This window comes from Deinococcus arboris, assembly GCF_009755355.1.
Lineage (GTDB): Bacteria > Deinococcota > Deinococci > Deinococcales > Deinococcaceae > Deinococcus > Deinococcus betulae.
Genome location: NZ_WQLB01000027.1, coordinates 1 through 56529, shown reverse-complemented (window position 1 = coordinate 56529; position 56529 = coordinate 1). Strand labels below are relative to the sequence as shown.

Sequence of the window (56529 nt, the reverse complement as noted above, 5' to 3'; positions counted from 1 at the left end):
GGGCGCACCTTCGTCCCCGCCCCCGAGCAGGTGCAGATTGGCGTGGACACGGCGCTGGTGCCCCCAGCGGTCGCGCAGGCGATGGAAGAACAGGATGACGGCGGCCTTAGGGGCGCCCTGGCCTCGGCCGGCAGCAGCATCAGTGGGGCGTACCAGAACATTGCTGAAGCCACCAAGGAGCGCCAGAAGGAATACGTGATCGGCAAGACGGCGGGCGGCGATATTCACGCCGAGGACGAGCGCCTGATCGTGGCCAAGGGCGAGACCATCACCGCCGCGCACGCCGACGAGGCCGAGGCAGCCGGCAAGCTGACCGCCCTGGCCACCGCTGCGACGGGCGGCGCCTTGGCCGACGCCTACGGCAGCGCCCGTGACCGCGTGCAGGAGTCCTACGAGGACGTGAAAGGCGCCACCGCCGAGCGGCAGAAAGCCTACGTGGTGGGCAAGACGGCCCGCAGTGAGGTCGCCACCGACACCGGCGAGGTCATTGTGCCGGCCGGCGCGACCATCACCCAGCACCAGGCTGACCGCGCCGAGGCCACTGGGCGTCTGGCAGCCCTGACGGCCACGGCCACCGGCGGCGCCATTCAGGAAGGCGTGCAGTCCTACCGGGACCGTCAGCAGGCCGACCCCAACACGGTGGAAGCCACTATTGGTCGCCGCGTCAAGAGCGATGTGCGGGCACCGGGTGGCAGCATCGTGGCGGCCACTGGCCAGATTGTGACCCCGGCAATCGCTGACCGCGCCCGCCACGTCGGCGCCGAGCAGGCGCTGATTGCCGCGACGACTGGCGGTGCGCGCCCGGCTGAGACCAGCACCGTGAGCACGGTCTCCGAGGGCGCCAGCAACCTGCTGGACCGCGCCAAAGCCTGGCTGGGTGACCGGCGTGACCAGGCCGAGGGCGCCATCGAGCAGCGTCAGCAGGACGCCCTGGAAAGCCGGGTGCGCGACGCCCTGGGCCGCCCCGTCACCCGCGTGATTCTGGCGCCGGACGACACCATTATCCTGAACATCGGGGAAATCGTGACCCACAAGGCGGTGCAGGCGGCCCGCGACGGCGATGTGCTGGACATCCTGGTGAGCAGCGTCAACAAGGATCAGCCCGAGATTGACCCGCTGGCCAGCCGCCCCGCCGCGCACGGCGAGGCCGCGCTGGACAGTCAGGCCGACACGGTAACGCCGCCCCAGGCGTCGGCCGAGCGGCCCAGCTAAGCGCGTCCCTCCCTGCTGCACCTGCCGTCTGGTGGGTGCAGCGTTTTTATGGATGGCCCGCAGCGCCTATGCTGGGGCCATGATTCAGTCGTTCATCGGTCACACCCCTCTCTTGCAACTGTCGCGCGTGGTTGAGGACGGGATGGCCGACGTATTTGTGAAATTGGAGGGCCAGAACCCAGGCGGCAGCATCAAGGACCGCACGGCCCTGGGGCTCATTGAGGACGCCGAGCGCCGGGGCGTCCTGACCCCAGGCGGCACCATCGTGGAGCCGACCAGCGGCAACACCGGCATCGGGCTCGCGCAGGTGGCGGCGGCCAAGGGTTACCGGCTCATTCTGTGTATGCCCGCCAGCATGAGTGAGGAGCGGCGGCGCACCCTGGTGGCTTACGGCGCCGAACTGGTGCTGACCGACCCCGCGCGGCGCATGCTGGCCGCCATTGAGGAAGCCGAGCGGATCGTGCAGGAGCGCGGCGCCGTCATGATGAATCAGTTTGCCAATCCCGCCAACCCCGCCACCCACGAGGCCACCACCGGGCCTGAGCTGTGGGCCCAGATGGACGGGCGCCTTGACGCTTTTGTGTACGGCAGCGGCACGGGCGGCACCATCAGCGGGGTGGGCCGCTTTCTGAAACGGCAAAACCCACAGGTGCAGGTCATCGCCTGTGAGCCTGCCCGCAGCAACGTGCTGGGCGGCGGCGAGATGGGCACGCACGGTTTTCAGGGCATGGGGCCCGGCTTTATTCCGGCCAATCTGGACCGCTCTGTGATTGACGAGGTGGTCGAGGTCTGGGAAGAAGACGCCTACCCGCTGGCCCGCCGCCTGGCCCAGCAGGAGGGCGTCTTCGTGGGCATGAGCAGCGGCGCGATGGTCTGGGCCGCGCTTCAGGTGGCCCGCCGCCTGGGGCCAGGCAAGCGGGTGGCCACCATCGCCTGCGACACCGGGGCGCGCTACCTCACCACCAGCCTGTTTGCCGGCCAGGAAGACACGCCGCCCGGCTACGCGCCGCGTTCGCGCGAGCGGCTGGGCTAGAGAGGCCGTGGGTTAAACTTATTCTCATGTTGCCTCAGAAGTTAGTGGCGGAAGCGGTGGGCACCTTTGCCCTCGTGTTTATCGGGGTGTTGGCCATCGCCAACAATGCGGGGTTACTGGGGGTGGCTTTTGCCCATGGCCTGGCCATCGCCGTTATGGCCATGGCGCTGGGGACCGTCAGCGGCGGCCAATTCAACCCGGCGGTCAGCTTTGCCCTCAGCCTGACCGGGCATCAGGACTGGCGCACCACACTGGCGTTTGTTCCGGCGCAGTTGGCCGGGGCGGCCCTGGGTGCGGCGGCCGCCCTGGGGGTGGCTGGCCCGGCGCGCCTGGACGCGGCTGGGTTTGGTCTTCCTGCCCTGGGCAGCGGCGTGTCTGTGGGCGGCGGCTTTCTGGCAGAAGTCATCGCCACTGCGTTTCTGGTGCTGGTGGTCGTCAAGGTCGCCATTCATCAGCGGCATGTGCTGGGCGGCCTGATTGTGGGCCTGACCATCGTGGCCGACATTCTGGCGGCCGGTCCCCTGACCGGCGCCGCCATGAATCCCGCCCGGTCGTTTGGCCCGGCGCTGGTCTCGGGCGAGTGGGGCGCCCACTGGCTGTACTGGCTGGCCCCGCTGCTGGGGGCGGCGCTGGGCGCCCTAATCGCCAACTTCACCGAGGGCCTGAAACCCCGCCCCGTTCCGGAAGCCATGAACTGATACGAACTCGGATTGAATCGTTGGCAAAAACGATTCAATCCGAGCGGACTTGCAAAGCTGCGCAGCAGAGCGAGAAGGAGCAAAACGGGTTCCGGGCGTGGAGTTTGCAAATCGGTTCTGTTCCGATTTGTAAACGAAACAGACGGAATCCGTATGAGGGAGAGTCGCTGAAGGGAAGTTTCTCCAGTCAACCCAGAAAGAGCAGGCGGACGAGAACGGTCCGCCTGCTCTCTTGGCTGCCGTCCTCTACCGCCGGCCGCCAAACATGCCAATCAGGTCATCCAGCGCGCCGCCGTCGCCGTCCCGGTCCAGCGCACGGTTCAGGGTGCCGAACAGGTCACCCGAGCCGCCGCCGGTCTGGGCCCCACCCTGACTGGGAAAGCCCGGAATCACCTGGCCACCGCCCAGGACGCTGCCGCCCTGACGGGAGGGGTCAGGGCTGGGCTGGGGGGCCGGCTGCCCACCGCCCAGGAGGCCCCCGAGCAGGCCGCCCAGGTTGTCGCCGGAGCCGCCCAGGAGCCCACCCAGAATGCTGCCCAGGCCGCCGCCCTGGGGCTGGGCGCCGCCCGCCTGGCCCTGCCGCTGGCGGCTGAGATACCCCAGCACCAGCGGGGCCAGCATGGTCAGCAGTTGCATGGCCAGCTGCGGGTCAATGCCGGCGCGGCGGCCCACCGCCTGCGCGGCCTGCGTCTGCTGGCCGCCAAACACATGCCCCAGAATCTTCTGACCGTCGGCCGTGTCGGGCAACTGTCCCTGCCCAAAAGCGCCCAGCGCCGAGCCGTCGTGGCGGTCCAGGGCGCCGCTCAGGGCGTCCAGGCCCCCCGGCTGAGTGGCGTTGCGGGTCAGGGCGCCCAGCAGCAGCGGCAGCGCCGCTTCGACGGCCGACTGTGTCTGCTGCGGGCTGGTGCCCAGTTGCCCGCCAAGGGTCTGTCCGGCGCCGCTCAGGCCGCCCAGCTGGTTCAAAATATCCATCATGATGTGCGCCTCCTGTGGCTTGATGCGGGCCTTAGCGTAGGTCGCCGGGCTGAGCGGGGCGTGCGGCGTGCGTTCAGGAAATCCTGATGACAGCCCCCAGGGCTGACGCATCAATGTCATGCAGGCCGCAGGAAGAAGGGCGGCAGCGCGCCGAGTTGGGGGTGACTCTGCCTCACCCTCTCCGCCAAGCGGCGTATTTCCTGGTCTGGCCTGGCGCCGCTACCCTGGGGGCTTCCGGTTCGGCATGCTGGAAAGAGGGGGAAACGTATGACCACTGCACCTGCGCCGGCGCGCGCTGGGGGCGCTGTCCTGCCGTCTGCGGCCCTGCCCTGGGCGGTGGCCCGGCTGGGGTTCCGGCGGCAGTTCGCTTACCCGCAGGCGGCGCTGTGGGGACTGATCACCAACACGTTTTTTGGATTTCTGCGGGTGGCGGTGCTGCTGGCCCTGTTTGGACTGCGCCCACAGGTGGCCGGCTACACCGTACAGGACGCGGTGACCTACATCGGCCTGACCCAGACGTTCATCATGGCCCTGAGCCTGTTCGGCTGGACCGACTTTATGCGCACCGTCCACCGGGGCGAGGTGGCCACCGACCTGCTGCGGCCCCTGAACCTGCTGCTCTTCTGGGCGGCGCAGGACGCCGGGCGCGCCTGGGGCCAGTTGTTGCTGCGCGGCGTGCCCATGCTGCTGCTCTTTGAACTGTTCTGGGACCTGACGTGGCCGGCGGGTGCCCTGGGCTGGGTCCAGACGGCCCTGAGCATCGTGCTGGCCTGGGCCTGCGGCTTCCTGTTCCGGTTCCTGGTCAACTGCGCGGCCTTCTGGTCGCCGGACGCCGCCGGGTTTGGCCGCTTCGCCTGGGCGCTGCTGGGGCTGGGCTGCGGCTTTTTGATGCCGCTGGCGTTCTTTCCAGACTGGTTTCAGGCGTGGCTCGCCTGGACACCGTTTCCGGCCATGCTGAACACGGTGGTCGAGGTCTGGGTGGGCGTCAAGACCGGCGCGGCGGCTTGGGCGGCGCTGGGCATTCAACTGGCCTGGGCGCTGGGGCTGCTGGCCGTCACGGCCCTGACCCTGCACCGGGGGCTGCGCCGCCTGGAGGTGGCGGGTGGCTAGGGCCGCCGGGCTCCGGGCCGAGGCGGCGCATCACGGGGCGCTGTACCTGCGGCTGCTGGGCGCACAGGTGCGCTCTCAGGCGACCTACCGCACGGCGCTGCTGCTGGACGCCCTGGGAACCATGCTGATTACCGCCGCCGAATTTGCCGCGCTGGCCCTGGTCCTGCCCCGCTTTGGCGGCCTGGGCGGCTGGAGCCTGGGCGAGATTGCCCTGCTGTACGGCCTGGCCGAACTGGCCTTCGTGCTGATGGACCTGCTGTTTGGCGGCTTTGACGCTCCCAACCTCTCGGCCCACGTGCGTGCAGGCAGTTTCTCCACGTTTTTGCTGCGCCCGGTGCCGCTGGTCGTGCAGGTGTTCGGCTCTGACTTTGCCCTGCGCCGGGTGGCGCGAATTGGGCTGGCCGCCGCCGTCCTGGGCTACGGCTTGATTCACACTGCCCATGCCTGGACCTTTGGCGACGCGCTGCTGCTGACGGGCAGCGTGCTGGGCATGATCTGCTTTTTTGGCGGCCTCTTTGTCATTGGCGGCACGCTGACCTTCTGGACCGTGGACAGCGTGGAAGCCATGAACGTGCTGACCTACGGCGGGCGCACACTCATCAGCTACCCCATGGACATCTACGGCCAGTGGCTGCGCAAGACCTTTACCTACGTCATTCCCGCCGCGTTTCTGTCTTATTTTCCCGTGCTGCACATCCTGGGCCGTCCTCTGCCCGACGGCTTGCCCCCGGCGGCCGCCTTCCTGTCACCGCTGGTCGGGCCGCTTCTGCTGGCCGCTGCGTTCGTCTTCTGGCGCGTGGGTGTGCGCCGCTATCAGGGCACCGGAACCTGAAGGTGAGGGGTGAGGAGGAACTGGTCAGTAGACAGAGGATTTCTGCTCTGTCCACTTCCTCCTGACCTCTGACCACTCGCTGCAAAGGAGCTTTCCATGATTCACGTTCAGAACCTCCGCAAGACCTTTACGGCGCAGGGCGGCTCCTGGCTCCGGCCTCAGCGGCGCGTCCACGAGGCGGTGCGGGACATCTCGTTTACCGTGCAGCCCGGCGAGGTTGTGGGTTACCTGGGACCAAACGGCGCGGGCAAAAGCACCACCGTCAAAATCCTGACCGGGCTGCTGGTCCCCGACAGCGGGGAAGTGACCGTGGGCGGCTTGGTGCCCTGGAAAGCCCGGCGGGCACATGTGGCCCGGCTGGGGGCGGTGTTCGGGCAGCGCACGACCCTGTGGTGGGACCTGCCCGTGCGCGACAGTCTGGACCTGCTGCGTCACGTCTACCGCGTGCCTGCTGCCCGGCACACCGAGAACCTGCGCCTCTTTACCGATCTGCTGGGCCTGGGGCCGTTTCTGGCGACGCCGGCCCGCGCCCTCAGTCTGGGCCAGCGGATGCGCGCCGACCTGGCCGCTGCCCTGCTGCACGACCCCGAACTCCTGTTTCTGGACGAGCCCACTGTGGGCCTGGATGTGGTCGCCAAGGAGCGAATCCGCGAATTTGTGGCGCACATCAATGCTCAGCGCGGCGTCACGGTGCTGCTCACCACGCATGACCTGGGCGACGTGGAGCGGCTGGCCCGGCGCGTCCTGATTATTGATCACGGCCAGCTCCTCTATGACGGAGATCTGGGACCGCTTCAGGCCCGCTACGGCCAGGGGCGCGAACTTCATGTGGAATACGAGGCGCCCCCCGCCGAGCCTCAGGTGCCGGGCCTGACGCTGCTGGGCACCGATGGTCCGCGCGCGCGCTACGCCTTCAGTGGCGCGGCGGCGGGGCCGATTGCCCTGGTGACGGCCCACGCCCCGGTGCGCGACCTGACGGTGCAGGAGCCGAATATCGAAGCCACCATCCGCCGCATTTACGAGGGCGGGTTGCTGCGCCGGGCGGTAGGGTAGAGGGAATGACCAGGCCAGGAGAAACGTACCGGGGGCCCCCGCCCAGCGTCAGTGCGGCGGTGCTGATGCTGGGTGTGATGGGCGCAGCGCTGAGCTTCTTTGCGGCGGCTCTGCTGGTGCCGTCGGACCACCGCCCTTTGCGCTGGGTCCTGGCTTTATCTCCCTTTGTCGGCTTGATCTGGGCTGGCCAGGTCCGTGGGCATCAGGTCCATCCTGAGACCGCTCTGGCGGTGCCCCTGGCGGTTGCCTGGGTGCCATTCATGGTGTCGGGATCAGCCCTGCGACTCGTCCGTCAGGAGGCCCTGGGCTGGATGGATGGGGGAATGCTTCTCATGGCTGCGGGCGTGTTAATGTCCGCCGTGTTCCTGAGCCTGCACAGTGCCCGTCATCCCCGCGCGTGACCCCCACCTTATTCCCAGCCCACTTTGAAGGTGACCCGGTGCGGATTGCCCGCGACCTGCTGGGCGGCACTCTGGTCCGGGTGCTCGACACGGGCGAGCGCCTAAGTGGGCGCATTGTGGAGGTCGAAGCCTACGATTGCCCCCGCGACCCCGCCTGCACCGCAGGCCGTTTTCACGCGGCCCGCAGCGCCGAGATGGCCATTGCCGCTGGCCACTGGCTGTTCTGGACAGCCCACGGTCATCCGCTGCTTCAGGTGTCATGCCGCCCGGCGGGCGTGGCGGCCAGTGTGCTGATTCGCGCCCTGGAACCGCAGGAGGGCCTGGGCCAGATGCTCAGCTTCCGCCCCGTCACCCGCGAACGCGACCTGACCAACGGGCCTGCCAAACTGGTCTATGCCCTGGGCCTGAACCCGGCGCAGGTGTCGGGGACGCCCGTAAACAGCCCAGCCCTGCATCTGCTGCCCCCCGACACGCCCCTGACCGATGAGGCCGTGCGCGTGACCGCCCGCGTGGGCATCAAGGAAGGCCGCCATCTGCCCTGGCGCTTTACAGTCAGGGGCAACCCCTGGGTCTCGCCTGCCCTGCCCAGCATGGACCTGGTGGGGCAGGGCTGACGACCGGGAGAAGGTCAAGACACCTTGAGCTGGGTAAGGGCAGAGGCCGGGCCGCTGTTCTCTAGCCTGCCTCATGCTGTTTCCGCCTTCTGTGGCTTACCCGCGCGAGCAGGCGCTGGGGCCAGACTTCTTTGCCGGGGACCCGGTGCTGGTTGCCCGCGCGCTGCTGGGGGCTGTGCTGGTGCGGGTGCTGCCAGACGGCGTGACCCTGGCCGCCCGCATCGTGGAAACCGAGGCTTACGACTGCCCGCGCGACCCGAGCTGCCATGTGATTGCCCGCCTGCCCGGCGCCGCCGTCATGATGGCCGGACCTCCGGGGCGGGTGTACTTTCACCTCGCCTATGACCAGCCGCTGCTGAATGTCATTTGCCGTCCCGAGGGTGTGCAGGCGTCCATTCTGGTGCGCGCCGCCGAGCCCCTGCTGGGCGAGGACCGTATGCGAGAGCGCCGCGCGGTCAAGCGCCGCGTGGACCTGACGAACGGCCCCGCCAAGCTGGTCCAGGCCCTGCACCTGGGGCCAGAGCTGCGCGGCGAGCCGATCAATGGCCCAGCGTTTTACCTTGTGCCCGGTGCTGAGGTTCCTGAGGAAGAGGTCACCATCACTGCCCGCGTGGGCCTTCGGCGGGGCGCAGAGTTGCCGTGGCGGTTTTTAATAGGTGGAAATCCGTGGGTGTCCCCAGGAAAGCCCAGCGCCTGAAGCCTGCTCCGGGGCCATCCGGTTATCCTGACAAGAGCACTCAGCCCGGCCAAAGGTGATGACCTTGAATCGTTCTGGAGTGAGGGACGAGAGAGGCTACACGAGACAGTCGGTATTGAGAGCCTTGCCGAGCGAGTGGCCATGGTGGGCGCTGTCAGGGCCATCCAACGCGGCTTCCTTTATAGATGAGCATTCTTGCGCTCGTCCCCCAGCAGCGCCGCGACACCCTGCACGGCGGTCAGGTGACCGGTCTCGACTTGCGCGCGGAGCGCCTGGAGCCGCGCCGGGTCTACGCCCGCCTGAAAGGCCCGCCACGCGGCCTCGCGCAGCAGCTCGTCAAACCACACAGCCGTCTGGGCGCGGCGCTTGGCAGGCAGATCCACCGTCTCGTGGTAGCGCTTGACAGCGGCCCAGAGATCGTCCAGCCCTTCACCCGTCAGCGCCGAGGCGCGCAGGGCCAGCGGACGCCACGGGGCGTCGTGGGGTGTCAGCAGGGTCAGGGCGGTGCGCAGCTCGGTCTGGGCGCGCACCGCCGCCTGCGGGTTGAGGTCGGCCTTATTCACCACGCACAGGTCAGCCAGTTCCATAATCCCGCGCTTGATGCCCTGCAACTCGTCGCCGGCGTTGGGCAGGGTCAGCAGCAGAAACAGGTCGGTCATGGCGGCCACCTGCGTTTCACTCTGCCCCACGCCCACGGTCTCGACCAGCACCACGTCGTAGCCGGCGGCCTCGCATAGCGTGATGGCCTCGCGGGTGCGCCGCGCCACGCCGCCCAGGGTGCCCCGGCTGGGGCTGGGGCGAATAAAGGCCCGGGGGTGAACCGTCAGCCCCGGCATGCGCGTCTTGTCGCCCATGATGGAGCCGCCGGTGCGCGCGCTGCTGGGGTCAACCGCCAGGACAGCCACCCGGTGCCCAGCGCCCACGAGCATCAGGCCCAGCCCCTCAATAAAGGTGCTTTTGCCCACGCCGGGCACGCCGGTCAGGCCCAGACGAATGGAGCGCCCGGCCTGGGGCAGAACCTCGGCCAGCAGGGTCTGCGCGTCTTGCTCGTGGTCTGGGCGGGTGCTTTCGGTCAGCGTAATCGCTTTGGCCAGCGCCCGCCGGTTGCCCGCCAGGAGGGGAGAGGTCAGCGGGTGAAGCTCAGGCACGGTGCCCCGGCCTGTGGGCCCTCAGCACTTCAGTCCTTTGGGCAGTGGCCGCAGGTAAGAGCGCAGCGGCGCCGTGATGCCCTCCCGGCGAAAGCCCGTTTCCTTGACCAGCCGCCCCCGCGCGTCGAAAGCGCCGCGCACGTCCAGCAGGCGCCCCACAAAGCCCGTCCACTGCACCTGCACGCCGGTCAGGCGGCCGGCGCGGTCGTAGCTCTGGCGCACGCGCAGGGTGTTGTCGGGGACGAGGCGGGCGTAGTCCAGGCTGCGCACCTGCCCGGCCCGGTCCAGCAAGTAGCGGGTCTCGCCCACCTGACAGGCTTTCAGGCCACCCACCGAAGAAACCGCTGGGGCTTTGGTATACGGCACGGGCGGCAGACCCTGGGCACTTGCCAGAGTCAGAAGGGTACAGGCAGCCAGCAGCAACGGTTTCATGGCGCCCAATACGGCGTGTCCTGCGGCCGGGTTGCGCGGCGCGGTGGTCATGGGTGCGCTGGGCCTTTGGGGTCACGCCACGGCGAAACGCCCAGGCAGCCGATCCCCAGCACACACAGCCAGAACCCCCCTTGCATCAGCAGCAGGCCGGGGCCAACGTCGGGCGCGTCGTTCAGCACCTCGGGGCCGCCGCCCGCCAGCAGCAAGAAGCCCAGGCCCAGGCCTGGCAGAGTCAGCAAACCGCCAAGGACCAGCCCGACCAGGCCCAGCACCACGCCCAGGGTGCCGGCCAGTCGCCAGGGCTGGTGCAGTGGCGGCGAACTGCTTATGCGCGGTCTCCCAGCAGCCGCAGCACCTCGCGGGCGCTGTGCAGAATTGGCGTGCCCGGCCCGAAGATGCCCGCCGCCCCGGCGGCGCGCAGAGCCGGATAATCCTGCTGCGGAATCACGCCGCCCACCACGACCAGAATGTCCCCGGCGCCTTCGGTCCGCAGCGCTTCAATCAGCTGCGGCACCAGCGTTTTGTGGCCCGCCGCCTGGCTGCTGACGCCCACCACATGCACGTCGTTCTCAATCGCCTGGCGCGCGGCTTCTTCCGGGGTCTGAAACAGTGGGCCCACGTCCACATCAAAGCCCAGATCGGCAAAGCCGGTGGCAATCACCTTGGCCCCCCGGTCATGACCGTCCTGCCCCATCTTGACCACCAGAATGCGGGGGCGGCGGCCTTCCGTTTCGGCAAACTGCTCAATCTCGCCTTGTAGGCTGGCAAAGCCCTCGTCACCCTCGTAGCCAGCGGCGTATACGCCCGACAGGGTGCGGATCTCCGCCGAGTGACGGCCCCAGACCCGCTCCAGAGCGCCCGACACCTCGCCCACCGTACAGCGGGCCTGCATGGCGGTGACACTCAGAGCCAGCAGGTTGCCTTCGCCCGTACGGGCAGCCTCTTCCAGGGCGTCCAGGGCGGCTTGAACCGCCTGCGGGTCCCGTCCCGCGCGCACCCGGTCCAGCCGGGCAATCTGCGCTTCACGCACGGCGGCGTTGTCAATATCCAGTACGTCCACAGGCGTATCGGCGCTGGGGCGGTACTTGTTGACGCCCACAATCACGTCCTCGCCCCGGTCAATTCGGGCCTGTTTGCGGGCGGCACTTTCCTCAATCCTCAGCTTGGGAATCCCGCTTTCAATGGCTTTGGCCATCCCGCCCAGCCCCTCAACCTCGCGCATCAATTCGCGGGCTTTTTCGGCCAGGTCATGCGTCAGGCGCTCCATCAGGTAGCTGCCGCCCCAGGGGTCCACCACCTGCGGGATGCCCGTTTCTTCCTGCAAGACCAGCTGCGTGTTTCGGGCAATCCGCGCCGAGAAGTCGGTGGGCAGCCCAATCGCCTCGTCAAACGAGTTGGTGTGCAGGCTCTGGGTGCCGCCGAACACCGCCGCCATCGCCTCTATGGTCGTGCGGATGACGTTGTTGTACGGGTCCTGCTCGGTCAGCGACCAGCCTGAAGTCTGGCAGTGGGTGCGCAGGGCGCGGCTCATGGGCTTTGTGGGCCCAAACTGCGCCATCAGTTCGCTCCACAGCAGCCGGGCGGCGCGCAACTTGGCCACCTCGGTGTAAAAGTTCATGCCAATGCCGAAGAAAAAGCTCAGGCGGCCAGCAAAGTCGTCAATCGTCAGGCCCTTGGCCAGCGCGGCCTTCACGTACTCCACCCCGTCGGCCAGGGTGTAGGCCAGTTCCAGCGCGGCGTTCGCGCCGGCTTCCTGGATGTGGTAGCCCGAAATCGAGATGGAGTTAAAGCGCGGCATCTCTTTGGCCGTGAATTCGATGATGTCGGCAATGATCCGCATGGACGGTGTCGGCGGATAAATGTACGTGTTGCGCACCATGAACTCTTTGAGGATGTCGTTCTGGATGGTGCCCGACAACTCGTCCAGCCGCGCTCCTTGCTCCAGCCCCGCCACGATATAGCCGGCCAGAATGGGCAGCACGGCGCCGTTCATGGTCATGGACACCGACATCTCGCTGAGCGGAATGCCGTCAAAGAGAATCTTCATGTCCTCGACAGAGTCAATCGCCACGCCGGCCTTGCCCACATCGCCCACCACGCGCGGATGGTCGCTGTCGTAGCCGCGGTGGGTGGCCAGGTCAAAGGCCACCGACAGGCCCTTTTGCCCGGCGGCCAGGTTGCGCCGGTAAAAGGCGTTGGACGCCTCGGCGGTCGAGAAGCCCGCATACTGCCGAATGGTCCAGGGCCGCGCGGCGTACATGGTGGCGCGCGGCCCGCGCGTGAAGGGCGGCAGGCCCGGCAGCGTGTCGGCGTCCACGCCGTCTAGGTCGGCAGCAGTGTACAGGGGTTTGAGGGTCAGGCCCTCGGGGGTCTCGCGGTTGAGGCGCGCGGGGTCAGCGCCCTTCAGGTCTTTGCTCGCCAGCGCTTTCCAGGCGCTCAGGTCGGCGGGGGGGTGGGTCATGGTGGGTGCCTCCGTTCCCTCCCATGATGCCACGGCCTGCCTAACGGGCGTTTGGAAACGGGCAGTTTCGTCTGGTCATAAAAAACGTCCTGTGAATCTGTTCATAGAAAATGTAAGAACTGTTAGAATAGTGGGCGTGACCCTTCCCGCCCCTGCCGCCCGCCGCGTCAAACTCGCGCCGAGCATCCTCGCCTGCGATTTCACCCGGCTGGGTGAGGAACTGCGCGCCATTGAGAGTGCTGACTGGGCCCATGTGGACGTGATGGACGGCGCCTTCGTGCCCAACATCTCGTTCGGTCTGCCTATCCTGGCCGCGGCCCGCGCCGCCAGTCCGCTGCACATGGACGTTCACCTAATGATTGAGCGGCCCGAGCGCTATCTCAAGGACTTTGCCGAGGCCGGGGCAGACAGCCTGACGGTGCATGTGGAAGCCACAGCGCATATCCACCGCGCCGTGCAGCAGATCAAGGAACTGGGCAAGCAGGCGGGTGTGACTCTCAATCCGGGAACGCCACTTGAAGCCCTGCGTCCGGTGCTGGCCGATGTGGACCTCGTGCTGATCATGAGCGTCAATCCCGGCTTTGGCGGTCAGAAGTTCATTCCGCAGAGTCTGGAGCGCATCCGCACCGTGCGCCGCTGGCTGGACGAACTGGGCAGCGCCGCCGAGTTGCAGGTGGACGGCGGCGTCAGCGCCGCCAATGCCCGCGCGGTGGTCCACGCGGGGGCTGACAATCTGGTGGCGGGCAGCGCCGTGTACGGCAAAGACGGGGCCCAGGCGGGGCTCGAACGCCTGCGCGAGGCGCTGAAGTAAGCCATGCGCCTGCGCGTCGATTTGTTGCCGCATGGCCAGTATCCCGATGTGGTGCTGGTGATTGATGTGCTGCGCGCCACCACCACGGCCGTCACCTACCTGGAGCGCGGCGCCGACGCCCTGCTGCTGACGGCCACCCCAGACGTGGCCCTGGCCCTGCGCGGCGGTGAAGACGGCAGTCCCTACCTGCTGGGCGGCGAGCGCGGCGGCCTGCCTATCCCAGGCTTTGACTTTGGCAACAGTCCTGTCGAGGCGACGGGCCAGAATTTCACGGGCCGTACGGTCGTCATGAACACCACCAACGGCACGGGCGCGGCCCATACGGCGGCCCAGACTGGCAAGCACATTTTCCTGGCGGCCCTGACCAACGCCCACGCGGCGGCCCGCCGCGCCCGCGCCACTGCCACTGAAGAGATCGCCATCGTGTGCGCAGGCACAGACGGACAGGTGGGCCTGGAAGATGTGTATGCGGCCGGCGTTCTGGCGGAGTACCTGCTGGCGATGGGCGAATTCACCGTGGATGACGGCGCCCGCATCGCCCTGACCGTGCGGCGCAACAGCGGCAATCCTCTGGAAGCCCTGAGCAGCAGCGGGCACGGTCAGCATCTCGGCCGCCTCGGCCTGGGCGAAGATGTACGCTTCGCCGCTGGCCTGAGCACCAGCACGCTGGTCCCGGCCCTGACCCTGGACGGCGACCCGCCAGAAGGTACCCTCAGGTTCACGGCAGGTTAAGACATGGGCTTCTAGGTCTGTGCCTGCGGTCAGGGTCTGTCCATTACGCTGCGCTCATGACTGCTTTGCGCCTGACAGCTGCCCTTGTTCTGCTGACCAGTGTGGCCCACGCCGCCACCTACAAAGACGCCTCTGGAACGTTTTCGGCTACGGCGCCGTCCGGCTGGAAACAGGGTACGTATCCCGGCACAGCGGTGGTCTTTGCGGCGCCGCCCTCGAACGGGTTTGCCCCCAACATCAACGTCATTGTGCAGACAGTCCCGGCGGGCACCACCCAGGCCGCCTATCACAAGCTCAGCGTGGCGCAGATCGGTCAGCTCATCACCGACGGTAAGGTGCTGGGCAATAAGACCGTGAGCGTGGGTGGCCTGAATGGCAATCAGGTGGCTTACACGGGGCGCCAGGGGCAATACAAGCTCTATTTCATCTCGACTTATGCCGTGAAGGGCACCAAGGCGTATGTCATTACGGCGACGACCCTTCAGGGTCAAGAAACGAAGCTGTCGCCGGTTAATGTCGCGTTCGTCAAAGGCTTCAAGGTCCTGAAGTAAGCATGTCTTGAGGTCCACAGGGAGGTCAGGCGCTAGCATCAAGACTTGATGAATGCTGCGCCTAATCTTCTACACCAGCTGCGCACCCACCAGTACGGCGCCCTGCAAGAGCACCTGAGCAGACTTCAGGAACAGTTTGAGGCGGGCCAGTTGGCTGAGCGCGACCTGCTGAACGCCTTTCAAGCGTTCCAGAATCCTGACCCGGCTCTGGGCGAACAGTTTGGAGAATGGATGGAAGCGCACGTGGGCTCTTATCCGGCGCATGTGGCGCTGGCTCAGTGGCTCCTGGCCCGTGCCTGGGACGCACGCGGCGAGGCCATGTCGAGTCACGTCAGCGATCAGGGCTGGCGGGGCCTGCGGCATTTCACCGAGCAGGCCACCGCCTGTGCGCGCCACGCGGTGACCCTGAGCGCCAACCCGCTGGCGGCCTGGATGGTGGTGGGGCTGGCCGCCAACAGCCAGGGGTGCCAGGTCTCTGTTCAGGATGTGGAAAGCCAGCAGTACCCAGACTGGTTGACCGAGGGACTGCGCGGCAATCCCCACAGCCTGGCCCTGCGGCGCGCGATGCTGCTGCACTTGCGCGAGGAGTGGGGCGGCAGCGAGGCCCAGATGCTGGCCTTCGTTCGCCAGCAGCAGGACGGAGGCCAGCTTTCTGAAGGCGATGTGCAGCGCCTGTGGGCTGAGTTTCATGCCCGGATGTCGCACCACGCCATGTCCTTTGCGAAAGATTACGTCCGGGCGGTAGAGCGGGCGCAACTGGCCGCGAACTTGCGCGGGCTTCATGCTGACCAGCTGTTTACGGCCATGACGGTGGCTGGGCGGGCCACAGCCGAGCGGCGGGCGGCGCTGGAGCAGTACCTCACGGCAGCCGAGCAGGACCCGCACGCAGGCATAGAAGGCAACGCCCTGGTGTCTTTTATCTACGCCTGGGAGGGCCTGGAAGCCCTGACACCCAGGGTCGGCGCGCTGCTGCTGCGCGCCGCCGAACAGGGCGACACCGAGGCCGCAGTTGGCCTGGGCCGCCTGAAATTACATGGGCCGGCCGCAGCGGTGCCGGACCCCCTGCCCTGGCTGTTGCGGGCGCGCGAGGAAGGCAGCCGCGAAGCGGCCGACCTGCTCGTGGAACTGGGCGCCCTGAGGCCCCCCGGCGTGGTGCGGGAAGATGTGCTGAAGGCCGCTGACCTGGGAAGCCCAGATATGAGCTGGCGCGTGTACGGAGAGTTTGCCGCTTTCCGGCAGCAGTTCGATCTGGAAGACCGCGCCCGCTACCGGTATCTGCTGCGCGCCGCCGACGCCGGTAACAACGACGCCCGTTTTGAACTGGCCCAGCAACTGCGCGCCGGCTTTGTGGAAGTTGGGGAAGACAGCGTGCTGCGGCCAGTGAACACGCCGCCGCTTCAGGACAGCCTGAATTACGCCAAGCATCTGCTGGAGCGCGCGGCTGGCTCCGGGCATACGGGCGCCCAGAAAGTGCTGAACCGGGCCAGGGAACAGGACTGGGAGGCCGGGGCACGGCGGCTGCGCCTGCGGCCCCAGCGGGCGGTGCGGCTGCCTCAGTTGGGCGGGGCTTCGGTGCGGCGGCAGGACCAAGAGCGGCCCCTGCGCGTCCCGTGGTTCCTCCTGGCTGTGGGGGTGGTGCTGGTCTTCCGGGCATGCAGCCATTCTTCGGCGCCCGCCCCAGTGGCGCGTTCCCTGACGTCCGCCGAATACGGGGTGCTGGAGCGGCTTCAGAGCGGCGAGGTCAAGTCAGTAGGACACGAAGACGGAGTGACCTTTCAAGAGGTCAGGGAGCGTGAGCCCACTCAGCCCTGACACCTGCCTCAGCCGTTACCCTGTGCAGCATGACGGCTTCTGACCTCATCCTTCCTGCCGTGACCCCGGCCGACACCGTGGACTTCACGGCTATTCCCAGTCCGGCCTTCGTGCTGGACGAATCGCGCCTGCGCCGCAACCTCACCCTGATTGCCCACGTGCAGCGCGAAAGTGGGGCGCAGATTATTGTGGCGTTCAAGGGGTTTTCCATGTGGTCGGCCTTCCCGCAGCTGCGCGAGTATGGAATCACCGGGGCCACCGCCAGCAGCTTGAACGAAGCGCTCCTGGCCAAGGAAGAAATGCAGGGCGAGGTGCATGTGTACGCTCCGGCCTACAGCGACGAGGACTTTCCCCGCATTCTGGAACTGGCCGACCACCTGGTGTTCAATTCCTTCTCGCAGTGGCAGCGGTTTAAGCCCCAGGTCGAGGCGGCGCGGGCTGGAGGCCGGACCATCCACGTCGGCATTCGCGTCAACCCTGAATACGCCGAGGTCGAAACGGACCTGTATAACCCCGCTGGCCCCTTTTCCCGCCTGGGGGTTACCCGCCGGGAATTTCGCGCTGACCTGATGGACGGCGTGGACGGCCTGCACTTCCATACCCTGTGCGAGAAGGACAGTGACACCCTGGAGCGCACCCTGGAGGTGTTGGAGCGCAACTTCGGTGATGTGCTGACGCAAGTGAAATGGGTCAACTTCGGCGGCGGCCACCTGATGACCCGCGAGGGCTACGACCTTCCGCGCCTCATTCGGGTGGTACGGGCCTTCCGGGAGAAGTGGGGCGTCCACGTCATCCTGGAGCCGGGCAGCGCTTTTGGCTGGCAGACGGGCTGGCTGGTCAGCAGCGTGCTGGACGTGGTGCACAATGTTAAAGACGCTGTGCTGCTGGACATTTCTGTGTCGGCGCATATGCCGGATGTGCTGGAAATGCCTTACCGCCCCCGCATTTTGGGTGCCGGCGATCCCCCCGAACATGACCACCGGGAAGCGGTGGACGCCCCCCCCGGCCACGCTTACCTGATTGGCGGCACCACCTGCCTCGCCGGTGACGTGGTGGGCGAATACGTCTTTGAGCAGCCGCTGGCAATCGGTGACCGCGTGGTCTTTGACGACATGATTCATTACACGATGGTCAAGACGACCTTTTTTAACGGCGTCAAGCACCCCGATATCGGCATTCTGAAACTGGACGGTGCTTACGAGCGTGTCAAAACCTTCGGCTACGAAGAATTCAAGGCCAAACTGAGCTGAAGTGCACAGCAAGCCGCGCCCTGGCCAGGGGCGCGGCAGTTGCTGGAACCTGTTCAGTCTGCAAGAGAGGCGAGGAAGCGGAGGAACGTGACCGGCCACGCCCCAGGGCCAATTGGAACCCGCAGGCCGCCGCGCACATTGCAGCGGACGAAGCGGGAGAAGCCAGAGCTGGGTCACACTCGGCGCCCAGCCGCACACAGATCAAATTGGTCTTAACCTCTTGGAACTGAAGCCAGTGTAGACCACGTGACTGATGAATGGCTGAATGACTCCCCGGCGACTCTCATCGGTTGTCTCATCTTCAGTCAGGCCGGTCGGGAGGCGAGACCGGGGTGATCGTTGCACGACCATCAGCAGAAACCCCGGCCAAGTGGCCGGGGGCTGAACATTTATAGCTTCCGGTTACTTGCGGTACACCTTCGGCACGCCGTTGACGGTGCGGATAGTGCCGCCTTCAAAGTCGGCCGCCCAGGCGCCGCTCAACTGGTACTGGTCGCGGGTGGGAAAGCCCAGGAAAGAGCCGCTGCCGCCCAGACCCTGATAGGTCTTCAGGACGTCGCCTGTGAGCCAGAAGGTGCCGTACTTCTCGGTGCCGTATAGGGCACCACTTTGGAAAAAGCCGTACAGGCCGCTGGTGCCGTAGGTGTTGCGCGGAATGACCTTCTCGTCACCGGCGGCCCAGCCCAGGCGGCTGGGAGGACGCACGCCCCCGTTCTCGGTCTTGGCCAGCGCCAGGTAACGTTCCAGCAGCGCCCCGTGCACCGCATAAGAGCGGCTGGACCCGTTGGCGTGCAGCAACACGGCGTCCCCATAGGCGCCCACCCCACCGAACTTCTGCCACAGGCCGTCGCCCCAGGCCAAGGCGTAGGTGGTGGCGGTGCCCAGGCTCTCTTCGCCCTTCAGGCGTGCGTAGGCGTCAACCATCGCCTGATCACGGCTGCCGTCCTGTTTTTCACCGGGCTCAATGCTGGTGTTGGGGGTGGGCTGCGGCTGAGGTTGGGGTGCTGGGGACTGGCCCTGGCCGGGCGTCACGGTCACCGTGCCTGTCGCGCTGCCCTGCACGGGGGTGCCGCCCACCCGGAAGGTCACCACGTCTGTGGTCCAGCCGTCGGCCGGCAGAGGATTGACCACGATGCTCAGGGCGCGGGCCAGATTGTCCTGCCCCTTGACCCGGACCTCGGCAAAGCCCTGATTCTCGGCAAAGCGGGCAATGTCATTCAGGTCCAGTTCTTTCTTGCTGGCCAGTGCCAGCAGGCGGTCCTGCCCATTGGGGCCGCCCACCGTCAGGGTGTATTTCGCGCCCTGAGGAGGAAAGACCCGGGTCACGCCGGCCTTGACGAAGTTACTTTCCTCGTAACTATTGGGATAAAACAGGTCAATCTCGCCGTTGGCGTTGACATTAAACAGGTACACGTAGGCGTCCTGGTTGGTTTTTACGGCAGCGTTCAGGCGCTCGCCCTTGCGGTAAGTGGGATTGGCCTTGCCGCTGGCGTCTTTGTTCACCCAGACTTCAACGTTCAGCTTGGTCTCGACCGGGTTCACGATGATGCTCTGGGCAGTAATCTTGGCGGGGCTGGCGGCGGCCAAGCTCAGGCCGAGCAGGGCAGTCAGGGTCAGGGTGCCTTTCGTGTTCATGGTGCCTCCTTGGTATGGGGCCACCGTAAGGCACAAAACTGACCGAAGACTGAAAAAGACTGTTGCAGCAAGACTTTCTCAAGAGCGCTTTAAGGGTCTGTCAAGAATGAGCGGGTTGTTTTGAGAGCTTGGTTCCCCTTAGAGATGACCAGTTCGACCAGGGCTAACTAACCGGGGTAGGCTGCAACATCCGAGATGGCCCCGCTCTGTTGTACAGATCAACCGCAGCAGTGTGACGGAGTTGGTATTCCGCGTGAAGGGGGCATGCTGCCTCGGCTCTTTGGAGGGTCTGGCTCTGGTCAAACTCTGGGGGAGCCGGCCGCTTTCCGATCAGACCTCGTCGGCTTCACCTGTTTCGCCTGCAATACGGAGAAAACAACTGTGACTCCTCGCAATCGGCCGCACTCTACTTTCGAGAACGAGAAGGAGGCGCTTCTCTAAAAAGGGCAAGCTGCTGGTCTAGTCCTGGCATGAAACTGCTCCTCGTCCTCATGTACTCAGCTGCTCAGGCGGGTGGCCAGCCACAGGGCCAGCGGCGCCAGCAGCAACGCCGGCAGGAGGCTGCCGACCCGCACCCGGCGGTCTTCAAAACCCAGCCCGGCCAGCATCAGGTTCCAGCTGATGCCGATAATGGTCAGGCCACCCGCGCCCGTGACCAGCAGGACGTAGGGGTTGGTCTTCAGAAGGTCGGGGTCGGCGCCGCCCAGCAGCCCACTTGCCAGGGCGCCGGCAGCCAGGCTAATCCCACCCTGCAGCAGCAGCACTGTGACAGCGCTGAACCCCACGCCGATGCCGTAAGCGCCGGCCAGCGCCAGCGCGGCAATCCCGTCCAGGGTGCTTTTGAGGATGTAGGTTGACGCGTCGCCCGTCAGGCCGTTTTGCAACCCGCCCACCACGGTCATGGGGCCAATACAGAACAGCAGGCTGGCGGCCACAAAGCCTTCCGTAAAGCGGCCGCCGCCCCGGAACCGACGTTTCAGGGTGTCTCCCAGGCGCTCCAGCCGCTCTTCAATGTTCAGCGCCTCGCCCAGCACCGCGCCGAGGGCCAGGCTGACCAGGGCCAGAATCACGCCGGGCACCGCGCCGCCCTGAACGCGGTTCAGGCTGCCGGCCATGTCCAGGCCGATAAACAGCGTCACCAGACTCAGGGTTTGCAGCAGGGTGCGCTGGGTACGTTCGGGCAGGCGGTGGCCAATCAGCAGGCCCAGGGCCGTGCCCCCCAGCACGGTGCCCACGTTGACCAGGGTGCCCGAAAGCTGATCAAGCAGGCTCACGCGGCACCGGGGCGGCGCAGGCCCAGACAGAAAAGAAGCGTGGAGAAACAGAGCGGCGCTGCCGGAAGCCTGGTCATTCTGTGCCCGACTGTAATGCAAAACGGCGTCTGGGGCTGCTGCGCGGCCTGCGCCGCCCTGCGCGTGGGCGGGCGGCGTCTCAAGAAACAGGTAAGGCAACCCTGACCCCGGCTTGACAGGCAGTGTGCTACGGTTTAAGCAAGTTGAAGCGTATGACCCGTCTCTTCTCCCTCTGGCCGCGCCGCAGCGGTGGGCCAGGCGGTATGGCCAGCGGCTGCGACATCAAGGCGTCTGACGCCGTGACAACTGAGTGTGACTGTGGGGCTGCCTCTGTGCAGCCCCGCTGCGTTGAAGGAGGCCCAAAGTGACCCTATCCAACCAGTACCAGAACATGCCCAAACTGCTCAAGGTCAGCGAAGTGGCTGACTTTACCGGCACCCACGAACGCACCGTGCGCCGCTGGATTCGGGACGGCCGCCTGAGTGCGGTCGAGCATCCCAGTGGCCTGCGGGTGCCCCGCCGCTCGCTATGGCGGTTTCTGGGGCTGGACCTGGCGCTGAGCGCGTAACTTCTGGACACACCAAACAGTTCTAGGCACCGAGGCATAGATAAGGCGCAAACGGCGTCCTATCTGGCCTCGTCTTCTTTTGCAGCCCACTCGAACGGAACACGCTCAGGCTGAAGTTCAGCCGAATGGGCAAGACCCGGAAAAGGGACTACGCCCTGGGATGAAGTGAAGGGCCGCCGATAGAGCAATTCTGGGCTCTTGCAGAGGGTGAGGCGCGGTGTTTTTCGCTGTTCGGTGAGCCTGAGTTTGCCAGGTCGCGCGTGCTGGCCCTGTGCCATAGTGGCGACCATGTCGGACTTGCTGGCGGCCCTGAGTGAAGCCCTGGACCAGCAGCCGGAACAGGCGCAGGCGCTGTGGGAGGCACTTTCACCGTCTGATCAGAGACAGGCGGCGGCGCTGGCTCTGCGGTTGGGGCGGCCTGGGCTGACGCTGGCCTGGACAGCTGACCCCCTGCTGAGGGCGGCGGCCTGGTTGCGGCGGGGCGAGGCGGCGGCAGCCCTGAATGATCTGAAAGGGGTGCCCAGCAGCGCCCGGTCGGCAGTGCTGACAGCCCGCGCCCTGCACCAACTGGCTGCGCTCGAGGCCGGTGCAGCCGCCCAGAGCGCCCGCCGCCTGGCCCGCGCTGAGGGCGATAGCGGCGGACTTGTGGCGGCCGTGGCCCTTGTGGCCGAGCAGGAGCTGCTGGCGGGGACGGCCCCCTACGCCGCGCTGCGCACCCTGGCAGAAGGCCTCAAGGTGGCTGAGCTGAGCGGGCAGCCGGCCGATGCACACCTGCTGGCGGTGCTGGCCGCCGCTCAGGCCCGGCTCAATCCCCGCAAGGCGGCACAGACCGCTGGGAAGGCCCTGGACCGGAGCGAAGCCCGCAGCCCGGCGCGCGTGCTGGCGCTCCAGGTGCTGGGGCAACCCGAGGAAGCGGCCGCTCAGGCAAGGACGGGCGAACTGGCGCCGGTCTGGTGGGCTGTTATGTCACCTCCGCCTGTGCCCAGCTGACTGGAAAAGGCACATACGGCGGCGGCTGAATAAACGCGCGCGGCCCTGGATTGCCGTGCAGATAGACACTTTCCAGGGTCCAGACGTTGCGCTCCTGCAGGGTGGCGTACAGGGCCGCGCCCGCCTGCACCTCGTCGGCGGACAGCGGCAGACGAGTCCGGTAGGCTGCCAAGAACGCTTGGCACAGCTCAGGGGCTAGGCCCAGGCTCAGGTGCAGGCAGCGCACAAGTTCCCAGGCGCGGGGAGCCAGGCGGGTTTGTTCCCAGTCAATCAGGGCATGGGGCTGGCCAGCAGAGAACAGGACGTTGCCGTCATGGTAATCGCCGTGCAAAAACCGTGTGGGCAGATCGGGCACCGTGTCAGGCAAAGGTGCCGTCCGCAGATGCAGGAGGCGCTGCTCCAAGCGGGTCAGCGCCCAGCGGTCGGTGGTATTCAGGTCAGGCAGAGCCAGGATGGCGGCGCGGACGGCGTTCAACCGCTCCTCGGTGCGCGCCACGCTGGCTGGCGGGGCCAGGAGCGGCACCTCAAGCGGTACCGCTGGCGGCAGCCGGTCATGCACGGTGGCCAGGAAGGCCCCCAGGGCCGCAGCCGTCTGCGGGTTCAGGTCGGCCCTGGGGATGGGCTGGCCCGGCGCCCGTTCAAACAGCGCTGCCCAGTCCTCACCCAGTCTGGCCAGAACGCCGCCACGCTGCGTGGGAACAGGAGCTGGGGTCGGCACCCCCGCCGCGCGGGCCACCTGGACCGCCGCCAGTTCCCGCTCGGCGCGTTCTCTGCGGGGGTCCCGGTACACGCGCAGGTGAAACAGGTCCGCCCCGGCGTCAACCTGGAACGCCCCGTTGATGCTGCCGCCACCCAGGGGCGTGACCCGGTACACGGTGCCGATAGGCCACACGCCGGCCAGGGTGGCGGCCTTCACCCCGGCTGCACGTCCAGCCGTGCCAGGCCGCGAATGACAAAGCCGCCAGTGTAATGTCCCGGCTCTTCGGGGTCGGCCAGGCGCAGCTTCGGCAGGGTGCGGCACAGGGCGCGCAGGCTCAGGGCCAGTTCCAGCCGGGCCAGCGGCGCCCCCAGGCAGTAGTGAATGCCCAGCCCAAAGGTCAGGTGGGGGTTGGGGTCGCGGCCCAGGTCAAGTTCGTCGGGGGCCGTGAATTTCTCGGGGTCCCGGTTGCCACTGGCGTACAGCAGGCTCACGCGGTCGCCAGGCTGCAGGGCCGCGCCGCCGATGACCAGCGGGTCCAGCACAATCCGCTCGAACATGGGCAGCGGCGTGTCAAAACGCAGCAGCTCTTCTATGGCCCGGCGAAAGATGGCCAGACTATCGTCGGCGTATGCCGCCTCCACCAGGGCGTCCCAGTGGTGCCGCTGGCGCAGCAGGGCCAGCACCCCGCCCGACAGGCCGTTCACGCTGGCTTCGTGTCCGGCGTTCAGGAGCAGAATGCAGGTGTCCACCAGTTCCTGCTCGGTCAGGCGGTCGCCGTGTTCCTCGGCCTGCACCAGCGCCGTAATCAGGTCGTCCTGGGGCTGGGCACGGCGCTGGGCCGCCAGGTCGCGCAGCAGGGCGCTGAAGTCCACCACCGCCTGCTCGGCTTCGGCCTGGTCGGCCGCGCTGGGTGACGGTTCGTACAGCTTGACAATCGAGGCCGACCAGGGCCGCAGCTGATGGCGCTCGGGGCCGGGCACGCCCAGCAGTTCGGCAATCACGGTGACTGGCAGAGGTTCGGCGTAGTCGGCCACCAGGTCAAAGGTGCCCCTCTGCCCCAGGTCGCGCACCTGCGCCTCCAGAATCGCTTCTATGCGCTCCGCCAGCGCCTCCACCCGGCGGGGCGTAAAGGCCAGCTGCACCAGTGAACGCAGCCGGGTGTGCTTGGGCGGCTCGCTGTCGAGCAGGTGGTTGCTGTTAAAGGCGTCAAAGGTGGCCTGGCGTGGGTCAGGGGGCGGCCAGCCCAGCTCGTCGCGTGAGTAGCGGTGCAGGGCGCTGCGGCCCAGGCGGCGGCTGCGCAGCACGGCGCTGATGTCTTCGTGGCGGGTCAGCACCAGCCGGTTCATGCCGGGGTCGTAGAAGACCGGCGCCTCGGCGCGCAGTTCGGCCAGCAGGGGGTAGGGGTCCCGCACAAAGCTGGGGTCAGTCAGCGGCAGCGAGACAGTGGGCAACCCCTCAGAACCGGGCCGTGTCAAAGGAACTGCTGCCCTTCCACGCGCAGGGGACGCTCTTCGGGGTCGGGGGTGACGGGGGGCCGGGTCAGCAGGGCCACTCCCGCTGCCACCGCTGCCCGGCGCGCGGCGTGGGCATCCGGGCCGGCGGCACTGTCTCCTGCCGGGGCGCCGCTGCCAGAAGCGGCCACAGGGCCCGCGCCGCGTGGGGGCACAGGGAGGGTGCCCTGCGGCAGCGCCAGCTCTTCGGGCGCCGCGTGGCGGGCCGCCAGCTCGGAAAAGGAAGTGGTGAGCGCGCGGTAGGCGCTGAGAAACTGCGCGTATTCCTGGCGGGCGCCGGTCAGGCGGGCCGTGAGCTCGGCGTGCCGTTCGCCAAACGCCCGTTCCAGGTCAGCCAGCCGTTCGGCCTGCGCCCGCTCCCGCCCGGCGCTGAGGTCGTGGTGCGCGCGCTCCAGGTCGGCGGCGCGCGTCTGGGCGGCGCTTTCCAGCTCGGCCATGCGGGCGCGGTGCCCGGCTTCAAGCGCCTCGCGCCGGGCCTGGGTCTCGCCGGCCAGGGCGTCGCGCTGGGTGCGGGCCTCACCCACCATCAGTTCGGCCTCGCGCACGGCGTTCTCGCGCAGCTCGTGGGAAATGCGCTCGGCGGCCACGACCGCGCGCCGGATCTCATCCTGATGCTGGCGCTGCTCCTCAAGCTCGTGCTGGAGCGTGCTGATCTGCTCGCGCAGCGCCTGCTGATCTTGCAACAGGGTTTCTAGGTCGTCAGACAGGTCGCCCAGGAAGGTGCGCACAGCGGCGCGGTCATAGGCGCCCAGCCGGGTGGGGAACTCCTGGTGCCGCACATCAAGGGGGGTGAATTTCACGAGAACAGGCTCCTTCCCACCCGCACCAGGGTGGCTCCAGCAGACACGGCCAGCGGATAGTCCCCGCTCATGCCCATGCTCAACTCTGACAGACCCAGGTCCTGCGCGCGCCGCGCGGTGTCCCGGAAGAGGCTGAGCAGGCGCTCGTCCCGGTCCGGGTGGCCGTCCAGGTCCGGCGCCATCACCATCAGGCCGCGCACCGTCAGCCCAGTGGCCTGCACCTCGCGCAGCATGCCGGGCAATGCGGCGGGTTCGGTGCCGTGCTTCTGGGCTTCCCCATTCTGGACCTGAAGCAGCACGTCTGGCGCGCGGCCCCAGCCCTGGGCGGCCTGGGCAATGGCCTCGGCCTGCCACGCGGCTTCCAGGCCGTGGACCAGCGTTACTGGACGCATGTACTTGACCTTGTTGCGTTGCAGCGGCCCGATAAAGTGCCACTCCTGCTCGGGCCAGGCGGCGGCTTTGTCCCGCAGTTCCTGGGCGCGGCCCTCGGCCAGTGGAAAGGCGCCGCAGGCCAGCACGCAGCGCTCGATGGCCTCCAGCGGCTGCCCCTTGGTGACCGCCACCAGCTGGGCGCTGCCTGCCGGGCGGCCCGCGTCGGCCTCGGCGGCGCGGATGGCGGCCAGCACCTGCGGCACACTCACAGGAAACCTGGCTGCAGTGGGGGCCAGACAAGGCCGAAGGGTTGGTGAGGGCACACAGGCTTATTCTCACTCAGGCGCGCAGTCAGCTCAAGCTGGTCCGGCGCGCGGCCCATCAGGGCGCAGCGGCGCGTCCTGGGCTCATCTGCACCCAACCTTCACCCTTCTCAGGCATAGAGCCGCAAGTGTGAGCAGGACTTTGCGGCGCCCAGCCCCCAGCCTGCCTGCCAGGCGGGGGTGATTTCCGGGGTGATTCCGCAAGATTAGAGGAGAAAGATGCGACACCCCCTGACCCTTGCCGTGACCATTGCTCTTGCCGCGCCCGCTGCCGCCCAGACGGCCGGAACGGTGCAGGAGGTCACGGTGGTCGGCACCACCGAGCTGCTGACCAATTTTGTGCGCGCCACCCTGTCGGTGCAGACCGGCGCGCCCCTGTCCAGCGTGAATCTGCGTCAGGTCGAGCAGGAAGTGGTCGCCAGCGGCTATTTCAAGAGTGCGGTGGCCGAGCTGCGCAGCGTCTCTGGCCGCGACAGCCTGGTCATCACGGTGGTGCCCAACCCGACCATCAAGGACGTGACCATCACCGGCCTGAGCTTTCTGCCCGCCGACGGCTTTAAAAAGAGCGTGGCCGATCTGCTGAACATCGCCCCCGGCGCCACGCTGAACAACGTGCGGATTGACGAGGCCAAAGAAGCCCTGGCCTCCAACTTCCAGGGCGAGGGCTACCCCTTTGCCCCCAGCATCAGCAGCGAGGTCAAAACCGAGGCCGACGGCACCGTCACCGTGAACTTCGTGGTGGACGAAACGGCCCCGATTACCCGCGTGGAGGTCGAGGGCGTTACCCTGCTGCCAGCCAGCACGGTGACGGCCATCTTTAAGCCGCTGTACGACGCCCGCCGCTTTACCCCTGACGCCTACTACGCGGCTGTGCAGGGCCTTCAGCAGGCCTACGACGACGCCGGGTATCTGCAGGCAGGCGTGAACACCCAGACCACCTCGCTGGAAGGCGGCGTGCTGAAGGTGCGCGCCCTGGAAGGCCGCGTCACGGCGGTGGACACCAGCGACCTGGAGAGTCCCCAGATCGCGCTGCAAACCCAGGCTGGCCAGCCCATCACCCTGGCGAAGTTGCAGGCCGACGTGCGCGCCCTGGCCAACCAGACCGGGCAGCCGGTGGGCTTCGCCCTGCAACCCAACCCCCAGAACCCGGCCCAGGTGACGGTGCTGTTCGGTTCGGCGGGCGTGGCGTCTGGCCCGGTCAAGACGATTGCCTTCCAGGGCAATACCCTGGTGCCCACGGCCACGCTGCAGGCCGCCGTGAAAACGAAGGTGGGCGACGTGTACAGCCCCCAGCTGGCGCAGGACGATTTCTTTGCCCTGCGTGACGCCTACCGCCAGGCCGGCTACGAGATCAGCACGCGCGACGCCCTCACCTTCGAGAACGGCACGCTGACCTTTAACCTGCGTGAAGTGCGCGTGGCCGGCTACGAGTTGCAGTGGCAGGGCAACCACAAGACCAAGGACCGGGTGATTCTGCGCGAACTGCCCGAAGCAGGCCGGGCCTTTAACCGCAACGAGCTGAACGCTGCCCTGGGCCGCATCGCCCGTCTGGGCTTCGTGCGCGTGGTGACCGAGCAGGTGCGCAGCGACCCCGCCAACCCCGAGAGCATCACCTACGTGGTGGGCCTGGCCGAGACGACCAGTGGCATTCCGGTGACGCTGGGCCTGACCTACGACTCGTTTGCCGGCGGATTTGGTGGCGACGCTGGCTACACGAATAACAATGTCTTTGGCCTAGGCCACAACTTCACCGCGACCCTGGGTGGCCAGCAGAACGAGGCCGGGCAGAATCTGGTGGGCAACGTGGCCTACACGATTCCCTGGCTGGACATCGATTTCCTCGACTTCCGCCGGGTGCCCACCTCGGTGTCGGCGTCGGCCGGGTCGAACGTGACGGGCAATCAGCCTCTGGTGAGCAAGGCGGGCGACACCCCTGGCAACACCGACACCGGCTGGGATTACACCACCCGCACGACCAGCTTCAGCGTGAACGCAGGCCGCAGCCTCGCCCGCAACCTGTACGCCAATGTGGGCGTCGGCGTCGGGTACAACGTGTATTACCTGGAAGCCCTGCAGTCCAGTGACAAGAACACGGTGACCTATACGGACGCCAATGGCGCGACCCAGACCCGCACCTTCAGTGAGGCGGACGCCAGGGCGCTGCTGCCCACCAACTCGCTGATTACGGGCATTACGGCTGGCCTCAGCTACAACTCGACCGACAACGGCGAATTTCCTGGCCGGGGCATCAAGGCGGACCTGGGCGCGCGCTATAAGTTTGGCACGCAGAACAATGTCAGTGTGCGCTGGACCGAGATTGAGGGCGGCGCCAGCACCTACTTCGGCTTCGGGCGAGACCTCGAAAAATCCCTGGGCGTGACCACCAAGCAGCAGGTCTTTGCCGTGCGGGCGAACGCGGGCACGACGCTGGGCCTGGACACCGCGCCGCTGGGCACTGGCTACGGCGTGGGCGGCGGCGGCTCGGCCAACCCGGCCCGCCACATCCGCGGCCTGAACGACAGCGAGCTGTTCGGCCCCAACTACGCGACTGCCAGCGCTGAATACCGCTACGACTTCGGCCTGAAAGCGGGCATCGCCCAGGGCCTGTACGGCGTGCTGTTTGCCGACGCCGGCACGGCCTGGGGCACGGCGGCCAACCCCGATCCCAGCCTCAAGTATGGCATCGGGGCCGGCGTGCAGCTGAACCTGGGTATTGGCGGCACCCTGCTGCCCAGCCTGCGCTTTGACTACGGCTTCAGCCCCCAGACGGGTCAGGGCAAGTTCTACTTCCGCCTCGGCAACTTCTGGTAAAGCCTTCAGGTGGCCGAGGGCGCGGAAGTCTCCCGCGCCCTCGGCCATTTGCTGGAGGGCACCGGCCCCCCGCCGCTGCTAGCATGCCCCGCATGTGTTCGCCCGTTCCCCCCGGAGGCCTGCTGTGGAAGGTCTGATGCTCGCGCGGGTGCTGGCCGAGCTGGAGCCCCTGCTGCCCCTGCGCACCCTGGGCTGGGCTTTCCCGGATGAAACCACTGCCGCGCTGCTGCTGGACGGGCCTGGCCTGAACGGCCGCAGCAATCTGGTCCTCAGTTACCGGCCGCCCACGCCCGTGGTGTTCCTGTCGCGTGAGCGGCTGCGCGGTGAGGCCCACAATCCTTTTCAGCGCTTTCTGACGGCGCGGGTGCGCGGCGACCTGCTGCGTGCCGAGCAGTTGAAACTCGACCGGGTGATTGCCCTGCACTTTGCCGGCGAAACCGGTTTTGTGGACCAGGCGCCCACCCGGCTGCTGTTTGAGGTGACGGGCCGCAACGCCAACCTGTTGGTGCTGGACCAGGGCGAGGGCTTTGCGGGCCGCATCGTGATGGCCGCCCGCGAGATTACGGGCAGTCGCAACCGGTTCCGTACCATTCGCACGGGGGGCATGTACACGCCACCGCCGCCTTACGACAAGCTGGACCCCCGTACCCTCGGCCCTGAGCAGGCCCAGGCACTGGCGGGGGTCCCCGTGGGGCGCTGGCGCGAACACCTTGATGGCCTGGGGCCTCTTCTGGGCGCCGAGCTGCTGCGGCGCGCGGGGCTACGGGCTGATGAGGCGCCGGCTGAGCGCTGGCCGGAGGTGCTGGCCGCCGTGCAGAGCGTGGTCCGCGACCCAACGGTGAGTGAAGGGACGCTGCAGGGGGGCGCGCGTGAGGCGGCGCGTGGCGAAAAGGCAGCGGCGCTGCGCAAGGCCCTGCGCGAGCCGCTGGAAAAACGCCTGACGCTGCTACGCAACCAGCTCTCGGATGTGACCCGCGCCGAAACGGGCCTGGACGACGCCGCGCGTGACCGTGCCGAGGCCGACCTGCTGATGGCGTACGCGCACACCGTGCCTGGAGGTGCAGCCAGCGCCCTGCTGCCTGCCTTTGACGGCAGCGGCGAGCAGCCCCTGAGCCTGGAGCCGAGCCTGAGCGCCGTGCAAAACGCCGAGAAACGCTACACCCGCGCCCGCCGCCGCGAGGAGGTCTATCTGCGCCTGGCCGAGCGCGAAGCGCCCCTGCGCGCCGACCTGGCCGACGCCGAGGCGCGCCTGCGCGACCTGGACACCGCCGAATTGGACGCTCTGGAGGCCCTGTCGGCCCAGCTGGTGAGCGAGCGCCCAGAGAAGAGTCCCTACGGCGCGCGCTTTACCACCCCCAGTGGCCACGAAGCCCTGGTGGGCCGCAACAACAAGGAGAACGCTGTCCTGACGCACCGGCTGGGCCGCAGCACCGACCACTGGTTTCATGCCCAGGGGTATCCAGGCAGCCACGTCCTCGTGCGGTCGGGGGGGCGCGACCTGGACCTTCCCGACATCCTCTATGCCGCGCGGCTGGCGGCGGCCCATTCCAAGGCGCGCGGCAGCAGCAACGTGCCCGTGGACTACACCCGTATCAAGCATGTGTGGCGTCCCAGAGGCGCCCCGGCCGGTCAGGTGCATTACACCGACCAGAAGACGGTGTTCGTGGACGGTACGCTGCCAGAAGCGAATTAAGGCGGCGCACAGGCGGCGCGCGGTCTCTGGTCAGGGGCGCAGAGGGCCAGACCAGATGTCGGATGCACTGTCGTCCATTTTCGTGGCATCCCGAGAGGCGCTAGAGGCTTCTTGCCTTCGGCGCTGTGCAAGCTCAGTGTCTGGACGTCCGTCCTTTGTGGCGGAGCGTGACGAGGAAATTGCGTAGGACGCCATCCCCGCTCCTCCCCGCCTAACCTCTCGCGGTGCGAGCTGTCCCAGTTCCCCTTGCGAGGAAGGGGCTAAAAAAATGGTCTTGCCCGCGCTTCTGGGAGAGGCAGCGACAAGCTTGTCGGGCTACTGGTCACAGCCTTGAGCGTATTGGTCACAAACGGCTGACACGCGTAAGCCATGAGCGCACTCGGCCATCAGGGTTTTCCTACTCCCTACAACCCACGTCCCACTCCCTTCCTGTACGTCCCCTCCCGCCTCGTGGCCCCGCTTTCCTTTTGCCGGCCCCGAGCGCGTACAATGCCCGCTTGTGGAACGCATCATGTTCAGGGCCAAAATTCACCGCGCCACTGTGACGCAGGCCGATCTGGATTACGTCGGCAGCGTGACGATTGACCAGGACTTGCTGGACGCGGCGGACATTCTGGTCAACGAGCGCGTGGATATCTACAACATCACCAACGGCAACCGCCTGAGCACCTACGCCCTCAGCGGGCCGCGTGGCAGCGGCGTGATTGGCATCAACGGCGCCGCCGCCCACCTGATGCGGCCCGGTGACCTGGTGATTATCGCGGCCTACGGCAACTTTACTGAGGACGAAGCGCGCCGCCTGGAGCCGCGCGTGGTCCATGTGGACGAGCGCAACCGTCAGCTGGACCTGCAACTGGCCTGAGGGCTGGGCATGAAGAACAGCTGGGCAAACCCATAAGCCCGAGTGCAACGCGGCGCACCTATGTCTGGGTCTCACCGACCGAGCATGGGCCATGCGCCGCGTGTTCCCTCTCTTTCTCAGCCTTGTGATGGCCCAGGCCAGTGCCGCTCCCAGTGAGGCCACGCTGAGCGCCGTCCCCGTCACCCGTGTGGTTCAGCCGGGCGCCGTCGCCCCTGAGACCCCCAGCTCCCTCAACGCCAGCATCACGGTGCGCTACGGGCCAGTCCGGCCCCGCGCGGTGCTGCTACTAATGCCCGGCTTTCTGGGGGGAGCGGGCAGTTTTGACCGCCTGGCGCGGCAAATCGTGGCCCTGAATCCTGGGGTGGCGGTGTGGGCCGTGGACCGCCGCGCCAACCTGCTGGAAGACCACGCCGCCATTCTGAAGGCCACACCGGACGGGCTGGCGCAGCTGGTCAAGGAAGGCCTGCCTGTGCGCGCGCCCGACACCGTGGCCTATATGCAGCACTGGGGTCTGGACGTGACCCTGAAAGACTGGCGCGCCGCTGTGCAGGCCGCGCGGGCGCTGACCCCCAATGTGTTTCTGGGTGGGCACTCAATGGGGGGCACGCTGGCTGGCACCTACGCGGCCTACGACTTTGGCGGCGTGCCCGGCGCGCGGGATGTGCGCGGCCTGGTTATGCTCGACGGCCTGCCTGGTCTCATGAGCGGCAAGGCCATGACTGCCGACGCCTACCAGCAGGGCGGCGCCAACCCCATCGGGCCGCTGCCGGGTCTAAAGGGGCTGGCGCGCTCGCCATATGTGGACGCGGTGTTTTTTAGCCCGCGCCTGGCCAGCCGGGGCGCCGCGCAGGCCCGGCTGGCGGCCCTGAATCCGGCAGGCGCGGCGCCGGCCGGCGGCCTGACCCCCTACCGCGCCACCAACTTGGCCGCCGCCCTGAGCCAGTTAGAGCAGCGGTACGCCCTGCTGCCTTTCATGACCCTCAAGACTGGCAAGGCCACCAACGCCACCGAGGCCACCAACCTGCCAACCCTGGCCCTGGGCGGCCGGGACAGCCACTGGATTGCGGGGCCCCAGGACCCCCGGCAGCCCGTGGGCTGGCAGTCCGACCCGGCCGCGCCCACCGACGCCGCCGATTTTGTGCGCCGCTACATCACGCCGCAGACCGACTACGCCGAGTGGTATTTTCCCAACCGCCTGAGCCTGGACCTGGCCGCCGCCCGCACGGGCACGCGCGGGACTCCCTTTGAAAAGACGCTGCCGGTGTGGCATATGACGGCCCTGAATCTGCCGGTGCTGGGCATCGCCGCCGAGCAGGGGGTAACCACCGAAACCATGTTCCGGGACTACGCCCGCACCACCAAAGCGGTGCTGACCACCCACACGCTGGGAGGCGCCGCGCATCTGGACATCACCACAGCGCGGGGCGATCAGGTGGCACGCTGGATTGGCGCCTGGCTGGCGCCCCTGCTGCGCTGATCCTGCGCGGCTAATTGGGCCGCCTGTCGCAGCCAGCGTTCGCGCTGGGCCGGCGTGCTGGTCCGTATGGGTCCAAAGCGCGTGGTCCGCACGGGCCGGAATCCGCTGAAGCCCAGGGTGTGGGTCTTGACGCTGCGCACGGCGCTGTCCCCGGTCAGCTGGAGATACCAAGCCGGTGAGTCGCTGGTCACCAGCAGGCGGGCGCTGCGGCCCCGCAGCAACTGGTCCGGCAGGGCCCGGCCCCAGTACTGGAAGGCAAAACCCGGTAAGAAAGTTCGCTCTACAAAGCTCTTGAGCAGTGCTGGGGGCGCGCCCCACCAGACGGGGTAAACCACGCACAGGTGCGTACTGGCCTGCAAGAGGGCCTGCCCCCGGACCAAGTCTGGCTCCAGCGGCTGCGCGCCCTGATAGCCACGGCGCAGAACGGGGTCAAAGTGCAGGTCGGCCAGATGCAGAAGGTCTACCGGGCCAGCGCCACCAGCACCTTCGGCGTAGCTTTCCGCCAGGGCGCGGCAAAAACTCTCGGGGTTGGGGTGGGCGTTGATGACCAGAGTTGACATGAGGCCTCCAGGCCGCAGACACGGCCCTTGAAAAATCTTGACAGTGTCAAGTTTGAGTTGGTCTCAGCGTGCGGCATCATGTTGACAATGTCAAGTTCGCGTGAATCGGCCCGGCCCTATCATCACGGCCTCCTGCGCGACACCTTGCTGACAGCCGCCCGCGCCCTGCTGGAGGAGCGGCCGGCAGCCGAGCTGAGCCTGCGGGAGGTGGCCCGGCACGCCGGGGTCAGCCACGCCGCGCCGTATCACCACTTCAGCGACCGCCACGCCCTGCTGCTGGCGCTAGGCGAGACGTGCATGACCGAATTCGTGACGGTGCAGGCGCAGGCGGTCGCCGCACAGGGCACGCCCCTGCGGCAACTGGTCGCGCTGGGCGAAGCTTACGTGGGCTACGCCGCCCAGCACCCCCACGCCTTTACTCTCATCTTTGATCCCCAGGTGTGTCCCCCAGGCCCAGGTGTCTCGCCGCTGGCCCCGCTGATCGAGCGCAATCAGGCGCTGCTGGCCCGCATCCTGGCCGAAGCCCAGGCCGGTGGCGAGCTGTCGACGGCCCACCCCGAGGAGCTGGCGCAGGGTCTGTGGGGGGCCGTGCATGGGCTGGCCCATCTGGTCATGACAGGGCACCTGGCACCGCAGGCAGTTCCTTCAACGCTGTGGACACTGTTGAGCGCCGAACTTCGCACCTCTCCTGCTTAATCGGTTATAGCTTGACCACGGTGGGTTTGAGCACCGCTGGGTCCGGCAGAGGGCCGCCCACGGCGCCTGGCCTGTCCCGGCGTGGCCGGGCCGTCTTCTTGAGACGTTTCTGGCGGTACATACGCTCATCGGCCAGGCGCAGCAGCCCTTCTGGCCCCGCGCACTCGTGACCGCAGGCCAGGCCCACACTGGCTCCGACCCCAGGCACCCGGCGTCCTATCTGTTCGGTGGCGGCCACAAGCTCGGCGCGCAGCAGGGCGGCGTCGCCCGTCAGGCTCAAGACCACGTATTCGTCCCCGCCAATGCGGAACAGGCTGTGCGCCGCCGGTACGCATAGCAGCAGCGCCTGGGCGAACAGCCGCAGCACCTCGTCGCCGGCCCCGTGGCCCTGTTCATCGTTCACCAGTTTCAGGCCGTCCACGTCAATGATGGCCAGGGCCAGCCGACTGGCGTGGCTGGTCCACAGCGCCTGCAAGGTTTCTTCAAAGGCGCGCCGGTTGCCCAGACCCGTCAGGGCGTCGGCCCGCGCCGCCTGACCCAGTTGCGCCACCATCTGGTCGGTGCAGCCCAGCAGCCAGGCCAGGGTGCCGCCCACCAGCAGTGCGACCGCCACAAACCACGACAGGCCCAGCCAGCCAAATGGTGTGAGCGACAAGCCCACGCCGCCGACCAGAGTGCTGTACGCTACGAACAGGGCCACCCCGCGCGCCGGGAACCACAGGGCGCTGGTCGCTGCGGTCAGAATCAGCACGGCCCCGTACCCGGTCACCGAGTTCAGAAAGCTGGCCCCAAAGCCGGGCGAGCCGATAAACCACAGCAGCCACAGAGGCATGCCCAGCAGAAAGACGACGGTGCCCAGCCCTTGCCGGCGCCGGTTAAGGGTAGCGGCGAGGCCCAGCAGCGCCAGAAAAGTCAGCGCATGGGGGAGGTTGCTGTGGGTGCCTTCCAGTGCGCCCAGCAGTAGGGTCAGAACCGGCAGCGGAGCCAGGAGGACGTACAGGTGGCGCTGAAGATAGACGCGGGGAGAAAGAGACGGCAACACCATGAGGGCCTCGGGCGGGGCTGCGGCGGGGCGAACGCGGCAGGACGCTGGGAATGGGGGCCACAAACAGCGGGCTTCCGCTGCACTGCGGTCAGGAGAGCGCCACCAATACTTTCACTGCAAATGCTGTCTCTGGGTAGAGAGTCGTTTTACTCGTTTCAGCGCTTTGCGTGGGTATTCCTCAAAGGCTCTGAGGTGTGCCAAGAAAACTTACGGGAATGTCTGGTCCGGGAAAAATCGTCTTTTGTTGCTGACCCTAAGGGGTCAAAATTGGATCAGGGCATCATCTTGACGCCCTGACAGGTACAGGTGGCCGGGTTTGAACCGCCCAACCCGCTCGCGCGTCCGTTTTGAACAGGGTGGACGCCTCCCCTGGGGAGCGGTACAGGCAAGGTCAGTGGTTTATGCCTGTGCCCTTTTAGCGCCTCACCCCAGTGCGGGGCGAGGCCTGACCGCCCTTGCGGCCAGCGGCGCGCGCTTCTTCGCTGGTGAAGCGGTGGGCGTTGCCGCTTGCGTGGGCCGCGCGGCCTCCTGCGGCGGCAATGGTGCGCTGCCGGTCCGGGTCCATGCTTGCAAATCCGCGCCTTCTGGGGGTCGTGGCTGTGCTGTTCTTGTTGCCTGTCATGTCTCCTCCTTGTGCTTCCTACTGTGGCGTTCTGGAGCCAACTGGCCGTGATACACGCGTGATTAACAGGTGTCAGGAGCTGACAACCTTTCTTCACTTGGATGAAGAAGCGTTCAGAAAGGCAAGGAGACTGGCCGTTCCTGGAGATCCAGAGAGGCATAACGAGAGACCAGCATTCAGAGCCGCCTGGGATCATGCCCAGGTGGCTCTAGAGCGAGTGGATCTGTAGAGCTGCGCGTCTGCACCAAAACCGCTATTTGCCGCATTGACAGCGTCAGGCTTGGCTTTGGTGCGGTGTTCCTCTCAGGCTTCTAGAGGGACAGCGCCGCTAAACCATGGATGGAGCTACTGGATTTCACAACGAAGAACCCCCGCTTCTGGCGGGGGCCGAGGGGGTCAGTGGGCCTCGTCGTCGTCGTCTAGAACCTCACCGTTCAATTCGCGGTCAAGAAACTTCAGGTAACCCTGCCGCCCAGCCTCGCGGGTCCAGAGCCGGACGCTGGCCCGCAGCCGGTTCAGGCATTGGCGCAGGTCCTCGGCACCCGGACGGCCAGCCTCGCCCAGGTGGTCCAGCATCAGGGTCAGGTTGCGTAGCGCTGCGTCGTGGACCTCGGCGCGCAGGCCGTCGAGCTTGCCCGGCTTGAAAGGAAAGTTGGTGGCCTCGGCCCGGTAGCGCCGCGCCAGTTCCTCGTAGGCGCTGTCGACCTGGGCGTCGGTCAGGTCGGGGTGTTCGCCGTACACACCTAATACTGCCAGTTCCAGACTGCGCAGAACCGGCAAGAACCGCTCCTCGGGCAGGCTCACCGCAGTTTGCCTTGCAGGTGGGCGCTCAGGTCGGCAATCTTGACGCGCTCCTGGGCCAGGGTGTCGCGGTCGCGCACGGTCACGGTGTCGGTCAGGGCCGCGTCCTCACCTTTGCCCACCGTGTCAAAGTCCACAGTGACGCAGTAGGGCGTGCCGACCTCGTCGTGGCGGCGGTACGCCTTGCCGATATTGCCGCTGTCTTCCAGCAGGATGCGGCCCAGGCCCAGCCCCTGCAACTCGCTCTTGATACGGCGGGCCAGGTCCACCAGCTCGGGTTTGTTGCGGGCCAGCGGAATGACCGCCACCTTGATGGGCGCCAGGTGGGGTTTCAGCTTCAGCACGATGCGCTCGTTGCCGTTGTCCAGCGTCTCTTTGGTAAACGCCTCGCTCAGCACCGCCAGCAGGGCGCGGTCCACGCCGGCACTGGGCTCAATCACAAAGGGCACCACTGGCTTGTTCGTGTCTGGGTGAGGAATGGTCAATTTGGCGATGCTGTCGAGGTTCTCGTCCACTTTCGCCACCAGTCCCAGGTCAGCCTGGTTTTTGGTGTGTGAGCCGAGGTCGTAGTCGCTGCGGTTGGCAATGCCCTCAATTTCCTCGTGGCCCAGCGTGGGGTAGTCGTACATCAGGTCGTAGGTGCGCTTGGAGTAGTGCGCCAGGTCTTCTTTGGGCACGTCCAGAATCTCGATCTTGCTGCGCGGCACGCCCTGCGCTTCCCACCAGGCCAGGCGCTTGTCCAGCCAGTGCTGGTGCCACTCCTCATCCGTTCCCGGCGCGCAGAAAAACTCGATTTCCATTTGCTCCAGCTCGCGCACGCGGAAGATGAAGTTGCGCGGCGTGATCTCGTTGCGAAACGCCTTGCCGATCTGCGCGATACCAAAGGGCAGGCGGCGACTGGTCGAGTCCACGACGTTCTTGAAGTTGGTGAAGATGCCCTGGGCGGTTTCTGGGCGCAGGTAGCCGTAAGAATCGTCGTCAGCCACGGGTCCAATAGTCGTCTTGAACATCATGTTAAAGGGCTTGGGCTCGGTCCACTCGCCCACCTCGCCGGAGAAGGGGTCACGCACACCCGCCGCGCGCAGGGCTTCGCTGGCCTGCGCGGGGTTGGCATTCAGCGCCGCGATCACAGCCGGAAAGTTGCCCGCATCAGCACCAATGCCCTCGGCCACTTTCGCCACCACATCGGCTTTCTGGTCTTTCACCAGATGGTCCAGGCGGTAGCGCTTGTTGGTCTTCTTGTTGTCCACCATCGGGTCACTGAAGGTGGCTTCGTGGCCGCTGTGGCGCAGGACCTGCCGGTGCATGATGATGCTGGCGTCCAGGCCTTCCATATCGTCGCGCTCGTAGACATTAGAGCGCCACCACGCGGCCTTGATGTTGTTTTTCAGCTCGACGCCCAGGGGGCCGTAGTCGTAGAAGCCCTGCAGGCCGCCGTAAATCTCGGACCCCTGAAAAATAAAGCCCCGGCGCTTACACAAACTGACGAGTTCTTCCATGGATGTTGCGGGCATGTGCGGTCTCCTGTGAGCAACAGGAAAGTCCTCAGACGGCGGGCGCTTTCCTCGCTCGTCTGGGGACGCAGCTCAGGCCGCGCGGTTCCACCCCAGTTCCGGTCACCACTGTCTGTGGTCAGGCCGGCACTTTTGTGTTGTGGTGCTCCCCGCTGCCTTTCACGCGCGCCTCTCCCTGCCTGACTCTCACCGTCTCAGGCTCGCTCGTTGGGGGCCTTTCGCGTTACTCCTGCGGCTCAACGCTTCCCAAGTCTGCGGCAGCAGGGGGGAGGGGGTCAAGTCTGGGCACTGTAGGCGCTCTGGCCGAGGCGCACCTCCGCCACATGTGTGGCATGAGCGTGGCATGAACTCTGTTAACCTGCGCACGCTATGCAGAAAACAACCCTTCTGGCCGCTTCCCTTCTTGCCCTCAGCCTGAGCGCCTGCACGGCGATTCAGCGCGGCGAGCAATTTGATTTTCCTCTGGAACAGACTGATGCACTGAGCCCCGTCAAGGTGCAGCCAGGCCGGACGATGTTTGTGCAAGTGCCTTACAGCCGCAGCATCTTCGAGGATGACAACGAACTGGACACCTACTTTGACGGGATCGATCTCAATTTCAATTCGGTACGCGGTCCGAACGACAAAGTCCCCAACGCTTACCGCGATGCGTCCTGGCTGAAGCTGACCGCTGTTGACGCCCCCACAGGCATCAGCGTGGTCCTGATTAAAGCCGAAATCGGGCGAATCGTGAACAACACCAAAGTGGTGGGCGACTCGGTCAACGTCCGTTACAGCGAACAATTTCGCCTGACCTACAAGGTCAGTGTGGACGCCAGTTACACACCTGAATCACTCAGCCCGGAAGCCGCCAACTGGCTGCGCGACAGTGAAATGAGCCGTGAACTCAAAGAGATGCTGTCCGGCGACCTGGCCTATGTCCGTCTGTCCTTTATGGCAGACAAGAAGCCCCAGCGGGCCTACATCACGGTCGCAACCAGCGAGACAAAAGCCACCAAGTAACTCCTGCGCTTGGGGTGGGGCGGTCCGCACTGGCCGCCTCGCTTTTTTGATACCCCTTCCAGGCGGCGCCTCAAATTTCCCCAACCTCCCGTATTCTGTACGTTATGCCTGTTGCGGAATCACGTCCGGAAACCCACCCGGATTTTGAACTTGAAACTCAGCACCTCTCGCAGACTGTGGCCGCCATGCTGCGCCAGATTGAATTCTGGGAAGACCGCGACCGCCAGATGGGCGCCGACCTGGAAACCAGCATCATCCTGGGCGATCAGGCTGAGGAATTTGCCGCCATGCTCTCGCCGCATGTGCATCAGCCGTACTTTGGCAGCCTGAAGGTGCGGGTGGCTGGGCGCGAACAGACCCTGTATATCGGCAAACACGGCTTCCGTGACGTGAAGGGGCCCTATTCGGTGGTCAGCTGGGACAGCGAGGTCGGCAGCCTGTTTTACTCGCAGGCGCTGGGCTGGACGCCGCGGAGGGGCAGCGCTGGGGTCATCAAGCGGCGCCGGCAGCTGGACATTCACGCCAAGGCGCTGCTGCGCGTCACCGACCTGTATGACGACGAGCAGGGCGGGGACACGGGCGGACGCGAAGAAGTGCTGCTGCGCCGCTTGCAAGAAGGCAGCACGGCTGGCATGCGTGACGTGGTGGAAACCCTGCAGCCCGAGCAAAACGAGGCGATGCGCGCCCCAGCCGGTGTGCCCGTCATTATTCAGGGAGCGGCTGGCTCGGGCAAAACCACCATCGGCTTTCACCGCCTGGCCTGGATGACCAACGCAGACCGGGGCCCCCACCGCGCCCGCCCTGAGGCCTGCATGGTCCTGATGCCCAACCGGGTGCTGGCGACCTACGCCGCGCGCATCCTGCCTGAACTGGGCATTGAGCGCGTCGTCGTGACCACCCCCGAGGCCTGGGCCACCGGGCTGCTGGGCCTGGAAAAGCTAGAGGTCACCGACCGTACCCTGAGCCTGCTGCTGACCGACCGCGACAACACCCGCCGCGCCCTGGCGTGGCGAAAGGCCAAGTTGCTGGGCGACGCCCGCATGCTGGATGTGGTCCGCACCCACCTCTGGAACAGGTTCAATGCCGCCCTGCGGAGCCAGCGCCTGAGTGAAGTCGTGGAACTGCGGGGCCGTGAGCCTCAGCCGTTTACTCTGGAAGAGGCTGATCTGGCCGCCATGTTGCGCGACGTCTTTGCCGCCGACCCCCTGGAGGGCTACCGCACGGGCATGCGCCGCGCCATAGAGGCCGAGGCCCTGTCCCGCCTGCGCCCCACCGAGGCCGAGGAGGCCAGCGTGCTGCGCCAGCTGACTACGCCACTGACCAGCCTGCTGGGCCGCGTCTTTGCCTCGACCACGCCGATCACCGAGGCCCGGCGCCTGCTGGGCAGCCCCGAGTCGCTGGCGGCGAGTGGCCTGCTGACCGAGCGCGAGATGGCCCTGCTGAGCACCGACCCCCTGAGCGGCATTCCCACCCCGCGCCGCGCCCACGCTGACGTTACCGAACTGCCGCTGATGCTGGCGGTGCAGGCCTTCACGGGGGGGATTGGCCGCCTGGACGGGCGCACCTTGGAAGTCTTTGACCATGTGGTGCTGGACGAAGCGCAGGATTATTCGCCGCTGCTGTACGCGCTGCTGGGCCGCGCCACCCGCCCCGGCCACATCACGGCGCTAGGGGACCTGAACCAGGGCATGCACGGCTACAAGGGCCCCAGTTCCTGGGAAGCGGTGCAGGCGCAGTTGCCCGGCGCCGAGGTTCGGACGCTGGGCCGCACCTACCGCTCCACCCGCCAGATTACGGACCTGGGCGCGCGCATTGCCGCCACCTACAACCGTGCCGCAGCGGTGCAGGGCGTGGACCGCGACGGAGCCGAGGTGCAGCGGTACACGGCCCCGGCGGGCAGCCCGCACGGTGAACTGCCCCTGCTGGCCCAGGCCGTCAAGGAAGCGCAGCAGGCGGGGCACACGAACATTGCTATCGTCACGCGCCGGGGGGTGGACGCTGACCGCCTGGCCGAAGCCCTGCGCGAGTTCGATACCGACGCCCAGCCCATCACCACCCAGGAGCACCGCTTCCAGGGTGGCCTGGTCATCCTGCCGGTCAATCTGGCCAAGGGCCTGGAATTCAGCGCGGCTATCGTGGCCAGTGCCAACGCCGAGACCTACGACGAAAGCACCGAGTACGAACGCCGCCTGCTGTACGTCTCGGCCAGCCGCGCCCTGCACTGGCTGGCGCTGGTCAGCGTAGGCGACCTGCACCCGCTGGTGGCGTAAACGGAACAGGGCAGATGGGGCGCGGTGACAAGCTTTCCTCTACCTCTCACTCACCACCCTTCGCTCCCTGCGCGCCAGAGTGCCGCATGGACGACCAGAAAACACAGGGGGGTCTGCCCGCCGACGCCGGCAACGGTATGAGTGACCGCAGCGGGTACACCGATGATTCAGATACGGGCCTGACCGAAACCTCGGTGGGCGGCAGTCACATTACGGACATGCAGGATGAGGCCGATACGCACGTGCCAGACACCGGCACCACCTTTGGCACGTCCCCCGACGACGATACCCGGCAGTAAGTTCGGCGCTTTCTGGCCCCTGGCACCTTTGACGCCGGGGGCTTTCCCGTACACTGACGGGCTGATGACTGCCTCCGCCCGCCCCCCGCACACCCTGTCGGTCGCGCCCATGATGGACTGGACCGACCGGCACTGCCGGGTGTTTCACCGGACCCTGACCCGGCGCACGCTGCTGTATACCGAGATGGTCACGACGGGCGCCCTGCTGCACGGCGACCGCGAGCGGCACCTGGGCTTTTCGCCCACCGAGCATCCCGTGGCCCTGCAACTGGGCGGCAGCGACGCGGCCGCGCTGGCCGAGTGCGCCCGCACTGCGCAGGAGTGGGGCTACGACGAGGTGAACATGAACTGCGGCTGCCCCAGCGACCGGGTGCAGAATGGCTCGTTCGGTGCCTGCCTGATGGGCACGCCCGAGGTGGTGGCCCGCGCGGTGGAGGCCATGCGGGGCGCGACCAGCCTGCCGGTGACGGTCAAGCACCGCATTGGCATTGACGACCTGGACAGCTACGAGCATCTGACCCGCTTTGTACAGACCGTTGAGGCCGCAGGTTGCCAGACCTTTATGGTCCACGCGCGCAAGGCGTGGCTCTCGGGACTGTCCCCCAAGGAAAACCGCGAGATTCCCCCGCTGCGGTATGAGGTCGTGCAGCAGCTTAAGGCGGACTTTCCCCACCTCACGATCATCCTGAATGGCGGCGTTCTGAGTCTGGAGGCCGCGCAGGCGGCCCTGGGCTGGGCCGATGGCGTGATGATTGGCCGCGCGGCGTATCAGGACCCATACCTGCTGGCACTGGCCGATCAGTGGCTGTTTGAAGAAAAAACTCAACCTGTCACGCGCCGTGAGGCCATCGAAGCCTACTTGCCGTATGTCGCAGAGCAGCTCGAACAGGGCCAGCCGCTCCCCAGGATGATGAAGCACACCCTAGGGCTGTTCACCGGTCAGCCGGGGGCCCGACACTGGAAACGGACCCTCTCTGAACAGGGGTACAAGCCGGGCGCAGGGTTGGCTGTGGTGCGTGAAGCGCTGGCCGGGGTGCCCGATACCGTGCTGGACGCCCGGCCAGGGGTGGGGGAGAGGCAGACGGCATGATGGGGAGCCGCTGGGTGCGCCGCTCTGCCACTGGCCTGCGTATTGACTGACCGCGGACCTCAGCGTAGGTGAGAGGTATACTCCTCAACCACGCTGAGGCGAACACAGTGAGTGTCCGTCAGAGACAGCGGCGAAAGTGGAGGTGCGTTGATGGCCCCTCAATGGAACTGGCAGCCGCTGTCAGACCACTGGAAAGAGGTGGAGCTGGGGTGCTTGAGCGGCCCAGCCCACCTCTTCCTTTGTCCTCTCTGCTTACCCTTTGCGGGTAAAATCCACCTCGCCCGGCAGACGCTCCAGCCAAGCCACCAGAATGTCAATGCACGCCTGAACGTCGCGCTCGTCCACCATTTCGCTGGGCGAGTGCATGTAGCGGTTGGGAATGCTGACCACGGCTGTGGGCACCCCGGCGCGGGCCAAGGTCAGGGCGTCGGCGTCGGTTCCCGAAAAGCGTCCCGCCGCGCTGAGGGTAAAGGGAACGCCGGCCTCCTGCGCCGCTACAGTCATCTGGCGCAGCACCACCGGGCTGACCATCGGTCCCACAGTCAGGTTGGCCCCCGAGCCAAAGGGCGTCACGCCGTACTTCTTCTCGCTGACGCCCGGCTGCTTGGTTTCGTGGGTCACGTCCACGGCCACGCCCGCCACAGGGTCAAGTTTGTAGCCGCTGACCTGTGCGCCGAACACCCCAATCTCTTCCTGGCTGGTGCCGACGGCGACGACGCGGTAGGGCAGTTCCTTGTCTTTCAGCGCCCGCAGGGCCTCAAGCACGATAAACGCCCCCACCCGGTTGTCCAGCGCGCGGCCCACGACCTTGGTGCCGACCATCAGCGGCCCCTGCTCCAGCACGCCGTAGGTCCCCACGGGCACCTGCTCTTTCACCTCATTGGCGTCCAGGCCGACGTCAATCCACAGGTCCTCGATCTTGCTGGCCTTGGTGCGCTCCTCAGCCTCCATAACGTGAATGGCCTTTTTGCCCACCACGCCGATCAGGTCGCCGCCCGGCGCCAGCAGGCGGATGCGCTGACCCACCAGCACCTGCGGGTCCCAGCCACCCACAGGCAGCACGCTCAGGAAGCCCTCGTCCCCCACATGAGAGACGATCAGGCCAATCTCGTCCAGGTGGCCCATCAGGGCGATGGCCGGGCCATCTTCGGGACCAATCTCGGCGTAGGCGTTGCCGTAGTGGTCCTCAGCGGTGCGGGCAAAGGAGGCGGCTTCTTCCAGCCACACGTCGGCGGCGCGGCGCTCCAGGCCGCTGGGGGCGGCCACGTCCAGCAGCTGAAATAGAAACTCACGGTTGATTTGCGTCACGCCCGCAAGTGTAAGTGCACCGGGGCTGACATTGCGAGGTTCCGGCGCGGCGCTGGGAGGTCTATGGGCTTGCCGTCCTGCTTGAGCTTTTCGCGCTGCTCGGTGTGCTTGAAGGGCAGATGCGCCCTTTGGCTCTGCCTACCGCCTGGCCTCCCCCCATATGCTGAGGCCCATGACCCTGCCCGCTTCTCCCGATATCGCTGTTCAGGTCGAGGCCCAGCACCTGGCGGTCCACAGCACCCCTGAACGTCAGCTGTTCAGCTATGTCATCCGCATTGAAAATCGCAGCGACCAGACCTGGAAGCTGCTGTCGCGTCACTGGGACATCGTGGACGGACGGGGCCAGGCCACCAGCGTGGACGGCGACGGTGTGGTGGGCGAGCAGCCGGTGCTGCCGCCGGGCGGCGTGTTTGTCTACGATTCGTTCGTGACCCTGGAGGTCACGCCTGGGCACATGAGCGGCCATTACACCTTTCAGGGCGCCTGGGGCGAAACCGCGCAGGCCCCAATTCCCATTTTTCTGCTGGAAGTTCCTGGCACGCGCACCCTTCACTGAGAGAGAATTTGCCGCCGCCTCTTGCCATCAGAGCGGAATTGGAAAGGTGGGGAGCAAGGCGGTTTCCGAATGTGAAGGGGTTAGTTCTTCCGCAACTTGTCAACGAAAGGGACATGACCTGTCTGTGATTCAACTTAGGCAGAGCCTCATTCAGCCGACCTAAAACGCCTAGGCGCTGTTACGCCGTCACTTGTGCTGCACTAAAGCCGCTGGCTGACTGTTGGTCAATTGCTACTTTTGCACTTTCGAAAGATGAGAAAAGAAACTGCGTATCATCAAGCTATGTCTCATCGTCTCTGCCTTCTTCTGATTGACGACAACCCGGCAGACCTCCTTCTGGCGCAGGAAGCGTTTGCCGAGCATGAGGAGTGGGTGTCCGTGTCCACCTGCCGCGACGGCGAGTCGGCACTGAAGTACTTGCGCGACCCAGGCCGCACCCTGCCGGATGTGGTCATTCTGGATATCAACATGCCCCAGATGAACGGCTTTGAGGTGCTGCGGGCCATTCGGGCCGACACAGAACTGCGCCATCTACCCGTGGTGATGCTCACGACTTCGGACAGTTCGCAGGACATTGACCAAGCGTACGACCTGTTTGCCAGCTCCTATATGGTCAAGCGTGGCCAGTTTGCAGCCTTTGTCGAACAGGTGGACCAGTTCGTGCAGTTCTGGCGCGATTGCCGTTTCAAGCAGTCGCGCGTGCCCCGGCTGTCCTGAGCATGCCTTTCAGGAAACTATTGGCAAAGACGATTCATTCCGGCAGAGCGAGGAATAGTCAAGAGGGTGCTGAGGACCACGCTGGCGAGCCAGCTCTTCGAGAGTTGATCAAGGTGAGAACCAGATTCCTTCTCATCCCCTCAAGATTCAGGAAAATATAAAGGCACTTCACCGGCTGGGGCGGCAGGATAGGCGGTGCTGTGTCTCGCCCTCTGTCTGTTCTGCTGGTAGATGACGCGCCGGCTGATCTGTTGCTGGCGCAGGAAGTCTTTGATGACCACGCCCCCAGGGTGCAGTTAATCACCCAGTGCGGCGCTGAGGCCGCGTTGCTGGCGCTGCGTGACCCGGCGCAGCTGCTCCCGGATATGGTGCTGGTGGACCTCAACATGAACGGCATGAGCGGCCTGGATTTTCTGGCCGAACTGCGCGCCGACCCGGCTCTGGCCCATCTGCCTGTGGTGATGTTGTCAGGGTCAACCGCTCAGCATGACGTGGACCGCGCCTACGACCTGCACGCCACTGCCTTTCTGGTCAAAGCTCCCAACCTGTCCGAGTTCGTGACGCAGGTGGACCATCTGGTGCAGTTCTGGCTGGGCTGCCGGTTCCGCAGCCCACGGGTGCCCAGCCTGTCCTGAGCGCCGAAGTCAGGCCCATGAGTCAGAGATTGATCCACAGGCGTTCTGAGACGAGAGGGCCGCGCAGGAGGGAAATCCTCTTAACAGAGGTTGTGGACAATGGCTAACACTGCCCACAGTGAATGAAAAACAGCGCCGAGGGTGATCTCCCGGCGCTGTTTCAGATCAGCTGGTTCGTTCAGACCAGTGAAGAAGCGGTCTGCGGCGCCTGCTCACCGGCCAGGTGCAGCCAGGTGCCCAATACCGAGTCGGGATTCAGGCTGACTGAATCAATGCCCTGGTCCATCAGCCACGCCGCCAGGGCCGGGTGGTCGCTGGGCCCCTGGCCGCAGATGCCCACATATTTGCCCGCGCGCTTGGCGGCGGCAATCGCCTGGGCCATCAGGGCCAGCACCGCCTCGTTCTGCTCGTCAAAGAGGTCGGCCACCAGCCCCGAGTCGCGGTCCAGAGCCAGGGTCAGCTGCGTCAGGTCGTTGGACCCGATGGAGAAGCCGTCGAAGTGTTCCAGAAACTGGTCGGCCAGGATGGCGTTGCTGGGAATCTCGCACATCATGATGACCTTCAGATCGTTCTCGCCGCGCCGCAGGCCATTTCTGGCCAGAATCTCGATAATCTGCTGCGCCTCACCCACCGTCCGGACAAAGGGAATCATGACCTGCACGTTGTTCAGACCCATCTCGTCACGCACGGACCGGATGGCCTCGCACTCCAGGGCAAAGGCGGCGGCAAAGTCAGCGCTGCGGTAGCGGCTCGCACCCCGGAAGCCGATCATGGGGTTTTCCTCGGTGGGCTCATAGGCCGGGCCGCCGATCAGGTGCGCGTATTCATTGCTCTTGAAGTCCGAGAGACGCACGATCACGGGCTTGGGGGCAAAGGCGGCAGCAATCGTGGCCACGCCCTCGGCCAGCTTCTCGCGGAAGAAGTCACGCGGCGTGGCGTAGCCGGCCGTCTTCTCGTCAATCTGAGCCTTCACGTCGTCCGGCACATCTGGGTAATCCAGCAGCGCGCGGGGGTGAATGCCAATCACGTTGCTGCAAATGAATTCGACGCGCGCCAGGCCCACGCCCTCGTGGGGCAGCGCCGCAAAGGAGAAGGCACGGTCAGGCGACGCCACGTTCATCATGATCTTCAGGCCGACTTCAGGCATGTTGCCCAGCTCCACGCGGTTGATGCGGTAATCGAGTTGACCCTCGTACACGAAGCCGGTGTCACCCTCGGCGCACGACACCGTGACCGCCTGCCCACTCTGCAGTTCGCGGGTGGCGTTGCCGGTGCCCACGACCGCCGGAATGCCCAGCTCACGGGCAATGATGGCCGCGTGGCAGGTGCGCCCGCCCCGGTTGGTTACGATGGCGCTGGCGCGCTTCATCACCGGTTCCCAGTCGGGGTCGGTCATGTCGGCCACCAGCACGTCGCCGTCCTGCACCTGCTCCATCTGCGACACGTCGCGCACCACGCGCACGGTGCCGGCCCCGATACGGTTGCCCACCGCGCGGCCCTCGACCAGCACCGGGCCCTTGCCGGTCAGCTCGAAGCGCTCCATAACCTTACCTGCGCGGCTCTGCACGGTTTCGGGGCGGGCCTGAAGGATGTAAATCTGACCGTCCCGCCCGTCTTTGCCCCATTCGATGTCCATGGGTCGGCCGTAATGCTCTTCAATCGCCACGCATTGCCGTGCCAGTTCGGTCAGGTCCGCGTCGGAGAGGCTAAAGGCGCGCTGCTCGGCTTCGGGCACTTCTTCGGTCTGCACGCCGCCGCTGCCCTCGGCGTAGACCATTTTTTTCGCTTTGCTGCCCAGAGTGCGGCGCAGGATGGCCTTTTGCCCGGCCTTCAGTGCTGGTTTGTAGACAAAAAACTCGTCGGGGTTCACGGCGCCCTGCACCACCAGTTCGCCCAGGCCGTAGGCGCTGGTGACCAGCACAGCGTCACGGTAACCGCTCTCGGTGTCCAGGGTAAAAGCCACCCCGCTGGCCCCCAGGTCGGTGCGCACCATGCGCTGCACGCCGGCGGACAATGCTACATCCGCATGCGAGAAGCCATGGTGCACCCGGTAAGAGATGGCGCGGTCGTTGTACAGGCTGGCAAACACCAGCCGCACATGGCGCAGCACATTGTCAATGCCGCGCACGTTCAGGAAGGTCTCCTGCTGGCCGGCAAAGCTGGCTTCGGGCAGGTCCTCGGCGGTGGCGCTGGACCGGACGGCCACATCGGGGTCGGTGACGCCCGCCTCGGCGGTCATGGCGGCGTAGGCGGCGCGGACAGCGTCTTCCAACGCCGCCGGCAGCGGCGCGGCCTCGACCTGCGCGCGAATCTCGCGCCCCGCCTGGGCCAGCGCCACCACGTCATTCACGTCCAGGGCGCTGAGGCGTGAGTTGATGCTGTCTTCAATACCGTTGTCCTGGAGGAACTGCCGGAAGGCGTCAGCGGTGGTGGCAAAGCCGCCGGGCACCCGCACGCCAGCCCCCGCAAGGCCCTGAATCATCTCGCCAATCGAGGCGTTCTTGCCGCCGACCACCTCGACGTCGGTCATCCTTAGTGTTTGGAACGGGCGAATCATATCCATGAGATTTCTCCGGTCTACAAAGGATTTCGCCCAGTGGAACCAGGGGCGTTTGTGTACCTCTGCCAGCTTAGCCGACCGGCCAGGCCCGGCGCGCCACCAGGGGAGTGACAGCGTAGTCATGTCCGCGCTGAGCAGACGGCGGCGCGCCCCTGGCCTGGGCCGTGTCAGGCTGAGCGCCATGCCCGAGCCGCGCACCGTCATGATTGTCAGCGATCACACCGGCCTGACGGCCGAGAACATCGCCCGCGCGCTGCTGGCGCACTTTCCGGCCCAGCCGCTGCTGTACCTGCGCCGGCCCTTCACGGCAGATGTGGCGGCGGCGCAGGCGGTTCACCGCGAGGTCTGCGCGCTGGCTGACCGGGGCGAGCGGCCCCTGGTCTTTACCACAGTGACCCGCGCCGATGTGCTCGCCGAGTTGCAGACGTGCCCGGCCGAGGTCTTTGACCTGCTGGGGCCAGGGCTGGGGGTTCTGGAGCGCGAATTTGCGATGCCCGCCGTGCGCGAGGTGGGCCGTCACCACGACATGCACGACAGCGAGGCTTACCTGTCGCGGATGGACGCCCTGGACTTCGCCCTGGCCACGGACGACGGCGTGGGCGACCGGCAATACGGGCTGTCCGACGTGATTCTGGTGGGGGTATCGCGCGCGGGCAAGACGCCGACCAGCCTCTTTCTGGCGCTGCAACATGGCGTGCGGGCCAGCAACTACCCGCTGGCCGAGGACGACTTTGAACGCACCGGGTTGCCGCTGCCTCTGGAACCGTGGCGTGCCAAGTTGCACGGCCTGACCATAGACCCGCGCCGGCTGCACGCCATTCGCACCCAGCGCAAGGCCGGGAGCCGCTACGCCAGCCTGGAGCAGTGCGAGCATGAGGTCCGCCGGGCCGAGCGGCTGTTTCAGCGCGCTGGGATTCCGGTGCGGGACACCACCACCGCCAGCGTGGAAGAGATTGCTGCTGGCATCTTGAATACCCTGCGCCGCCGCTAAACCACAGCGGAGGAGCCAGGCACGTGGCCTGGCCCCCAGCGGCGAGAACAAGAAGACGAAGAAGACGAAAAGAAATTGATAGACGGTAGATTCTCGCCGCCAGCGTGGAGGGGTAAGGGAAAGCAGAGGTGCCTTAGGGCAAGCGGACAGCGACTGGACTTCCGCCCGTGATGCAGCAGTCGGCAGTCTGCAGGGCCGTGGTGGACGCTGTGGGCACCAGCAGGATGAAGGCAAGGGGCAAAGCGCGGCGAAGAAGGGTCTTCATGTGAGGAAACCTCCGGGTCTGTTGACCTGCGCGCAGTGTGCCGTAGAGGCGGTTAACCGCCAGACAATGTGGTGTAAGGCAGAAACCAGCCTGCTGGGAGGGCTAGTTCATCCGGGGCGTTCTTGGAAGCGACTCTGGGTTCAAGAGAGTTGCTTTTGACGAACCTGAAGTCTGAATGTCTGTTGAGCAAATTGCCTCGAAGTACCTGGCAGGCGGCTTCTGCGTTGTCACTCCGCTTCCCACAGCTCGTCTGATTTTCACCTGTAAGCCGTAATCTGCTGGCCTAAAAAGAGGCTGAGCGCAGTGCCCAGATAACATCGAGGGTCCCGGCAAGGCTTTCAGCTGGGTCTGTCGGTCGTCTGAGCTAAGCGCGATTCGGCGCGAAGTGGTTAACTCCTCATCCCCAGACAGTGCCTCACTGATCTGCAAAGGGTGTAGCTGTATGGATGGTTTCCGGCCCGCTTCGCCGCCTTTCTGAGGAGCCTCTGCCTATCCCAGTTCCTGGCGCAAGGCGCGGGCGTAGCCTTCGCGGGCGTGGCGTGCCAGGTAAGGCTGGCCCGCCTGTTCATAGGCCGCGGCGGCAGCCTGCCACGCCGATTCAAACAGGGGGTTGATCCGGGCGCCATGCAGGTAGGCGCGCGCCGCCTGCCCCGGTTTGGTGGCCTGGAGCTGTGCCCCCAGCGTCATGGCCAGCGACTGGGCCTGAGCTTCCAGGGTCTCGCGCTGCTGTGATACCCATTCGGTATCGGTGCCGGGCAGAAACGGGCCCGCGTAACGGTCCAGCGTGGCCAGCATCTGGTCGGCGCTCTGGGGCCGCTCCATAAGGGCCAGGGCGTCGCACTGCACGTTCAGGCGTTCGGACAGCCGGTACAGGCCCCCGACATGCGGCACCGGGTCGGCTCCGGCGGGCAGATGGGGGCGCAGGGCCGCGCGCAGGGCGTGCAGCGCCTGCTTGAAGTACGAACCGAGTTCACGGCGCGCCTCGCCGTTCCAGAGCGCAGTCATCAGGGTGTCGCGGCTGGCGGGGCCATGCAGCAGCAGGTAGGCGAGCAGTTCGCGCGCCTTGGTCAGGCGAATATGCAGCGGCTGACCATTCAGGGTCACGGCAAAGCCGCCCAGCGTCTGCACGTTGAGGGTGGGGCGTAGGTGCCGTGCCAGCCGCTCAGCCGACCGGCCCCCAATGCCGCGCTCGGCACAGGCGGCGTACAGCGGGGCCAGTCGGCCCGCGTCGATGGTCAGGGCCAGTTCGCCGCCCACATGTTCCAGGGCGCGCCGCAGGTCCGCGCTGGCGCTGTCCAGGTCCTCGCCCGCCGCCCAGCGGCCGTAGGCCAGAAAGGCCGAAGCGCGCAGGCGAAAGCCGTCCAGCAGCGCCACACCGGCCACGACCTGCTCAAAAGCCGCGCGCGCCGCCTCCAGCTGCCCCGCCTCGAAAGCCAGCAGGCCAGTGTAAAAAGCCCGCGTGACGTGGTCAAAATCCTGGGTGGGGTGCAGGGCCTCAATGCGCCGCTCGAAATCGGCCCAGTCCAGCCGCCCCAGCCGCCACAGGCACTCGGCGCTGAAGGCCCGCGCCGGCACGTCCAGCCGGTCGCTGGCGTGGCGCTGCTGCGCGGCGTGCACCTGCTCCAGGTGGCTTAGTGCCTGCTCGAACTGTTCGCCCAGCAGATGCATCTCGGCGCAGATCAGGTGCGCCACGCCCGCGCGCGGGTCGTCCAGGCGCGCCGTCATGGCGATCACCTCGGCTGTCATGGTCAGGGCCTCGTCGGCGCGGCCCCGGAAATACAGGCGGTAGGCCAGGTCCAGCCGCAGCGACAGGCCCTCGCTGCCAATGCCCAGCAGGTCAAAGAGGCGCAGGGCCTCGCGCGCCTGGCGGTCCTGCGCCGCAAAGTCGTCCAGCGCCGCGCTGACTCCCTGAGCAAAGTACAGCGCCCTGGCGCGTGAGCGCAGTTCCGAGGGCGGCACCTCGCGCAGCAGCGCCGCCATGATGGGCTGGGCGGCCCCGGCGCGGCCCAGTTCCACCAGTGCCCGGGCCTGCGAGCAGCGCAGCCACCAGCGGGTGAACTCGTCGGGCCGCGCCGCCAGACCCCGCTCGGCCTGCGCCAAGCGGGCCTGTGGGTCGCGGCGGGTGCCGGCCAGCAGGCTCAGGCCCAGGTAGATGCGCGCGTCGGGGGTGGGGTGACCCAGGGCGGTCAGCAGTTGCAGCTCGGCCCGGTCGGTCTGGCCGGTTTGCAGCAGCGCCAGCGCCCACTGGCCCTGCGTGTGTGGGGTGGGCCGGGCGCCACGCAGCCGCCGCTCGACCCGCTCGAAGTGGCCCTGACGCTCTAGCAGGTCGGTGCTGGGGGGGGCAGGCTCCGGCGCCGCTGGGGCCCGCCCCAGGTTGAGGCGCACGTACCACTCGCCCGCCCGGCTCAGGGTGATCTGGCCCCCACGGGCGCCGCCCTGGGTCTGCGCCGCCTGGGCCAGCAGATGCCGCTGGTAGTTGCCCAGCCGGGTGGGCAGCGTGACTCGGCCGCGCACGGTCCACAGGCTGACCTGGCCCGCCGGGGTTACGCGCAGGCTGCGGGCGTCCAGCCAGTACGACTGGGTTTTCAGGCCGCCGCGTGACCAGTGCCGCGCGCGCTCGACCTCGGCGGCCACGGCGCGGCGGGTGCCGTGGGGCAACGCTGCCGCGCCGTCCAGGGTGGCCGCCAGTGTGTCGGCCGGCACGCCGGGCTGCTGCCGGGCCAGCACCAGCAGGCGGTTGGCCACCTGACCCACCAGGGTCCGGGTGGCGGCCAGGGCCGCTTGGGTGTCGGGGTCAGTCAGCAGGGTCAGGCGCACAGCAAGAAATCCTTGACTTTCTAAGGGGGGCTTGGGACCAAGTTCTTCCTCTGCTTATCAGATTTTTGCCTCCGGGGATGTGGTCTGTCTCCCGGAGGTAGGAGGGGAGGGCCAGGCCGTGACAAAGGCAACACCCCCATCGCGCGACATCTGGGGGTGTTGCCTTCTGATTCAGGTCTGGGCTGAGGACCTTCCAGCCGCCTGCCCTGGTTTATACAGACTCCGATTGAATCGTTTGCCAAAACGATGAAATCCGAGCGGACTCGGAGAGCTGCGCAGCAGAGCGAGGAGGAGCAAAACGGGTTCCGGGCGTGGAGTTTGCAAATCGGTTCTGTTCCGATTTGTGGGCGTTACAGACGGAATCCGTATTACTTCTTGGGCTCGTCGGCCACCTGGCCCACCACGCCGGGGGCCACCCAGGCCATGTTGTTCAGCTCGGCGACCGTCGCCACCTTGCCAGCCGCCACGCGCAGGATGCCGTTGCGGTCTTTCAGGGGGCCTGTGAAGGGGTCGAACTTGCCGCCCTTCTGCATCTCGGCGCTCAGCTGCGTCACGCGGTCATAGACGCTGACCTTCTTGCCATTGACCGTGACACTCTTGGCCTTCAGGGCGCCCACCCACTTGGGGTTAATCGCCATGCCGTCCTGCGCGCCCAGTTCGACGCTGCCGCCGCGCAACAAGTTCCAGTAGTCCACGTTTTGCAGGTTTTTGGCCGTGTAGGTGCCGGCGCGCACCTTACTCAGAAAGTCAATGTAAATCTTGTCCCAGTGCACCAGCTGCCCGCTGACCACGTAGTCGGGCGCGAATTTGTACATGGGCGAGTAGTGGGCAAAGCTGGGAATCTTGCGGCTGGCCGCCGTTTGCACCACTGTGGCGGTGTCCTCGGTAAAGGCCAGGGCGCCGGCCCCCTCGCTGATAAGGGCCTCGGCGGCCTCGCGGGCCTTGTTGGGGTCAAACCAGGCGTTGATCCACTTGACGCTGACCGTGGCCTTGGGGTTGACGGCGCGGGCGCCCAGAGCAAAGGCGCTGATGTGGCGCTTGAGTTCAGGCACTGGAAAGGCCGCCACGTAACCCAGTTTGTCGCTCTTGCTGACTGCGGCGGCCATCATGCCGTTCAGGTAGTACAGCTGATAAAAGTCGGCCATGTAGGTCGCCATGTTGGGCGCGCGCTTGAAGCCGCTGGCGTGAGCGAAAATCACGTTGGGGTACTTCTTGGCGGCTTCCAGGGTCTGGTCCATGAAGCCGAACGAGGTGGTAAAGATCACCTTGCAGCTGTCTTTGACCAGACGGTCAATCACGGGCGCCGCTTGGCCCTCGGGCACGCTCTCCACGTATTTGGTGTCCAGCCAGGGCAGGGCATTCATGGCCTTTTTGCGCGCTTCGTCGTGGGCGTAACTCCAGCCGATGTCGCCCACCGGCCCCACGTAGATAAAGCAGGCCTTCAGTTTGGCCCCCTGCTGGGCCTGGGCGGCGGGCACGGCCGCTGTGAACAGCAGGGCCAGAGACAGGGGCGCGGCGGCGAGCAGCAATTTTTTCATGGTGAGACCTCCGGAGATGCTGGGGCCCCCTCGGCCCCCTGGACCTTTATTGTGCCTTTAGTTGTGGCCGGGTGCCTGCCCCTGTCTGGTGCCCCGGCTGACAGTAGGGGTCAACCAATTGGTGCCAAGCTGCGTATACCTGAAAAGAGGAGGGCCTCATGACTGACCCGCAGACCCCTGACGACGCCCAACCACAGGATCAGCAGCGCCGGATCCTGACGCCGGGCAGCGACCTGAACCCGCGCCGCGAGTTTCTGCGCAGCGCCGCCCTGTTTACCGTGACCGCAGGCGCGCTGGGCGGCGGCCTGGAACTGCTGACCCGCCGCCCCGGTGCCGGCAGCGCCGAGGCCCAGAGTGCCGACCCCTTTGCCCGCCCGGCCCGCCCGCTGGGCCCCTACGACACCAAAGAAGCGGTCACGCCCTATGGGCAGGCGACGACCTACAACAACTTTTACGAACTGGGGCTGGATAAGGCCGACCCGGCGCGGCTGGCGGCGAGCTTAAAGCCCCGGCCCTGGACCGTGCGCCTGGACGGCGAGGTCCGCAAGCCCCAGACCGTCGATATAGACACGCTGCAGTCGTGGTTTCCCCTGGAAAACCGCATCTACCGCATGCGCTGTGTCGAGGGCTGGAGCATGGTCATGCCCTGGCTGGGGTTTCCCCTGGCCGCCCTGATCCGGCGCATGGAGCCGACCAGCAAGGCCAAGTACGTGCAGTTCACGGCGCTGCTGGACCCTAAGCAGTTGCCCGGCCAGCGGCAGGCGGTGCTGAAGTGGCCGTATGTGGAGGGCCTGCGGCTGGATGAGGCGCTGCATCCCCTCGCCTTCATGGCGGTGGGCCTGCACGGGCGCGTCTTGCCGGGCCAGAACGGCGCGCCGCTGCGCCTGGCGGTGCCCTGGAAGTACGGCTTTAAGGGCATCAAGAGCATCGTCCGCATTACCCTGACCTCAACGCAGCCGCAGACCACCTGGGCGTTGGCTGCCCCCAGCGAATACGGCTTTTACGCCAACGTTAACCCGGCCGTGCCGCACCCCCGCTGGAGCCAGGCCACCGAGCGGCGTATCGGGGAACTGGGCCGGCGCAAGACCCTGCCCTTTAACGGCTATGCCGATCAGGTGGCCAGCCTGTACAAGGGCATGGACCTGAGGAAGTATTTCTGAGCGCACGGCCTGGCCGGCGTTCCCTGAGCTGGCTGGTGCCGGCGGTGACGGCGGGGGGCCTGCTGCCTGCGGCGGTGCTGGTGGCCGACGCCCTGAGCGGTGCGCTGGGCGCCAACCCGATTCAGCGGGCCACCTTCCAAACGGGGCTCCTGGCCCTGACCCTGCTGGTGCTGTCTCTGGCCTGCACGCCGCTTCGCCTGCTGACCGGCTGGACGTGGCCCGCTCGGCTTCGCAAGCCCCTGGGCCTGCTGGCGTTTGGGTACGCCGCGCTGCACTTCCTGATTTACCTGTTTGACCACGGCTTTAGCCTGACCCTGATGACCGAGGACGTGCTGGAGCGGCCCTTTGTCACGGCGGGCTTTACGGCCCTGCTGCTGCTGGTCCCCCTGGCCCTGACCAGCACCCCGCGCGCGGTGCGGCGGCTGGGCTTCGCCCGCTGGACCCGGCTGCACCAGCTGGCGTATGTCTCGGTCAGTCTGGCGGGCCTGCACTATTACTGGGGTGTGAAAAAAGACCACACACCGCCGCTGATTTACGCGGGGGTCATTGCGGCGCTGTTTCTGGTGCGCCTGCTGCGGCGTCCGGCGGCCACCCGGCCACGGAGGGTCCGGGCCGAACCTGCGCCGCGCGCTCCACGCTGACCCGCTAGCCTGAGGCCCAGATGTTGCTCTATCCCATGCTGCTGACCGCTGTCCTGACGCCGCCCGCCCTGCTGGTGCAGGTGGCGATGGTGCCTGGACTGGCCCTGAGTGCGCAGGCACCTTCTACCGTGACGGTCACCGCTGCCGGCAAGAGTCAGGTGCTGGCGCTGTCTGGCCCCCCTGACCCAGCCCACCCAGAAGCGCTGGCCCGTGTGCGTGACTTGCCCGTCAGCTTGCCGTCTGCTCATACTGGCCCCGTGACGGTCAGCGTGAAGCTGTTTCTCTGCGACAAGGCGCGTGGCCTGTGCACCGTGCAGGAGCAGAGCCGCCGGGTGATGCTGACGCCTGGCCGTCCTGTGACGATGACCTTTACCCCCAGGTCAGCGCGCCAGAGGTAAGGCAGAGGCTAGAGCCCTCAGCGGCTTGGCGGTAGACCACTCGTGGATGGGTGGATGTGTTGGCCTGCGCCGCAGAGTAGGGCGCTTTCTCACCAGTTGACTCGCCGAGCAAAGAAAAGACAATAGCCCTGAAGTTGGGCAAGCCTGGCAAAGTTGGACGGGTTCTTCCCTCAGGAAAGGCCTGTCTC

Annotated in this window: 53 protein-coding genes (1 of these 53 only partly in view); 32 read left to right on the top strand and 21 right to left on the bottom strand. The window is 66.5% G+C overall.

Annotated features, from left to right (window positions below):
• The 3 genes from GO986_RS16785 to GO986_RS16775 form a co-directional block, all read left to right on the top strand.
• Window positions 1-1212 carry the 3' portion of a PRC-barrel domain-containing protein gene (locus GO986_RS16785; protein ID WP_157460448.1) on the top strand. 408 nt of this gene lie to the left of the window's left edge, so 1212 of the gene's 1620 nt are visible here — the last part of the coding sequence; its start codon lies beyond the left edge, outside the window; the stop codon is at window positions 1210-1212.
• Between the two features lie 79 nt (window positions 1213-1291).
• Entirely contained in the window at window positions 1292-2245 is a 954-nt protein-coding gene (gene cysK / locus GO986_RS16780) for a cysteine synthase A (protein WP_157460447.1), read from the top strand.
• A 26-nt stretch (window positions 2246-2271) separates the two neighbouring features.
• On the top strand, window positions 2272-2943 hold the full coding sequence (locus tag GO986_RS16775; protein WP_157460446.1) for an MIP/aquaporin family protein: 672 nt from the start codon (window positions 2272-2274) through the stop codon (window positions 2941-2943).
• Window positions 2944-3189: 246 nt separating this feature from the next.
• Here GO986_RS16775 and GO986_RS16770 read toward each other — a convergent pair whose 3' ends face one another.
• A complete protein-coding gene (locus GO986_RS16770; protein WP_369409437.1) occupies window positions 3190-4038 on the bottom strand; it encodes a DUF937 domain-containing protein in 849 nt (282 codons plus the stop codon).
• A 147-nt stretch (window positions 4039-4185) separates the two neighbouring features.
• Between GO986_RS16770 and GO986_RS16765 the strand changes: the two genes are divergently transcribed.
• The 6 genes from GO986_RS16765 to GO986_RS16740 all read left to right on the top strand — a co-directional run bounded on the left by GO986_RS16765 (window position 4186) and on the right by GO986_RS16740 (window position 8625).
• The gene (locus GO986_RS16765; protein ID WP_157460445.1) at window positions 4186-5028 is read left to right on the top strand and encodes an ABC transporter permease; all 843 of its coding nucleotides are present in this window, start codon (window positions 4186-4188) and stop codon (window positions 5026-5028) included.
• The gene (locus tag GO986_RS16760) at window positions 5021-5860 is read left to right on the top strand and encodes an ABC transporter permease (protein WP_369409436.1); all 840 of its coding nucleotides are present in this window, start codon (window positions 5021-5023) and stop codon (window positions 5858-5860) included. Before GO986_RS16765 ends, GO986_RS16760 begins: the two co-directional genes overlap by 8 nt.
• Window positions 5861-5956: 96 nt before the next feature.
• A complete protein-coding gene (locus GO986_RS16755; protein WP_157460444.1) occupies window positions 5957-6913 on the top strand; it encodes an ABC transporter ATP-binding protein in 957 nt (318 codons plus the stop codon).
• A gap of 5 nt (window positions 6914-6918) precedes the next feature.
• Window positions 6919-7314, top strand: coding sequence for a hypothetical protein (locus GO986_RS16750; RefSeq protein ID WP_157460443.1), 396 nt, complete (start codon window positions 6919-6921; stop codon window positions 7312-7314).
• Window positions 7311-7928: a DNA-3-methyladenine glycosylase gene (locus GO986_RS16745; protein ID WP_369409435.1), complete on the top strand. Its 618-nt coding sequence runs from the start codon at window positions 7311-7313 to the stop codon at window positions 7926-7928. The genes GO986_RS16750 and GO986_RS16745 overlap by 4 nt, the downstream gene beginning before the upstream one ends.
• Before the next feature lie 73 nt (window positions 7929-8001).
• Window positions 8002-8625, top strand: coding sequence for a DNA-3-methyladenine glycosylase (locus GO986_RS16740; RefSeq protein ID WP_157460441.1), 624 nt, complete (start codon window positions 8002-8004; stop codon window positions 8623-8625).
• Window positions 8626-8804: 179 nt separating this feature from the next.
• On the opposite strand, the gene meaB is transcribed toward GO986_RS16740, so the two are convergent.
• From meaB to scpA, 4 genes are read right to left on the bottom strand one after another with little or no spacing between them, the layout of a single operon-like run.
• Window positions 8805-9773 carry a methylmalonyl Co-A mutase-associated GTPase MeaB gene (gene meaB, locus GO986_RS16735; RefSeq protein WP_369409434.1) on the bottom strand — a complete coding sequence of 323 codons (969 nt, stop codon included), beginning with the start codon at window positions 9771-9773 and terminating at the stop codon, window positions 8805-8807.
• Between the two features lie 21 nt (window positions 9774-9794).
• Window positions 9795-10256: a hypothetical protein gene (locus GO986_RS16730; protein ID WP_157460440.1), complete on the bottom strand. Its 462-nt coding sequence runs from the start codon at window positions 10254-10256 to the stop codon at window positions 9795-9797.
• Window positions 10253-10477 (bottom strand): hypothetical protein, encoded by a 225-nt coding sequence (locus GO986_RS16725; protein ID WP_157460439.1) that lies wholly within the window; start codon window positions 10475-10477, stop codon window positions 10253-10255. Before GO986_RS16725 ends, GO986_RS16730 begins: the two co-directional genes overlap by 4 nt.
• A 53-nt stretch (window positions 10478-10530) precedes the next feature.
• Entirely contained in the window at window positions 10531-12666 is a 2136-nt protein-coding gene (gene scpA, locus GO986_RS16720) for a methylmalonyl-CoA mutase (protein WP_157460438.1), read from the bottom strand.
• Between the two features lie 136 nt (window positions 12667-12802).
• Here scpA and rpe point away from each other — a divergent pair, with 136 nt between their 5' ends.
• Genes rpe through nspC form a run of 5 tightly spaced genes read left to right on the top strand, consistent with a single transcriptional unit; the run spans window position 12803 to window position 17822 of the window.
• Window positions 12803-13477 (top strand): ribulose-phosphate 3-epimerase, encoded by a 675-nt coding sequence (gene rpe / locus GO986_RS16715; RefSeq protein ID WP_369409433.1) that lies wholly within the window; start codon window positions 12803-12805, stop codon window positions 13475-13477.
• A gap of 3 nt (window positions 13478-13480) precedes the next feature.
• Window positions 13481-14209 carry a 2-phosphosulfolactate phosphatase gene (locus GO986_RS16710; protein ID WP_157460436.1) on the top strand — a complete coding sequence of 243 codons (729 nt, stop codon included), beginning with the start codon at window positions 13481-13483 and terminating at the stop codon, window positions 14207-14209.
• Between the two features lie 56 nt (window positions 14210-14265).
• The gene (locus GO986_RS16705; RefSeq protein ID WP_157460435.1) at window positions 14266-14760 is read left to right on the top strand and encodes a DcrB-related protein; all 495 of its coding nucleotides are present in this window, start codon (window positions 14266-14268) and stop codon (window positions 14758-14760) included.
• A gap of 48 nt (window positions 14761-14808) precedes the next feature.
• Window positions 14809-16572: a DUF4034 domain-containing protein gene (locus GO986_RS16700; RefSeq protein WP_157460434.1), complete on the top strand. Its 1764-nt coding sequence runs from the start codon at window positions 14809-14811 to the stop codon at window positions 16570-16572.
• 29 nt (window positions 16573-16601) lie between these two features.
• Window positions 16602-17822, top strand: coding sequence for a carboxynorspermidine decarboxylase (gene nspC / locus GO986_RS16695; protein ID WP_157460433.1), 1221 nt, complete (start codon window positions 16602-16604; stop codon window positions 17820-17822).
• Between the two features lie 402 nt (window positions 17823-18224).
• Here nspC and GO986_RS16690 read toward each other — a convergent pair whose 3' ends face one another.
• A complete protein-coding gene (locus tag GO986_RS16690; RefSeq protein ID WP_157460432.1) occupies window positions 18225-19457 on the bottom strand; it encodes a DUF4384 domain-containing protein in 1233 nt (410 codons plus the stop codon).
• Between the two features lie 497 nt (window positions 19458-19954).
• On the bottom strand, window positions 19955-20731 hold the full coding sequence (locus GO986_RS16685; protein WP_369409432.1) for a DUF554 domain-containing protein: 777 nt from the start codon (window positions 20729-20731) through the stop codon (window positions 19955-19957).
• Window positions 20732-21140: 409 nt separating this feature from the next.
• On the opposite strand from GO986_RS16685, the gene GO986_RS16680 reads away from it, so the two are divergent.
• Both GO986_RS16680 and GO986_RS16675 read left to right on the top strand, forming a co-directional pair.
• The gene (locus GO986_RS16680; RefSeq protein WP_157445459.1) at window positions 21141-21317 is read left to right on the top strand and encodes a helix-turn-helix domain-containing protein; all 177 of its coding nucleotides are present in this window, start codon (window positions 21141-21143) and stop codon (window positions 21315-21317) included.
• A 288-nt stretch (window positions 21318-21605) separates the two neighbouring features.
• Window positions 21606-22307: a hypothetical protein gene (locus tag GO986_RS16675; RefSeq protein ID WP_232337854.1), complete on the top strand. Its 702-nt coding sequence runs from the start codon at window positions 21606-21608 to the stop codon at window positions 22305-22307.
• On the opposite strand, the gene GO986_RS16670 is transcribed toward GO986_RS16675, so the two are convergent.
• The 4 genes from GO986_RS16670 to GO986_RS16655 are packed head-to-tail and all read right to left on the bottom strand — an operon-like array spanning window position 22279 to window position 25959.
• A complete protein-coding gene (locus GO986_RS16670; protein WP_157460431.1) occupies window positions 22279-23223 on the bottom strand; it encodes a phosphotransferase enzyme family protein in 945 nt (314 codons plus the stop codon). The genes GO986_RS16675 and GO986_RS16670 overlap by 29 nt on opposite strands.
• Complete coding sequence (locus GO986_RS16665; RefSeq protein ID WP_157460430.1) at window positions 23220-24458, bottom strand: cytochrome P450; 1239 nt, start codon at window positions 24456-24458, stop codon at window positions 23220-23222. Before GO986_RS16665 ends, GO986_RS16670 begins: the two co-directional genes overlap by 4 nt.
• Window positions 24459-24478: 20 nt before the next feature.
• Window positions 24479-25318 carry a DivIVA domain-containing protein gene (locus tag GO986_RS16660; RefSeq protein ID WP_369409431.1) on the bottom strand — a complete coding sequence of 280 codons (840 nt, stop codon included), beginning with the start codon at window positions 25316-25318 and terminating at the stop codon, window positions 24479-24481.
• On the bottom strand, window positions 25315-25959 hold the full coding sequence (locus GO986_RS16655; protein ID WP_369409430.1) for a YggS family pyridoxal phosphate enzyme: 645 nt from the start codon (window positions 25957-25959) through the stop codon (window positions 25315-25317). Before GO986_RS16655 ends, GO986_RS16660 begins: the two co-directional genes overlap by 4 nt.
• 273 nt (window positions 25960-26232) lie before the next feature.
• Here GO986_RS16655 and bamA point away from each other — a divergent pair, with 273 nt between their 5' ends.
• The 4 genes from bamA (at window position 26233) to GO986_RS16635 (ending at window position 32856) form a co-directional block, all read left to right on the top strand.
• Window positions 26233-28824 (top strand): outer membrane protein assembly factor BamA, encoded by a 2592-nt coding sequence (bamA, locus tag GO986_RS16650; RefSeq protein ID WP_157460429.1) that lies wholly within the window; start codon window positions 26233-26235, stop codon window positions 28822-28824.
• A gap of 124 nt (window positions 28825-28948) precedes the next feature.
• On the top strand, window positions 28949-30517 hold the full coding sequence (locus GO986_RS16645; protein ID WP_369409429.1) for an Rqc2 family fibronectin-binding protein: 1569 nt from the start codon (window positions 28949-28951) through the stop codon (window positions 30515-30517).
• Between the two features lie 499 nt (window positions 30518-31016).
• Window positions 31017-31379, top strand: a complete 363-nt coding sequence (gene panD, locus GO986_RS16640) for an aspartate 1-decarboxylase (RefSeq protein ID WP_224571865.1) — start codon at window positions 31017-31019, stop codon at window positions 31377-31379.
• Between the two features lie 91 nt (window positions 31380-31470).
• A complete protein-coding gene (locus GO986_RS16635) occupies window positions 31471-32856 on the top strand; it encodes an alpha/beta fold hydrolase domain-containing protein (protein WP_157460428.1) in 1386 nt (461 codons plus the stop codon).
• Here the strand turns inward: GO986_RS16635 and GO986_RS16630 are convergent.
• Window positions 32808-33416, bottom strand: a complete 609-nt coding sequence (locus GO986_RS16630; RefSeq protein WP_157460427.1) for an NAD(P)H-dependent oxidoreductase — start codon at window positions 33414-33416, stop codon at window positions 32808-32810. The two genes, GO986_RS16635 and GO986_RS16630, sit on opposite strands and share 49 nt — an antisense overlap.
• An 87-nt stretch (window positions 33417-33503) precedes the next feature.
• Here GO986_RS16630 and GO986_RS16625 point away from each other — a divergent pair, with 87 nt between their 5' ends.
• Complete coding sequence (locus GO986_RS16625; RefSeq protein WP_157460426.1) at window positions 33504-34112, top strand: TetR/AcrR family transcriptional regulator; 609 nt, start codon at window positions 33504-33506, stop codon at window positions 34110-34112.
• Window positions 34113-34116: 4 nt separating this feature from the next.
• On the opposite strand, the gene GO986_RS16620 is transcribed toward GO986_RS16625, so the two are convergent.
• The 4 genes from GO986_RS16620 to GO986_RS16605 all read right to left on the bottom strand — a co-directional run bounded on the left by GO986_RS16620 (window position 34117) and on the right by GO986_RS16605 (window position 38094).
• On the bottom strand, window positions 34117-35157 hold the full coding sequence (locus GO986_RS16620) for a GGDEF domain-containing protein (protein ID WP_157460425.1): 1041 nt from the start codon (window positions 35155-35157) through the stop codon (window positions 34117-34119).
• 415 nt (window positions 35158-35572) lie between these two features.
• Complete coding sequence (locus GO986_RS16615; protein ID WP_157460424.1) at window positions 35573-35779, bottom strand: KGG domain-containing protein; 207 nt, start codon at window positions 35777-35779, stop codon at window positions 35573-35575.
• Between the two features lie 396 nt (window positions 35780-36175).
• The gene (locus GO986_RS16610; protein ID WP_232337853.1) at window positions 36176-36559 is read right to left on the bottom strand and encodes a hypothetical protein; all 384 of its coding nucleotides are present in this window, start codon (window positions 36557-36559) and stop codon (window positions 36176-36178) included.
• Between the two features lie 20 nt (window positions 36560-36579).
• A complete protein-coding gene (locus GO986_RS16605) occupies window positions 36580-38094 on the bottom strand; it encodes a glycine--tRNA ligase (protein ID WP_157460423.1) in 1515 nt (504 codons plus the stop codon).
• Between the two features lie 369 nt (window positions 38095-38463).
• On the opposite strand from GO986_RS16605, the gene GO986_RS16600 reads away from it, so the two are divergent.
• From GO986_RS16600 to dusA, 4 genes are all read left to right on the top strand, one after another.
• The gene (locus GO986_RS16600; RefSeq protein WP_157460422.1) at window positions 38464-39096 is read left to right on the top strand and encodes a hypothetical protein; all 633 of its coding nucleotides are present in this window, start codon (window positions 38464-38466) and stop codon (window positions 39094-39096) included.
• Window positions 39097-39200: 104 nt separating this feature from the next.
• Complete coding sequence (locus GO986_RS16595; RefSeq protein ID WP_369409428.1) at window positions 39201-41366, top strand: HelD family protein; 2166 nt, start codon at window positions 39201-39203, stop codon at window positions 41364-41366.
• A gap of 86 nt (window positions 41367-41452) precedes the next feature.
• Window positions 41453-41665: a hypothetical protein gene (locus tag GO986_RS16590; RefSeq protein ID WP_157460421.1), complete on the top strand. Its 213-nt coding sequence runs from the start codon at window positions 41453-41455 to the stop codon at window positions 41663-41665.
• 64 nt (window positions 41666-41729) lie between these two features.
• The gene (gene dusA, locus GO986_RS16585) at window positions 41730-42755 is read left to right on the top strand and encodes a tRNA dihydrouridine(20/20a) synthase DusA (protein WP_157460420.1); all 1026 of its coding nucleotides are present in this window, start codon (window positions 41730-41732) and stop codon (window positions 42753-42755) included.
• Window positions 42756-43007: 252 nt separating this feature from the next.
• Here the strand turns inward: dusA and GO986_RS16580 are convergent, their stop codons facing one another.
• Window positions 43008-44063, bottom strand: coding sequence for a M20/M25/M40 family metallo-hydrolase (locus tag GO986_RS16580; RefSeq protein WP_369409427.1), 1056 nt, complete (start codon window positions 44061-44063; stop codon window positions 43008-43010).
• 172 nt (window positions 44064-44235) lie between these two features.
• Here GO986_RS16580 and apaG point away from each other — a divergent pair, with 172 nt between their 5' ends.
• The 3 genes from apaG to GO986_RS16565 all read left to right on the top strand — a co-directional run bounded on the left by apaG (window position 44236) and on the right by GO986_RS16565 (window position 45971).
• The gene (apaG, locus tag GO986_RS16575; RefSeq protein ID WP_157460419.1) at window positions 44236-44619 is read left to right on the top strand and encodes a Co2+/Mg2+ efflux facilitator ApaG/CorD; all 384 of its coding nucleotides are present in this window, start codon (window positions 44236-44238) and stop codon (window positions 44617-44619) included.
• A gap of 282 nt (window positions 44620-44901) precedes the next feature.
• Window positions 44902-45336 (top strand): response regulator, encoded by a 435-nt coding sequence (locus GO986_RS16570; protein WP_157460418.1) that lies wholly within the window; start codon window positions 44902-44904, stop codon window positions 45334-45336.
• A gap of 200 nt (window positions 45337-45536) precedes the next feature.
• Window positions 45537-45971 carry a response regulator gene (locus GO986_RS16565; RefSeq protein ID WP_369409426.1) on the top strand — a complete coding sequence of 145 codons (435 nt, stop codon included), beginning with the start codon at window positions 45537-45539 and terminating at the stop codon, window positions 45969-45971.
• 178 nt (window positions 45972-46149) lie between these two features.
• Here GO986_RS16565 and ppsA read toward each other — a convergent pair whose 3' ends face one another.
• Window positions 46150-48534, bottom strand: coding sequence for a phosphoenolpyruvate synthase (gene ppsA / locus GO986_RS16560; protein ID WP_157460417.1), 2385 nt, complete (start codon window positions 48532-48534; stop codon window positions 46150-46152).
• A gap of 178 nt (window positions 48535-48712) precedes the next feature.
• On the opposite strand from ppsA, the gene GO986_RS16555 reads away from it, so the two are divergent.
• On the top strand, window positions 48713-49522 hold the full coding sequence (locus GO986_RS16555) for a pyruvate, water dikinase regulatory protein (RefSeq protein WP_157460416.1): 810 nt from the start codon (window positions 48713-48715) through the stop codon (window positions 49520-49522).
• Window positions 49523-49655: 133 nt separating this feature from the next.
• Here the strand turns inward: GO986_RS16555 and GO986_RS23255 are convergent, their stop codons facing one another.
• The 3 genes from GO986_RS23255 to GO986_RS16545 all read right to left on the bottom strand — a co-directional run bounded on the left by GO986_RS23255 (window position 49656) and on the right by GO986_RS16545 (window position 54142).
• Entirely contained in the window at window positions 49656-49787 is a 132-nt protein-coding gene (locus GO986_RS23255) for a hypothetical protein (protein WP_255449392.1), read from the bottom strand.
• A 489-nt stretch (window positions 49788-50276) separates the two neighbouring features.
• Entirely contained in the window at window positions 50277-52604 is a 2328-nt protein-coding gene (locus GO986_RS16550) for an AfsR/SARP family transcriptional regulator (RefSeq protein ID WP_157460415.1), read from the bottom strand.
• 368 nt (window positions 52605-52972) lie between these two features.
• Window positions 52973-54142, bottom strand: a complete 1170-nt coding sequence (locus tag GO986_RS16545; RefSeq protein WP_157460414.1) for a BMP family ABC transporter substrate-binding protein — start codon at window positions 54140-54142, stop codon at window positions 52973-52975.
• 158 nt (window positions 54143-54300) lie between these two features.
• On the opposite strand from GO986_RS16545, the gene msrP reads away from it, so the two are divergent.
• Genes msrP through GO986_RS16530 form a run of 3 tightly spaced genes read left to right on the top strand, consistent with a single transcriptional unit; the run spans window position 54301 to window position 56341 of the window.
• The gene (gene msrP, locus GO986_RS16540) at window positions 54301-55302 is read left to right on the top strand and encodes a protein-methionine-sulfoxide reductase catalytic subunit MsrP (protein ID WP_157460413.1); all 1002 of its coding nucleotides are present in this window, start codon (window positions 54301-54303) and stop codon (window positions 55300-55302) included.
• Window positions 55299-55943 carry a protein-methionine-sulfoxide reductase heme-binding subunit MsrQ gene (gene msrQ / locus GO986_RS16535; RefSeq protein WP_500778871.1) on the top strand — a complete coding sequence of 215 codons (645 nt, stop codon included), beginning with the start codon at window positions 55299-55301 and terminating at the stop codon, window positions 55941-55943. The genes msrP and msrQ overlap by 4 nt, the downstream gene beginning before the upstream one ends.
• A 20-nt stretch (window positions 55944-55963) precedes the next feature.
• Window positions 55964-56341, top strand: coding sequence for a hypothetical protein (locus GO986_RS16530; RefSeq protein ID WP_157460412.1), 378 nt, complete (start codon window positions 55964-55966; stop codon window positions 56339-56341).
• Window positions 56342-56529 lie beyond the last annotated feature (188 nt).

Bases quoted from the DNA above. Each gene is read 5' to 3' on its own strand.
- cysK (WP_157460447.1), top strand. From the start codon at position 1,292: ATGATTCAGTCGTTCATCGGTCACACCCCTCTCTTGCAACTGTCGCGC.
- GO986_RS16775 (WP_157460446.1), top strand. From the start codon at position 2,272: ATGTTGCCTCAGAAGTTAGTGGCGGAAGCGGTGGGCACCTTTGCCCTC.
- GO986_RS16770 (WP_369409437.1), bottom strand. From the start codon at position 4,038: ATGACATTGATGCGTCAGCCCTGGGGGCTGTCATCAGGATTTCCTGAA.
- GO986_RS16765 (WP_157460445.1), top strand. From the start codon at position 4,186: ATGACCACTGCACCTGCGCCGGCGCGCGCTGGGGGCGCTGTCCTGCCG.
- GO986_RS16755 (WP_157460444.1), top strand. From the start codon at position 5,957: ATGATTCACGTTCAGAACCTCCGCAAGACCTTTACGGCGCAGGGCGGC.
- GO986_RS16750 (WP_157460443.1), top strand. From the start codon at position 6,919: ATGACCAGGCCAGGAGAAACGTACCGGGGGCCCCCGCCCAGCGTCAGT.
- GO986_RS16740 (WP_157460441.1), top strand. From the start codon at position 8,002: ATGCTGTTTCCGCCTTCTGTGGCTTACCCGCGCGAGCAGGCGCTGGGG.
- GO986_RS16730 (WP_157460440.1), bottom strand. From the start codon at position 10,256: ATGACCACCGCGCCGCGCAACCCGGCCGCAGGACACGCCGTATTGGGC.
- scpA (WP_157460438.1), bottom strand. From the start codon at position 12,666: ATGACCCACCCCCCCGCCGACCTGAGCGCCTGGAAAGCGCTGGCGAGC.
- GO986_RS16710 (WP_157460436.1), top strand. From the start codon at position 13,481: ATGCGCCTGCGCGTCGATTTGTTGCCGCATGGCCAGTATCCCGATGTG.
- GO986_RS16705 (WP_157460435.1), top strand. From the start codon at position 14,266: ATGACTGCTTTGCGCCTGACAGCTGCCCTTGTTCTGCTGACCAGTGTG.
- GO986_RS16700 (WP_157460434.1), top strand. From the start codon at position 14,809: ATGAATGCTGCGCCTAATCTTCTACACCAGCTGCGCACCCACCAGTAC.
- nspC (WP_157460433.1), top strand. From the start codon at position 16,602: ATGACGGCTTCTGACCTCATCCTTCCTGCCGTGACCCCGGCCGACACC.
- GO986_RS16690 (WP_157460432.1), bottom strand. From the start codon at position 19,457: ATGAACACGAAAGGCACCCTGACCCTGACTGCCCTGCTCGGCCTGAGC.
- GO986_RS16680 (WP_157445459.1), top strand. From the start codon at position 21,141: ATGCCCAAACTGCTCAAGGTCAGCGAAGTGGCTGACTTTACCGGCACC.
- GO986_RS16675 (WP_232337854.1), top strand. From the start codon at position 21,606: ATGTCGGACTTGCTGGCGGCCCTGAGTGAAGCCCTGGACCAGCAGCCG.
- bamA (WP_157460429.1), top strand. From the start codon at position 26,233: ATGCGACACCCCCTGACCCTTGCCGTGACCATTGCTCTTGCCGCGCCC.
- GO986_RS16635 (WP_157460428.1), top strand. From the start codon at position 31,471: ATGCGCCGCGTGTTCCCTCTCTTTCTCAGCCTTGTGATGGCCCAGGCC.
- GO986_RS16630 (WP_157460427.1), bottom strand. From the start codon at position 33,416: ATGTCAACTCTGGTCATCAACGCCCACCCCAACCCCGAGAGTTTTTGC.
- GO986_RS16625 (WP_157460426.1), top strand. From the start codon at position 33,504: ATGTCAAGTTCGCGTGAATCGGCCCGGCCCTATCATCACGGCCTCCTG.
- GO986_RS16620 (WP_157460425.1), bottom strand. From the start codon at position 35,157: ATGGTGTTGCCGTCTCTTTCTCCCCGCGTCTATCTTCAGCGCCACCTG.
- GO986_RS16615 (WP_157460424.1), bottom strand. From the start codon at position 35,779: ATGACAGGCAACAAGAACAGCACAGCCACGACCCCCAGAAGGCGCGGA.
- GO986_RS16605 (WP_157460423.1), bottom strand. From the start codon at position 38,094: ATGCCCGCAACATCCATGGAAGAACTCGTCAGTTTGTGTAAGCGCCGG.
- GO986_RS16600 (WP_157460422.1), top strand. From the start codon at position 38,464: ATGCAGAAAACAACCCTTCTGGCCGCTTCCCTTCTTGCCCTCAGCCTG.
- GO986_RS16595 (WP_369409428.1), top strand. From the start codon at position 39,201: ATGCCTGTTGCGGAATCACGTCCGGAAACCCACCCGGATTTTGAACTT.
- GO986_RS16590 (WP_157460421.1), top strand. From the start codon at position 41,453: ATGGACGACCAGAAAACACAGGGGGGTCTGCCCGCCGACGCCGGCAAC.
- dusA (WP_157460420.1), top strand. From the start codon at position 41,730: ATGACTGCCTCCGCCCGCCCCCCGCACACCCTGTCGGTCGCGCCCATG.
- apaG (WP_157460419.1), top strand. From the start codon at position 44,236: ATGACCCTGCCCGCTTCTCCCGATATCGCTGTTCAGGTCGAGGCCCAG.
- GO986_RS16570 (WP_157460418.1), top strand. From the start codon at position 44,902: ATGTCTCATCGTCTCTGCCTTCTTCTGATTGACGACAACCCGGCAGAC.
- ppsA (WP_157460417.1), bottom strand. From the start codon at position 48,534: ATGGATATGATTCGCCCGTTCCAAACACTAAGGATGACCGACGTCGAG.
- GO986_RS16555 (WP_157460416.1), top strand. From the start codon at position 48,713: ATGCCCGAGCCGCGCACCGTCATGATTGTCAGCGATCACACCGGCCTG.
- GO986_RS23255 (WP_255449392.1), bottom strand. From the start codon at position 49,787: ATGAAGACCCTTCTTCGCCGCGCTTTGCCCCTTGCCTTCATCCTGCTG.
- GO986_RS16545 (WP_157460414.1), bottom strand. From the start codon at position 54,142: ATGAAAAAATTGCTGCTCGCCGCCGCGCCCCTGTCTCTGGCCCTGCTG.
- msrP (WP_157460413.1), top strand. From the start codon at position 54,301: ATGACTGACCCGCAGACCCCTGACGACGCCCAACCACAGGATCAGCAG.
- GO986_RS16530 (WP_157460412.1), top strand. From the start codon at position 55,964: ATGTTGCTCTATCCCATGCTGCTGACCGCTGTCCTGACGCCGCCCGCC.